Consider the following 57,671-nt stretch of genomic DNA (forward strand, 5'->3'; position numbering starts at 1 on the left):
AGCGCTGGTTGCATAATTCTTTCTGTAGAGCGATTTGCAAATTCAATTGAGCATCCGAGAATACTTCTATCAACCCTTGGTATTACAAACACTTCTATGGCAAAGCCAATTGAATTTAATTTATTTGCACCTTATAACAAAGGAGTAGCATTAATTGGTTCTTTTTCTGATTGGCAAGAAATTCCAATGGAAAAAGGTGATGATGGTTATTTTCGTACAAGTGTTGAACTAGAAGACGGCGTTTATAAATATAAATTTCGCGTTCAATCAAATTCATGGTTTTTTGAACCAGAGCAATGGGTTGATGTTACAGATCCTTATGCAACTGATATAGATGAACAAAGTGGAAAAGATGATGGTATTATCCGGGTCAAAGATGGGCAAAGGATTACCGATACTTATGTTTGGCAACATGATGACAAACCTTTACCTGCTGACCACGAATTAGTAATTTATGAATTGCATGTCGGTGACTTTTCTGGTGGCGAGGACGATCCTTATGCACGAGGCAAGTACAAACACGTCATTGAAAAGTTAGACTATTTGTGTGAACTGGGAATCAACGCTATTGAGTTGATGCCACTTAAAGAATATCCTGGTGATTATAGTTGGGGTTATAACCCTCGTCACTTCTTTGCAACAGAATCGAGTTATGGTTCTACTGCTGAGTTAAAAAATTTGATTGATGAGTGTCATGGCAAAGGCATTCGTGTAATTATTGACGGAATTTACAACCACTCAGAAGCATCAGCTCCTTTAACACAAATTGACCACGATTACTGGTATCATCACGAACCTCGTGACCCTGATAATAATTGGGGGCCTGAGTTTAATTACGAACATTATGATGAAAAATTAGATATTAAACCAGCCTGGAAATTTATTGGTGATACAATTCGTTTTTGGATTGGAGAATTTCATCTTGATGGTATTCGCTATGATGCGGCGCGGCAAATTGCTAACTACGACTTCATGCACTGGATTGTTCAGGAAGCCAAAAACACTGCTAGCATGAAGCCTTTTTATAATGTTGCCGAACACATTCCTGAAACTACCAGCATTACCAATGTAGATGGGCCGATGGATGGTTGCTGGCATGATAGTTTTTATCATTGCATTCTAGAACACATTTGCGGTGATACGTTTGATTTAGAGCGTCTCAAAGATGTGATTGACTGCAAGCGCCAAGGCTTTTTGGGTGCTACCAATGTAGTAAATTATCTCACTAACCACGACCATAATCATGTGATGGTTGAACTGGGGAACCGTGAGATTTTTGACGAAGAAGCATTTCGCCGGGTCAAATTAGGAGTAGCCATCCTAATGACTGCTGTTGGTGTGCCTTTGATTTGGATGGGAGAAGAATTTGGCGAGTATAAACCTAAACAACCTGAATCATCCAAAATTGATTGGACACTGTTAGGTAACGATTTAAATCGTGGTTTATTTGAATCATACAAAGGCTTAACTAATCTGCGTAAAAGCAATCACGCTCTCTACACAGAAAATATCGATTTTATCCACGAAAATCCGGAAGCAAAAGTATTAGCTTATACTCGTTGGAATGATGAAGGTTCTCGTGTAGTCGTAATTGCAAATTTCTCAGAAAATTTTCTAGGAGGCTATCAAGTTCCTGACTTTCCTAGCGCTGGGACATGGCACGAGTGGACAGGCAATTATGATGTCGAATCTGGTGAAGATGGCATGATAATTGACTTGGGACCATACGAAGCTAAAGTGTTTGTATGGCAGTAACGATATACACTACCACTAAGTCGGTAGTCCAATAAAAAAGAAAAGGGGAAATGTTTTCCCCTTTTTTAGTTATAATTTAACTCATTTACAGTCTAATTAGAAATTTGTCAAGCAGAAAATAAGCTATTTTAAAATTTCATTGGTTTGTGTTACACTTTTGAGTTGAAGTGCGTCTATAGAATTGCCAAAGCATCCCCCATGCACAACAAATTATTTAATAGTAATATCGATAACGCTAACATTGAGAACGATCGCATTTTATTAACTCCCAATGAAGTAAAGTCAAAATTACCTTTAACACAATTAGCCGAACAAAGAGTTTTAGCATATAGGCAGGAAATAGAAGATATCCTGGATTTTAAGGATCGTCGGAAATTTATAGTAGTTGGCCCATGCTCAATCCATGACCCAAAAGCAGCGCTCGAATATTCTGAGAGATTAAAAATCTTGTCCGAGCGAGTCAAGGATAACTTGCTACTAATTATGCGAGTGTATTTTGAAAAACCCAGAACAACCGTAGGCTGGAAAGGGTTAATTAACGATCCAGATATGGATGATTCTTTTCATGTAGAGAAAGGTTTATTAATTGCACGGGAGCTACTATTAAAAATTACAGAGTTGGGATTACCTGCTGGCACAGAAGCACTAGATCCAATCATCCCTCAATATATCAGCGAACTGATTACATGGTCTGCCATTGGCGCACGCACAACTGAATCACAAACTCACCGCGAAATGGCCAGTGGACTTTCGATGCCTGTAGGTTTTAAAAACGGTACTGATGGCAATATTCAAGTAGCTTTGAATGCTCTACAATCAGCTGGAAACCCGCATAGTTTTCTGGGAATTAATCAAAACGGTCAGGTCAGCGTCTTTCAAACTAAAGGTAATGGCTACGGTCACGTAATTTTAAGAGGTGGTAGTCAACCTAACTTCGATCCAGCAAATGTCAAACTGGTAGAAGAGAAATTAAAACAGGCAAATTTACCACCGAGAATTGTTATCGACTGTAGCCACGGAAATACCAATAAAGATTACAAATTACAAGGTGCTGTTTTAGAAAATATTATTCAGCAAATAGTGGATGGTAATACATCAATTGTTGGCATGATGCTGGAATCGCATTTGTATGAAGGTAGTCAACCGATTGCTGGGAAACAAGAAGAATTAAAATATGGTGTTTCTGTAACTGATAAATGTATTAGCTGGGAAGAAACTGAAAAAATTATTTTGGCTGCTCACGAAAAACTTAAATGAGAAGTCAGAAGTCAGAATTCAGAATGCGATCGATGGGGATTTAGAGGATATTTGTTAAGTATTAATGTATACTAATAAACTCCGCTCCATTTCTCTTACTGTTTCAGCAACGGTGTACGCGCAAATTTCAAAACCTGCTCTACATTAGCTTTAATTTGCTAGGGTGCGTTAAATCTAAAGTCCATAACGCACGAAAATTTATGACGGTGCGTTAGGCTGAGGCGATAATACACCCAACAAAACTGGAAAATACCCAAGTGGTGGCGACGTAATTTATTTATCGAGAGAAGAGTTTCAGATTTGCACTGTCGTGTCAGCTTCCCGCAGGGTACGAGAGTTCAGTGGTATCAAATCAGTAAGAGTCGAATCCCCAACGAAGAACTACCTCCCACATCTTTTAAGATATACCCAAGATAGATGTAATAGGATTTAATATGTGCTAATTACTCAATACTACCAACTGAAGGATTGAAAATGAGTATTTTTCTACATAAAATTAAAAATCTAAAATTAAAAATTGGTAACACTGATGGTTAGGAGTGTTAGAGTTTCAAGAAATTCACCGAAACTTTTCAGCGGGTATTCATGCTGAAGAAACTACAGAAAAAGCAAATTTCGATAATTGCGGGTGCAGCACTGCTTGCCTTTTTAACTGGGGCAATGGTATCAGCACCTGAGATTGGCAAGTCTCTGGGAAAATGGCTCAAACTAAGTCAGAATCAAGCAGAGCAAAGATCGGACGGTAGTGTTGCCAAATCAGCTGTCTTTGGGCTGATATCGCAATCGCTGCCAGAACGGGCGGCAAAACTAGCAACGATCGCTGCCGAATCGCGATCGCCCGATCGCAACCGCGCTCGTTATCTTTTGGCGAGTGATTATATTGAAAGAACCCAAGGGCAAAAAGCTCTAGTTTTACTCGAAGGACTAGAGAAAGACTATCCGATCCTCGCACCATACATTTTGCTCAAACAAGCCCAGGCAGAGGATTTGCTGGGCGAGGACGGTAAAGCCTCCGATCTCAGGCAAAGGGTGCTAAAACTGTATCCCAAAGAACCGGCCGCAGTCAAAGCGCTATATCTGATTGCTCAACCAAAGCAACAAGAAACTGCGATCGCTCAATTTCCTTCCAATCCTCTAACTTGGGAAATTATCCGCAAACGCTTGCAAGAAAATCCCAATCAGCCACAATTACAATTAATTTTGGCTAAGTATGCCTACGATCAACCAGGCATAGTGGGCGTTTTGGATCAGCTAGCAAAACAGACTACCCTCAAACCCGAAGATTGGGAACTCATTGGCACTAGCTATTGGGAAAATAGTCAATTTCCGAAAGCGGCCAATGCTTACGCCAAAGCACCCAAAACATCGCGCAACCTCTACCGTACTGCACGGGGCTTACAGGTGGGAGGCAAAGATAAAGAAAAAGCGATCGCCACCTATAAACAATTAGTGCAGCAATTTCCCAATAGTGAGGAAACTGGGACGGCACTACTGCGGTTAGCAGAAACCGCAAAAACACCTAAAGATGGCTTACCCTATCTTGACCAAGTAATTAGTAAATTTCCCAAACAAGCTGGTACTGCACTGGCACAAAAAGCCAAAATCCAAACTCTCAAGGATCAAAAGTCAGCTAGCGCGGCGTGGCAATTACTCATAAGTAAATACGCTAACTCTGACGAAGCAGCAGAATACCGTTGGAAAATCGCCCAAGATAAAGCCAATGCCAAAGATTACGTCGGTGCTTGGCAATGGGCAGAACCAATCGTCACCAATAACCCCAATAGCATTTTGGCTCCAAGAGCAGGCTTTTGGGTAGGTAAATGGGCGGCTGCACTGGGGAAACAGCAAGAATCTAAAACTGCTTATGAATATGTGGTTAGCCAGTTTCCCTACTCTTACTATGCATGGCGAGCCGCGACAATGTTGGGGCTAAATGTCGGCAACTTTGACAACGTGCGCGTCATGAACCCGGAAGTAATCGCACCCCAGCGTCCATTACCGCCTGCTGGTTCTGAAACTTTCAAAGAATTGTATCTGCTAGGTCAAGACCGCGATGCCTGGTTACAATGGCAAACAGAATTTCAGAACAAAATTCAGCCAACGGTAGCAGAGCAATTTACTGAAGGGTTGATGCGGCAGGCTAAAGGAGAAAATCTCATCGGAATTGATGAAATTTCTAAATTGGAAGACCGAGAAATACCAGCCGAAGTTGCCCAATATCAGACTCTGAGTAAACAAATCACCTACTGGCAAGCGCGTTATCCATTTCCCTATCAGCGAGAGATTGAAAAGTGGTCTATTGACCGTAAACTAAATCCTTTGCTAGTAACTGCTTTGATGCGTCAAGAGTCACGGTTTGAACCAAAAATCAAATCTGTCGCTGATGCTACTGGTTTAATGCAACTGTTGCCGAGTACAGCTAAATGGATCGCGCCACAAATCAAGGTGGATTTCAAAACAATAAGTTTAGAAAATCCCAACGATAACATCATGCTGGGTACATGGTATTTGGGTCATACTCACGATCAATATAACAATAACTCTTTGCTGGCGATCGCTAGTTACAATGCTGGCCCCGGCAATGTCTCCAAATGGTTGCAAACACTAACTACAAAAGATCCAGATGAGTTTGTTGAACAAATTCCCTTTGATGAAACTAAAAACTATGTGCGGCAAGTATTTGGCAACTACTGGAATTATCTAAGGCTTTACAACCCGGAAATTTCTGACATAGTGACAAAGTACTCGACCACACACCCACAACTACCAGCGCGATAATCTGAGAAAGTTATGAGTTGTGAGTGTTGAATTCAAGCAATTTTTTAATTCAAAGTTCACAACTCATAGTGATATCTGTTTAGCTAATTACTAATTCGTAATGTCGCTAGCTCAGACACTCTATTACTCAAAGAGGCTGCGCTATTGCAACGTATCACATAACGACCTAAATCTTGATAGCACTATTCTCAAAAGGAAAATTACAAGCTTAATTATTAGTTTTTTTGTGTTCTATTTGTCTAAAACATTTTTAGAAAGAATAGTTTTAGTAGAATCTTACTTTACTAAAATTATTCTTTTTTATGTAAATATAATTTTTGAATCTTTTAAAAATTTCTGTTAGCAGATTGCATTAAGAATATTTAAGATTTAAGGATAATCGTAGATTCTATAGCGCAAGCCTTGGTGGTTAGGACATCAACAGACGATAAAACTTAGACACAAAAAGGCTTTTTACCCAGTCCCCAGTCCCCAGTCCCCAGTCCCCAGTCCCTTGCTATAAAACACAATTTTTAGAGAGGCGATCGCTAATAGCTTGAGTTGATTACACCTATGGCGTTAATATATCTTAATGTATTCAGTATTGCTTTTTTAGCGCCCCAATGGAGTTAACCTCAAAAGAATTTAAGTCAGAACTGATATTAGAAGTTCAAGCCTGCCTGCAATTAGCAGTTCCTTTGGTAATTACTCAAATATTAGAAGCGGGCATTCCTCTATTGGATGGGGTGATGATGGGCTTACTTAACAGCCAAGTTTTAGCTGCGGGTGCTTTAGGTGCTGTTACCTTTTCTACCTTAGCTTCCGTTTGTCGTTCTGTTCTTTCAGCCGCGGGTGTAAGTGTCGCCAATGCTTTTGGTGCAGGAAAGATAGACCAAGTGAATCGTGCTACTGGTCAAGGAATTTGGTTAGCCGTGACGATGTGCTTACCTGTAATGTTTATCATTTGGCACTTTGACTATATCCTGCTGCTGACTGGTCAAGAAGAAAGCAATGTATTATTAGCTCAAACATATTTGCGGTCTATTGTTTGGGGTTTTCCGGCCGCACTCGGTTTTTGTATCTTAAAAGAAGTTAGCTCTGCCCTCAATCGGCCCCAATTTTTAACAGTAATTACGGTAGCTGGACTATTATTAAATGCGGTTGCTAATTACGTGCTAATGTTCGGTAAATTTGGTTTACCAGCCCTTGGTTTAGCCGGTATCGGTTGGGGAAGCACACTCATTTTTTGGCTAAATTTTATCGCTGTCGCCAGTTGGATTTGCTTTGATAACTACTTTAAAGACTATCAGCTTGATTGTGCTTTGCATCAGTTTGATAAAGATATGTTTATAGATATCTTCCAAACTGGGTGGTTTTTGGGGTTGCAGTATGGAGCAGAAATTGGAGTATTTACTGCCATTGCTTTAATGATGGGATGGTTTGGAACAGAGACGTTAGCAGCACATGAAATTACCGTCGAGACAGAAAGTTTTGTCGAAACAGTGTCTATAGGTATTTCCTATGCCGTCACGATGAGAGTAGGACAGTTGAGGGGACAAAACGATCTCAAGGGTGCAAGCACAGCCGGATTAGTCTGCATTGCGCTTGTTACTCCTTTTGTAAGTATTGTGGCACTGATTTTTTGGCTATTTCCCAACTATATTGTGGCAATGTATTTGGACACCAGTAATTTAGATAATATCGAGATAGTTAAAACGTCAACTTCTTTCCTCGCTGCCGGGGCAATAGTCCAAATATTTTATTCTATTCAGACTATTGCTGCTGGTGCTTTAATCGGCTTGAAAGATACCAAAGTACCAGTGTTAATTACTATGTTCGCTTACTGGATAGTAGGTCTAGGCGGGGGCTATCTGATGGCATTCACTTTCGGCTGGGGTGCTATAGGTTTATGGTTGGGTTTAATACTAGGGCTACTTATGGGTGCAGTGCTTTTAACTGGGCGTTTTTATCTTTTGACTTCTGAGATTGAGTCTGGTTGACTAAAAGTGCATAGTATTAACAATGCCCACTTCTCATTACTGGTTAGAAGGTCTAAGTCTATCCCGCCAAGATGGTTGTTCTGACGATGAAGAACCTGAAGAACCAGAACTATTTGCAGGAGACGACTCTCGCCGACTTCTTCGACGCGGGGGTGAATCAGATTCTACTCTTCTAGAGCGTCGCCGTGGAGTAAATGATTCTGAAGAGGAGTTACTAGAACTTGATTCGCTGCGATCGCGCCTTCTCCGTCTTGGAGTATAATCGCTCGATTGCTGTTCTTCTTGAGAATAGCTTCTCCTTCTTCTACGTCTCCTAGATGAACCACTCTCCTCAGAATTAGAATTTCTCGCTCTTTCCCCTTCTGAGTCATCATCATCTTTAGAGGCAATAGAACGATTCAGCACTTGTTTGGGCTTGACGGACTGGGCTTTGATAGTGCCTTTGCGACCGTCTAACTTGGGTCGTTTGGGAAACTTTTCTACAGGCATCCCCTCTACCGCTTTTTCCATAAATTCGCGCCAAGTGTAAGCGGCACTACTACTACTGCCATAAGTAGGGCGGTTGTCATCGTTACCTAGCCATACCCCTGTCACCATCTGAGGAATGTAGCCAATAAACCATAAATCGCGGGCTTCGTCGGAGGTGCCGGTTTTGCCTGCAACTTGTCTATTAGCTAATTGGGCAGCACCACCAGTTCCCGCTTGGACGACGTTGCGTAGCATCCAAGTCATGATGGCGGCACTGTCAGCGTCAAGGGCGCGTTTTGACTTGAAATTAGCTGACCAGATGACTTTGCCTTGGCGGTTGAGGATGCGGGTAATACCATGAGGTTCTGCGTGCAATCCCTGAGTCGCAAAACTACCATAAGCGCTGGTTAACTCTAGCAGATTGACTTCATTTGAACCAAGAGCCAAGGAATAGGTGGGCTTGAGTTCAGATTTTATTCCCATATCATGGGCTAGTTTAATCGTTGGTGTAAATCCCACATCAATCAACACCTTGACCGCAATAATATTAACAGAGCGGGTAAGAGCATCTCGGATGTTCATTGAACCCCGGAAGTTTTCACTATAGTTTTTCGGTTCATAGCCGTCTACGACAAAGGGCGCATCCTCGTAGCTATCGTAAGGGCTTTTACCGGTTGCGATCGCAGTGGCATATACAAACCCTTTAAATGTCGATCCTGGCTGCCGTTGTGCCTGGGTAACTCGATTAAACTGATTTTTACCAAAGTCTTTTCCCCCAACCATTGCTTTAATTTCACCATTTCGGGGGTCTATAGCCACCATTGCCGCTTGCTTAAAGTTTTCCCAGCGTCCTTGATTTCGCAATGTTTTTGCAACTGCCTCTTCTGCCACCTTCTGCCAACTTGGGTTCAACGTGGTTTCTACTACTAAACCCCCACTTTTTAGCACATTAGGAGAAACATACTTGGGCAATTCTTTTTGAATGTAGCTGGTAAAGTAGGGTGATTCTACTTGGACTCGTTTGGGTAAACTGCTTTTGAGAGTTAATGGCTCCTGAATGGCTGCTTGCCTTTCCTCTGGTGTAATTACTTTATCTTCTTGCATCCGTAGCAATACCAAGTCCCGCCGCCGTTTTGCCGCTTCGGGATTTTTGTCGGGGGCGTACAAGCTAGGAGCAGGAGCTAATCCAGCAATCGTAGCCATTTCTGCAAGAGAAAGTTGATCTGGCGTTTTACTAAAATATACCCAGGATGCATCTGCCACACCATAAGCTCCAGATCCCAAATAAACCAGATTTAGGTAACGCTCTAAAATCTGATCTTTGGTTAATTCTTGCTCCATTTTTTGGGAAAGGCGGACTTCCTTGAGCTTGCGCCAGATTGTCTGCTCTTGTTTCAAAAACAAAATCCGCGTTAGCTGTTGGGTGATGGTGCTACCACCTTCTACCACACCTTGCGATCGCAAATTATTCAAACCCGCTCTGACAATCCCTTGCGGATCGACTCCGTTGTGTTGCCTAAATCTTCTATCTTCTGAGGCGATGAAAGCTTTTTTTAAATTATCTGGTATTTGTTCTAGCTTTAGCTGTTCTCTGGTCGCTTCACCTTGTTGTTGTAATATGCTGCCATCAGCAGCTTTAATGGTCAGTGTTTGCTCTCGAAACACAGCATTCAACTCGGACTGATCTGGCAAAGTCCGATCTATTAAACTAATGCCGTAGATCGAGGCAGCTATCCCACCACCAATACTCAAACCTGCCCAAAACCAAAAGCGGCGATAGAGTGGTTTAGCGCCAGTTGCCCGATTGACCCTTATCTTAGATGGTAAAATTTTCATTTTGCTCAGTAACTGCCTCGTCTGCGCCAGATGTGCTGGTGGTAAGCTCTCATTCGTTCCTCCTCGTCCAGAGTCACTCAAATTAGTCGGTCTTCGCTTGAACCAGGAGGTAAGCTTCCCCACGTCAGTTCCTCGCTCACTCAAAGTAGTAAGCAATTATAACCACCATCAATCAACTTTGGGGTTATAGCACTACCATTGTGTTAGTATAATATCCTATAAATAATTAACTGAATTCACTAGAAAATAATGTTTTTTAAATTTGGTTAATTTAGTTTTGTAAAAAATGTTGCAGTTTTGAGAAATACTGCGAATTTAAAAACTATTGACAAGTATCCGCACAGACAGCCCGAAAACGGCTTATTTCAGGAAAATATAATGTCCACATCGGGCTACGACGAAGCAGAGCTAAGACGAAGCGCCGTTGCTCTTGGTAGTAATCTTGGCGATTCTCAGACAATTTTATCAGCAGCTATCGAGACTTTAGCCCAAACGCCAGGTATTGTTTTAGAAGCCAGATCCCATTGGTATCAAACCAAAGCTGTCGGACCACCACAGCCAGATTACCTCAATGGCTGTGTCATATTGCAGGTAGAAATACTTCCCCAGCAGTTATTAGAAATTTTGTTGAAAATTGAACAACAATTTGGGCGCGTGCGTCAGGAACGTTGGGGGCCACGAACCCTAGATTTGGATTTGTTATTATATGATGACATTATTTTGGACACACAAAATCTCCAGATTCCCCATCCACGAATGCGGGATCGCGCCTTTGTGTTAGTCCCACTGGCAGAAATTGCCCCAGATTGGATAGAACCAGTTTCCGGGTGTGTGATTAAAGAGCTGCTGAAAGAGGTAGACTGTTCTGATGTACATTTATGGATGGACAATTAAAATTACCATCCTTAAAAGCAGAAGAACACTGATTTTGCCTCTGTATTCACAGATAATCAGATTTTACTATGCCATTAGGTAGAGAATTACCACAACTGCTCAGACAACGCCTGTTTCATAAAGGACGCAAGTTTGATTTTGAAGTTAATCGCTTGCGTTTGCCGAATAAATCGGAAGGAGAATGGGAATGTATTCGTCACCCTGGCGGTGCCCTAGCTGTACCAGTGACAGCAGAAGGTAAACTTATACTGGTGCGCCAGTATCGTTTTGCAATTCAGGGACGGATATTAGAATTTCCGGCGGGGACATTGGAAGGAAAAGAAGAGCCTTTAGAAACAATACAACGTGAAATTGCCGAAGAAACTGGCTATAGTGCCCAAAAATGGGACAAATTAGGCGAATTTTTCCTAGCTCCTGGCTATTCTGATGAAATTATCTATGCTTTTCTGGCACGAGATTTAGAAAAGCTGGAGACACCACCACCACAAGATGGAGACGAGGATATCGAAACTGTGTTTATGACTCCTGAAGAATTAGAAAAAGCTATTCTGGGGGGAGAGCCGGTAGATGCTAAATCAGTTTCTAGCTTTTTTCTGGCGCGTCCGTTTTTAATTTAATACTCTTTCCTTATGCTGCTAGAGTTAGCGATCGCAGATGCCTACGGTGCAGGTTTTGAATATGCAGACGAAACGATCGCTAACAACGATTTGAGTCGATACGTTGAACATCCGCGTTTTCGACTCAATCCTGGCAGCTACACCGACGATACCCAGATGAGTATTGCCATTGCGGAAGTGATTGTTGCTCAAGCATCGTGGACGCCAGAAGTTTTAGCCGATAGTTTTGTTAGAGCTTTTAAACGCGATCGAAGAGAAGGTTATGCTCGAAGATTCTACCATTTTCTATTAGAAATTCAGGATGGGGAAGAGTTTTTAACGAAAATTAACCCTGATAGTGACAAAAGCGGGGGAGCAATGCGTGCAGCACCCATTGGCATTTATCCCACACCAGAAAAAGTCATTGAGGCGGCAACAATTCAAGCGGCAATTACCCACAATACAACCGATGGTATCAATGCTGCCGTTGCGGGTGCCTTAATGTCGCATTATTTTATCTATCGACTGGGAGCAAAACGCAAATTAGGACGGTTTCTGGAAGGTTATGTATCTGGAGAGTGGAATAAACCGTGGGAAGGTAAAGTCAAGTCCAAAGGCTGGATGAGTGTCAGAGCAGCGATTACTGCGGTGATGCGAAATGACAGTATGAGCGAACTTTTACAAGATTGTATCGCTTTTACTGGGGATGTGGATACAGTAGCCGCGATCGCTTTGGCTGCTGGTTCTTGTAGCGAGGAAATTACTCAAGACATTCCCAATCATCTTGTCGCAGGGTTAGAGAATGGAGCTTACGGTAGAGATTACCTGATAGAACTGGATAAGCAGTTAATGAGTTTGGTGGGTAAAAAGATCGGCTAAATCTAATACATCAAAGTAGTTAAGTTCAGATGCTCAAAAGGCTATATTTTAGTGTTTAATTTTAAGTTAGATAATCGAAAGCATATTTCAAGCCAACCAAGCCAAATTGATGAATCATACTCTAGCTTCTACTTTAGGAGAACTACAAACAAAAATATATTGGCTACATGATGCTGAAAAATTTGCTGAATTAGCAGAAGCAGCAACTGAAATATATATTCAACTTGGATACGATCAACAAAAAGCAGAAAATCTTGGTCATTTAATTAGTGAAGCCTATCAGTTATCTGACGATGCTGATTTATCATACAAGGCTGGAGAAATTGAAAAAGAAATAAAATTTTATAATCAAGTAAAAGATAAATTTATAGAGATTGAGACTATATTAGGTCTACAAAAAAATATAGCCGAACATCAAACAAAATGGTGGATACATTTTCGCCATAGACAGAAACTTCAATTTATATATCACCTGTTTTTGCAACATTTAAAACCTTTGGGTTTAAGTTATTTGTTTATATCTCTACAACTAACATATTATATGTTAAATGTAGGCAAAGGTCATAATTTGCGCGATATAGAAATAACTCAAAAAAACGCTACAAAATATTGGATGCAATTATTAAAATGTAATATTACCAAATATCCATATTTAGGATAATTTGGTGTTTTGGAAAATATTTAAAGAAGCAAAGCGTAGCATCTCGTAGAGAAAGTGGTTTGATAAATTAAGCTTCTTGACGAATTGCGCGTAAATCATGGTTTTGTTTGTATTGTTGCAGTTGATAACCACTTTTTTAAGATTATTACTCATTTCCTACGTAGTCAGTCAAGAAAGCTGAAAATTTCTGTAATCCTCAAAAACTCAGCTAGTTTTAGTGTCAAATAGCTATTTGTTTAGTATTTAGCCATCCTTCTATATTTGCAGATATATATCGAGATAAACACTCTTATACATAGAAACATATATTTCTTATATAACCTAGTTTAAATATCAATTTATACCTTGTCTTCTTCAACAAAAAGCTCCATGATTGATTGAGAAAGCCCAGAACTATAGGTTGGTTAAGTTAATAAGTATGCCAATATACTTCATAAATATTTCCGATGCATAACAAGAAAATATCTGATATTTATCTCAAATTTACTTAGGTTGGAGTTTGATTAACTCATGCTAGAAGGATGGATTCAAATTGCATTAACGCTACTAATTGTGGTAGCAATTACTCCTGTTTTTGGGCGCTATATGGCGCGGGTCTACCTAGAGCAAAGTACTTTTCTCGATCCGATTTTGAATCCGGTTGAGCGAGTACTTTATGCTTTGGTTGGCGTTAAAACCAAAGAAAATATGACTGGCTGGCAGTATGGACGGGCAATCCTATACAGTAACGTCGCAATGGGGTTGCTGATTTTCTTGATTATTATGAATCAAGGATGGCTGCCATTAAATCCAACCAAGATAAATGCCCCAACTTGGGATACAGTACTGCATACAACTATTTCTTTTATTACTAACACTAACCAGCAGCACTATTCTGGTGAAACCTACATGAGCTATGGCAGCCAAATGTGGGGACTTGGTTATCACATGTTTACTTCTGCTGCTACTGGTTTGTCGGTAGGGATTGCCTTTATTCGGGGATTGACTGGTAGATCGTTAGGCAATTTTTATGTAGACTTAATTCGCTCGATTACCCGAATTTTACTGCCTATTTGTATTGTGGGCGCGATCGCTCTTATGGCAGCTGGTGTTCCTGAAACACTGGGGGGTGCGGTTGTATTCCCCACCTTGGAAGATGCGAATATTAGTCAAGCGATCGCTCGTGGCCCTGTTGCTCATTTTGAAATTATCAAGCAATTAGGGGAAAACGGCGGCGGCTTTTTCGCCATCAACTCCGCACACCCCTTTGAAAATCCCAACGGATTTTCAAACTTGATTCAAATTGTGGCGATGATTTCAATTCCCACGTCCCTGATTTATACCTACGGTTTATTTGCTAATAACACCAAGCAAGCCTGGTTAGTATATGGCATGGTTAGTGTGCTTTTCATCGTATTTGTCGTTATCAATGCCATTGGGGAATATAACGGCAATCCGGCTGTGAATGCACTGCTGGGTAGTCAGCAACCGAATCTAGAGGGTAAAGAAGTGCGGTTTGGTTGGGCACAATCTGCCTTGTTCGCAACAGTTACAACAGGCACGATGACCGGCGCTGTTAATAGTTTACATGACTCCTTCATGCCCAACGGTGGTTTTATTACCCTTTCCAATATGTTCCTGCAAATTATTTGGGGTGGACAGGGTACAGGAACCGCTTATCTATTTGCTTACCTGATTCTGGCTGTGTTCGCTACAGGGTTGATGGTGGGACGCACACCAGAATTTTTGGGACGCAAGATTGAGAAGCGCGAGGTTGTACTTGCTAGTTTTTTAATTCTGCTAGTTCACCCGATCGCAATTATGATTCCCGCAGGTATCGCCTTGGCATTTCCCGATCAGCTATCAGGAATTAGCAATCCCGGCTTCCACGGCTTTGCTCAAGTTATCTATGAATACACTTCCGCTGCTGCTAACAACGGTTCTGGCTTTGAAGGTTTGGGAGATTCACAACCTTCACCTTTTGCGATCGCTACAGGTACAGCACCAACTTTAACCGCTTTGTGGTGGAACTTGAGTACCTGCTTCAGTTTAATTGCAGGACGCTATATTCCCATCATCGGTTTGCTGTTTTTAGCAGATAGCATGTCTCGTAAGCAAGCTGTTCCTTATACCACTGGTACATTGCGAACCGATACCGGACTATTTACAGGCGTTACCGCAGGCGTGATTTTAATCCTGGGCGCACTTACATTTTTCCCAGTACTTGCATTAGGCCCCATTGGTGAAGCCTTTTTCATCGCTAAAGGCATTGGCTAAGAAGTGTAGAGGGGTAGAGGGGTAAAGGAGAGTTAGAACTTGAAGCATCTCTCTCAAAGACTCGTCCACGAGTATCAAAGACTCATCCACGAGTATCAAAGACTCATCCACGAGTATCAAAGACTCGTCCACGAGTATCAAAGACTCGTCCACGAGTATCAAAGACTTGTCCACGAGTATCAAAGACTCATCCACGAGTATTAAAGACTCATCCACGAGTATCAAAGACTCGTCCACGAGTATCAAAGACTCGTCCACGAGTATCAAAGACTCATCCACGAGTATCAAAGACTCATCGCCAATGCCCCATGCCCCAATCCCCAATTCCCAATCCCCAATTCCCAATCCCCAATGCCCCATTCCCAAAATTTAATCTATGCCAATTACTACTGATTCTCCCTCGCCCCGTATTCCGTCTGGAACTCGTGACTCGCGCAAACATACCCCCAAAACAGATATGCGGGGACTTTATCAAAGAGCAATTAGTGAGTCATTTGTCAAGCTCGATCCGCGAATTACTGTTAGAAACCCAGTGATGTTTGTTGTTTGGGTAGGGACAATTATCACCTTGCTCGTTACCCTTAACCCAAATCTGTTTGGCACAATCCAGGCAGATGTTAACCAACAACGCGTTTTAAACGGGTTGATTACTTTTATTCTCTTTTTCACCCTCGTTTTTGCCAACTTTGCCGAAGCTGTAGCTGAAGGACGCGGTAAAGCACAAGCTGATTCATTAAGATCGACGCGATCGGATACGATCGCTAATAAAATCCTCCCCGATGGTTCGATAGTAAAAGTCAATTCTACAGAACTGCGACGGGGCGATTTGGTAAAAGTGGTTGCCAATAATATGATTCCCGCCGATGGTGATGTCATTAAAGGTATTGGATCGGTGGATGAGTCGGCAATCACTGGGGAATCTGCCCCGGTGCTGAAGCAACCAGGTACAGATATTGCCAGTTCGGTGACAGGCGGTACACGCCTACTCTCCGATGAGTTGACAATTCGCATTACTGCCGATCCCGGACAAGGCTTTATCGATCGCATGATTGCCTTGGTAGAAGGAGCAGAACGCAGCAAGACTCCCAATGAGATTGCTTTGACGGTATTGTTGGCAGTGTTAACGCAAGTGTTCTTAATTGTGGTGGCGACAATGCCCCCATTTGTCGGTTACATCGCTAGCTTTATCAGCACAGCCTTTGGAGTTGAGGCGGGAAACAGTTTGCGGGCGGGTGCTAGCGTTGCTATTTTAATATCGCTACTGGTAGCATTAATTCCCACAACTATCGGTGGTTTACTCAGTGCGATCGGTATTGCCGGGATGGATCGGGTTGCTCAATTTAACGTTATTGCAACCTCTGGCCGAGCAGTAGAAGCTTGCGGTGACATCAACACCTTGGTACTAGATAAGACAGGCACGATCACCTTGGGGAACCGGATGGCTGACGAGTTTATTCCCTTGGATAATCACTCAATAATAGATGTGGCGCGAGTCTCCCTAGCTGCTAGCTTGTTTGACGAAACGCCAGAGGGCAAATCGATTGTGATTTTAGCAGAAAAATCTCAGGCTGGGGTAGACTTTAATATTGATAAAGCCGAAGGTGTAGAATTTTCCGCAAAAACCCGGATGAGTGGTACGAATCTACCCGATGGCAAACAAATTCGCAAAGGTGCAGTGGATGCCATTAAAGGATTTGTCCGTTCCCGTGGCGGTAACGTTCCTGATGATATAGATGCAGCTTATGAGCGAGTTTCCCGATTAGGCGGTACACCCTTAGCTGTTTGCCAAGATGACAAAATTTATGGTGTCATCTACCTGAAAGATATTGTCAAACCTGGTTTACGGGAACGATTTGACCAACTCCGCCGCATGGGTGTTCGCACGATCATGCTCACAGGTGACAATCGAATTACCGCTTCGGTGATTGCCGAGGAAGCTGGGGTGGATGATTTCATTGCCGAAGCAACTCCAGAAGACAAAATTGAGGTGATTCGCTCGGAACAATCTGAGGGTAAACTGGTGGCAATGACTGGGGATGGTACGAACGATGCACCTGCTTTGGCTCAAGCAAATGTGGGTGTGGCGATGAATTCGGGGACGCAAGCTGCCAAAGAAGCTGCTAACATGGTGGACTTAGACTCAGACCCCACGAAGTTAATTGACTTAGTAACCATAGGTAAACAGTTACTAATTACTCGTGGGGCGTTGACAACATTCTCCATCGCTAACGATATTGCCAAGTATTTTGCGATCATTCCCACAATCTTTGCGGCGGCTGGAATTGGCGCACTGAATATTATGGGATTAAAGAGTGCCCAATCTGCGATCGTCTCGGCGCTGATTTACAATGCTTTGATTATTCCGGCATTAATTCCGCTAGCACTCAAAGGGGTGAAGTTCTTACCTTTAACAGCAGATCAACTGCTGCGTCGCAACATCTTCATCTTTGGTCTTGGCGGTATCATTGCTCCTTTCATTGCCATCAAACTGATAGATATTATCCTACCTTTGTCTTAATTTACTATGAAACTTATTCAGATCCGCCGCACTATTCTTGCATCCCAAGTATTAGAAGAAATAACTGAAATCTGGTGTCAATGGCGTAGGCAAAAGCTGCCACTGTATTTGTTCTTGGCGATGTGTTTCAACCTAGTGGTTGCACCTGTAGTCTATGCCGCTACTAATGAACAACTTTCTCGCAGTCAATCTTGGGGATTGGGATTGTTAGGACTGGTGACACTAGGGCTTTCCATCTATTTATTTTTTGTAATGTTTGTACCGGAGAAATTCTAATGAGTTTTGCACGCGAAGCCGGTAGAGCCGTTCGTTCTACCTTAGTACTCTGGGTTATTGGAGCGATTATTTATCCTTTTGCGATGATTGCCATTGGGCAGATTGCGTTTCCCTTTCAAGCAAACGGTAGTCTACTGAAAAATAGCGCCGGTCAAGTTGTCGGTTCTGCTTTGATTGGTCAACCTTTTAGTAGCGATCGCTATTTTAACAGCCGTCCCAGTACCACCAGCTACAGCACAGCCGATCCCAAAAAGGACGATGCGGGAGTTTTGAGAACTGGGGTTTCTGGCGCTAGTAACTTGGCTCCCAGTAATCCCGCATTAATGGAACGCATTAAAGGTAAAGATGACCCAGACCCCAGCAAAAAAGTTGAAGGTGACTTCAATCGTTTGAAAAAAGCAGGTGTGCAGCCGACTGGGGATTTAGTTTACACCTCTGGTTCCAGCCTTGACCCGCATATTACCCCGGAAGCTGCGATCGCGCAAGTTGCACGAGTAGCCAAGGCGCGAGGAGTTCAACCGAACCAACTCGAAACTTTAATTTTCCAAAACACCGACGGCCGCTTTCTCGGCATCTTTGGCGAACCTGGAGTTAATGTGTTGAAGCTTAATTTAGCCCTAGATAAGATTAAGGCATAAAGGCTTGAGAGAGTGCTGCTGATTCTTGCTATGCCTTCTATTCAAAATAGTTATCTATAGTAATCCTTAATGATTACTTCAAATCTAAATGTTAGATTCTCGGCTTAATTTAATAAGTCGAGAATCTAATTTTTTTAGGTATATATGAAACCTATATCTCTAAACATATACCTGGTTAGCTAATTAATAAACACATACTCTATTTATTTAATACATTTTATATATCTTCAAAATATATCTCTGCAACAGCAGATTTTCCTCGTAAAGTATTGGACAATACTATTAGAGTTAAAAAACATTTTGTGCTAAAAACTAAAAAAACTTTAGAACCAAGCCTGTTTGGTGTTTTTATCGAAGATAATAGCGTTTACTGTGGCATTCATTTAAGTGATATTAAATTACCGAGTAAATGCATTTTTTTAGGAGTTTTAAGAGAAACTCAAGTTATTTCAGTAACAGATAATCCTAGTATTTTCGCCGGAGATTACATTTTAGCAATAGCAACCCATCCGATGATGGTTCCCGCTCTCAAAGTGACTCTTAAAAAAATTCATTCTGTTTACTATTCCCTCAACAGTTGCTTATTGGAAGCTCGACTAACAGACAGTCAATCTGTTAATTCAGATTACCTAGACCTATCAAGTACTTTCAATTCCACATATTATTAGACAGATGGACATTTACTGAAGAAAAGTAGAAAACAGTTTGATCTGACGACATGAAGAAGAAAATATATTTTTGCCTCCTTAACTTTACTGAATCTGAGTTCGACTAACTAAAGGTTATTAATATGCATACTTCGGAGCTTTTCCGACTTTATGTATCCGCCCACAAAAATGTTCATCAGTCCACCCTGATTGAAGCTAACCTGTCTAAAGCAACACATAGTGACACAAAACCACATGACGGAGACATTCCCTTTGTAGCAGTGTTTTTGGCTCACATTTCCTTTATGATTGTTTGGGCAATTGTTGTTTTTCTAGTTTCATCTGTCTGCAAAGCACTAGAAGATCCCCCAGAAAATGCGGCGCCAGATAAAGATGAAATAGTAAGCATTAAAGATTTAGAGCAACATAACTGTAAAAAATGCCAATTTTTTAACAATAACTATTTTCTAAAGTGTGCAGTACATCCTACCACTGCTCTAACGAAACAAGCACTCAATTGTTCTGACTACAGCCCTAAATAGGTGAATTTATACCTATGCTGCTAATCTCCAGTATGCAAATTTGCAGTGGCAGATATTCTGGAAGCAGTTAGCCTGAAAATTTTAAAACTTTGTTTAAAGGTTAGAAAGTTCATTTGAAAAACCCAAACAAATTTTATGAAACAAAAAGAAACAGTATTTGTTATTCCGACTCATAGACTGAGAGATGTAGCACAGACCATCGAAAAGTATGATGAGAATTTCTGGGCAAATGGTCATGCTTTAAAAATTATCGTTTTTGACGATTCTAGCATTGCCAATCACGAGAAATATTATCCACTTTTAGAGCAGACTAAGACAGTCAATGATGTGTTTTATGTTGGGCCACAACAGAAAGAGCAATTTATTACATTTTTAAACGAAAGACTGCGCGATCGCAAGCTAGAATCACTAGTCAAAAACTTATTCCGACCTAGTTATGGCGGAAATCGCAACTTCACACTCATGTATACCCTTGGACATTTAATGGTTAGTGCAGATGACGATATGCGTCCAGATGCATTAATTGAAACTAGCCCAGAATCTTTATCTGGTGATGAAATATGCCGAGGAAAATTAATTAAATCTAATCAACAAGGTGGCTTCGTTCATAAATCTTTTGACTTACTCACGGCTTTTGGTGATGTTTTAGGTCAAAAAGCCAGTCATGTACCAGAAAACTTCGAGGCTGGAGAATTGGTACTTGATACAGCAATGGATTTAGAAACCAATACAACTAAAGGTTACTTTCGAGAAAACAGCCTTTTATTACAACAGGGGAGAGTCTTGAATAATGCGATCGTTAAGATTGCCCAAACTTTTCGCACAGGAACTAATGATATTGATACCCTTGATTTTATTCACATGTATCTCAATGATGAAAACCAAATTAGTCCCAATGACCTAAATGATTTTTATATTCTTACCAATTTTCGACCCGTGATTACTAACAAAAACTGGCGAATGGATTGTGGAGTCGCTGGATATGATAATCAGCTAGGTTTACCACCCTTTTTTCCAACTCGGCTCAGATTTGAGGATTATATCTACAGGATTTGGATACAGCAAGAAGGGATTGCAGCTGCACACGTTGATGCTGTCCAAAACCATATTAGAAATAACTATATGCGTAATCCTCTAGCTAGCGAACTATTTAATGAAGAAATATGTAGCTTGCTGAAAAAGAAGATTAAAAACAGTGTTTATCATCTTGACGATTTGGGAATCAAGTTTGATTACTCAGGCGAAGTCACTTTACAAGATTCTGAGGAAATCTTGGAAAAAATCTCTGCTATCCACAAGCAGGTAGTCAAAGCCTCAATCTCTACCCAGAATGAAGAACGTAAACTGTCACTTCAATTATTTGCTGAGAATTTATCGAGAGTATTTTATGGATTTGAACCAGACTTTTTTCAGCAAAATGTTTCCAGAATTATCGATGATGTTATTAGCCAATTTCACGGCTCTCTAGAAATATGGCCAACTCTAGTAGAAATCTGTTACTTTTATAAAGACAAAAAAGACCTACCACAAATCAGGGTTAAAAACAAGAAGGTAAAGTCTAGAAATGGCACAAAATCGAGCGAAATTCTTGTATAAATGTGACCTTTGGCAAACAAGCCATCATTCATCCAGTAAAGTTTTCTGAAACCCTTTCTTTTTGAAGATGTGCCTATAGAACTTAAGCCAGATCCCCGGCTTCTTCAAGAAGTCGGGGATCTAATTTTTCACGAATGATTTAGGATTGCTATATGTGCTAGTTAAGTAACTATGTATGCAAACGCTAATTATTGATAACTATGACTCTTATACATTTAATCTTTACCAGATGATTGCCGAGGTAAATGGGGAACTACCTCTAGTAATTTATAACGATCGCCTTAACTGGGATGAATTGAAAGAAATTGCATTTGACAACATTGTGATTTCACCTGGCCCCGGTCGTCCAGAAAGGTCAGAAGATTTTGGAGTCTGCCGACAGATAATTGAGAATGTGGATGTGCCCTTGCTGGGAGTTTGTTTGGGGCATCAAGGACTTGGCTACCTATATGGTGGCAGAGTAATTCATGCACCGGAAGTTCGACACGGCAGACTCAGTAAAATTTATCATAATAATTCAGAATTATTTCAAGGTATTCCTAATCAGTTTTCTGTGGTGCGTTATCATTCATTATTAGTTGCTGATGAACTACCTGAATGTTTAGAAAAAATTGCTTGGACTGAAGAAGGATTGGTGATGGGATTGCGTCATCGGCATTTACCTTTTTGGGGTGTGCAGTTTCACCCAGAGTCTATCTGTACAGAATATGGGCAAAGATTATTAGAAAACTTTCGAGATATTACGCAGCAATTTACAGAGAAATCGTCAATAAGTCCAGAAAAACAGTATCGGATTCGATATGGATCTGTTACTCCTACTGTAGATAAACCCTGCCTTCGCGCAGCGTCTCGTAGAGAAGAACAGAAAGAAAAATTTGAATTGTATACGCGCAAGTTAGATATCTGCCCAAATACAGAACAAATATTTGTGCAGTTGTTTGAGAATGCCTCCAATGCTTTTTGGTTAGATAGCAGCCGTGTGGAATTTGGTCTATCTCGCTTTTCATTTATGGGTGATGGAAGCGGGGTTAACAGTCTATTGGTACGATATAATACCGAAACGCAAGAAATCATCGTCACCCAGTCAGATACCGTAACTCGTCACACCGAAAGTATTTTTGAGTATTTGAAGCGAGAAATAGACTGTCGATCTTGTCAATCTGATGAGTTACCTTTTGATTTTAACTGTGGATTTGTGGGCTATTTTGGCTATGAACTTAAGGCGGAGTGTGGATCGTCATTGGTGCATTCTTCATCATTACCTGATGCAATTTTCTTACTTGCCGATCGCATGATTGCGATCGATCATCAAGAACAGTGTATTTATTTGCTGCAATTAATCAAAAAAGGACAAACAGAGCAGGTAGAAACTTGGTTTGATACTATTCAACAACAACTCGAAACTCTAGATCCTCTTTTTTCTCTTGTACCCCAAGACACTTATCAGCCAGTTAAGTTCCGTTTGAGTCGCACTTACCAAAATTACATTCAAGATATTCAGCAATGCTTAGACGAAATTCACGAAGGGGAAACTTATCAAGTTTGCCTGACTAATCAGCTGCATACCGATGCAACCCCCGATCCATTGACGTTCTATCGCACATTACGTAAAATCAATCCGGCTCCTTATTCTGCATTTTTACGCTTTGGTGAAATTGCGATCGCCTGCTCATCTCCAGAAAGGTTTTTACGGATCGATCGCCAAGGTTGGGTAGAAACTAAACCCATCAAGGGAACCCTACCACGAGGAGAAACCCCCGAAGCCGATTTCGTCCTCCGTGAGAAGCTACGCAACAGCGAAAAAGACCGAGCTGAAAATCTGATGATTGTCGATCTGTTACGCAATGATTTAGGACGAGTTTGTGAAGTTGGTAGCATCCACGTCCCAAAATTAATGGATGTGGAAACATACTCAACAGTACATCAGTTGGTAACAACGATACGCGGGCGATTACGTTCGGATTTACAAGCGGTGGATTGCGTGCAAGCTGCATTTCCCGGAGGATCGATGACTGGTGCGCCGAAAATCCGCACCATGCAAATTATCGATCGCTTAGAACAAGAGGCGCGGGGAATCTATTCAGGTGCGATCGGCTTTTTGGGGTTGAATGGTTCAGCCGATTTAAATATTGTGATTCGGACTGCTGTTTTGACTCCCAGTCAAACCTCCATTGGTATTGGTGGCGGAATTATAGCCCTTTCTGAGCCAGAGATGGAGTTTCAGGAAACGCTGCTTAAAGCCAAAGCCTTAATCGACGCTCTGCTTCTGACGATGCACGGAACATCTGAACCAGAAATGTATCCCATTTTGGGATTAGAAGCAACAACTGCCGATAGTTATGAAAAATTATCTGCCTAAATTAGGGGCTTAATCAAGCATTGAGATGTCTTTGGGGTCGCTATCCCAACACAAAACTGGCTACTATTAAAGATTATTTGCCGTTGGTAAAGATTTTTGATACTGATTTTCAAACTGTAAAGACGCGTTAGTGCAGCTGTAAGAAGTAAAATTTTGTGTCTTTACTAAAGATTTGAGGCTTAACTGAACAGTATTGATTTATCTGACTTCAGCAGGTTGGAGGTTCAAAATAATTAATAATCAATAATTACTAATTTGTCATCAAAACCTCATATATAAATACACTTTCTTGATTGAGGAATGAATTTAAAGACAAAAAGTAACTACCGCAGATCGGGATTAAAAACAAGAAGCTAAAGCCCATAAATAGCACAAAATCGAGCGAACTTACCCGATCAACTCAACCTTTGGCAAATGGCTTATTTGCCAAACGTGACGATTCCTTATCTGTAAAAAATTTCTTAGATATATAGCTTAATTAACAACAATCTGATAAGATTCCGAACAAGTAGAATAATCACTTATTCTCTTTTTCTTGAACCAACTGATTTTGGCTATTTTTTGGGAAAGGAAAATAAAAATGTCTCATCTATTGTGGAAAACTCTGGTACTAAGTCCAGTAGTTTTGGGAGTGACGGTGTTGGTTTCCGCTAAGGCTATAGCTGCTGCCGAAGTAGCAAGTTCTTCTGAAGATACAAAGCCAATAGCTGCTAGTGCTTCATCAATATTCATTCAAACAGAGCAACCAAAAGTTAATCAGCAATTGCTTGCCCAAAAGGCTGATGAAAATAAGGTTTTAGAAGAGGTTAATCGCTACAACAACGAAGGCAAGAACCAGAATTCATTGTCTCAAGTCACATCAGTTTCTCAATTTTCTGATGTACAACCGACTGATTGGGCATTCCAAGCTTTGCAATCCTTGGTTGAGCGCTACGGTTGTATTGCTGGATACCCAAATTCTACTTACCGAGGCAATCGGGCACTGACTCGTTATGAGTTTGCCGCAGGTTTGAATGCTTGTTTAGATCGAGTTAATGAACTAATTGCCACAGCAACAGCTGACTTGGTGACAAAACAGGATTTGGCGACTCTCCAGCGTTTGCAGGAGGAATTCTCAGCAGAACTGGCAACTCTACGCGGTCGAGTAGATTCTCTAGAAGCACGGACTGCGGAACTTGAAGCTAATCAGTTTTCCACTACCACAAAATTGGTGGGTGAAGCTATTTTTGCTGTTAGTGATATTTTTGGCAATAACACTGGCGATGCGAATAATACTGTCTTCCAAGATCGGGTACGTTTAGACTTGCAAACCAGCTTCACGGGTAAAGACGTTTTACACACCCGTCTTGCAGCCGGTAATGCACTATCCTTTACACAAGTAGGAAATGATGGTGTTGGAATCAATACTTCTGAAGGTATACAAACTTTTCAAATCGGCGCCACTGGTAACAACAGTGTGATTATCGACTGGCTGGCGTATTACGTACCCATAGGTCCAGCCCAAGTCTACTTTGCGGGCACCGGAGGTATTCATAGCGATTATGTTGCCACTAATAACCCTTACTTTGAAGACTATGATGGCGGTAATGGTGCTTTGTCTACCTTTGCTTCTGAAAGTCCGATTTATCGCATTGGTGGCGGTGCAGGTGCGGCACTGACTTTACCCTTTGGTAAGGGTGGCAGTTTTTTCAAACCAAGTTCGCTGACTATCGGCTACTTGGCATCAAATGCTGCTAATTCCGTGGCAAATCAAGGTTTATTAGAGGGTAACTATGCAGCCTTGGGACAATTGAACTTTAGTGTTGGCGATCGCTTATCTATAGCTGCTACCTACGTTCACGGTTATCATGGTGCTGGAAGTGGTAATTTATTCGATCTAGGTGGTGGTTTGGGTAGTACTATCCGCGTTGTAGGTACTAATCAAGCTAACACCCTAACTACCTTAAACGGATCTTCCAGTAATTCTTACGGTATAGAAGCAGCTTTTAGACCCAGCGACAAACTGTCAGTCAGTGGCTTCGTTTCTTACCACGATATCACAGGCTTTGGCGCTGGTGATGATTATCAAGCTTGGAGTTACGGTCTTGGAGTGGCCTTACCTGACCTCGGTAAAAAGGGTAACGTTTTAGGGATTTTTGCTGGTGCAGAACCTTATGCCCGTAACCGAGGCGGAGTTTTTGCTGGTACTGGTAATGATATACCTTATCACTTTGAAGGCTTTTACAAGTATCGCGTGTCAGATAATATCTCAATCACCCCTGGCGTAATCTGGTTGACCTCTCCTGGTCAAAACAGCAACAACGATGATGCAATTATCGGTACGCTGAGAACAACTTTCACCTTCTAAAGGTTTACGCAATTTGCTTTAGGGACGCATAACTATGCGTCCCTTTGAACTTCCGCCTTACGGTATTAGATTGAGGGCGTTCATAATTCATATCAGGCGTGAATTATAAATTTCAGGATTGACACAATTAGCCAAGCGATCGCCCCTTAATCCTGCGATTAAATTAGCGATCGCCATTGAAGCCATTTTTGAGCGCGTTTGACGGCTGGCGCTGCCAATATGCGGTGCAATAATTAAATTTTCTAAGGTTAACAACAGGCTATCGCTGGGAATCGGTTCGGGTTCAGTGACATCGACAGCCGCAGCCGCGATTTGACCGCTTGCAAGGGCGCGATACAGAGAATCTGGATCTACAATCGTTCCCCGCGCCGTGTTAATCAAAATAGCCGATCGCTTCATCAATTCAAATTGGCGATCGCTAATTAAATGATAAGTATCATCAGCCGATGGTGTATGCAGTGTTACGAAATCCGACTCTTGCAGTAAGTGTTCTAACGTAGCAAACTCCACACCTAAAGATTGTTCTAACTCTGGGCTGCATCGTTGCCTACTCGTATACAATATCTGCATTTCAAACCCTTTGGCACGACGAGCAACTGCTTGTCCAATCCGCCCAAAACCAACAATCCCCAAGGTAGCGCCCGTAACATTTGGCCCCAATAACAAATCTGGTTCCCAAGTCTGCCACAAACCTGCACGAGTAAATCGATCTGCCTCCACTATTCGCCGTGCAGCTGCCATTAGTAATGCCCAGGCGAAATCTGCGGTAGCATCAGTTAACACCCCAGGAGTATTACCGACGGGAATTTTTCGTGCCGTAGCGGCGGCAATATCAATGTTATCGTAACCCACCGCCATTTGACTGATGACTTTGAGTTTCCCAGACTCGATGAGTTGGCGATCGATTTGGTCAGTCAGCAGACATAATAAACCATCTATTTCCTTAACTTTTTCTAGTAAAATTTCGTAGGGAGGGGGTTGACGTTCTGGCCAAACTTCCACCATCGCGAGCGATCGCAGTTGCTCTAATTCGATGGGTAGGCGACGAGTGACGAAGACTTTAGCTTGAAGCATAATTCTTGAACCTTTTATCTCCTCAAAGAGATATATTACTGGTTCATTTTGTCTTTGCTTAGTCTACCCTGAATATAGATGTTTATCCGTGGTGCTGTAGTACCAATTTATGACTAACTCAACTCCAATGGATGACGAGAAAAAGCTCCCCAAGAAGAAAGGTAAGTCGCTTCCTCCCAAGCTGATTATCTGGGTAGGAAAGTTTGTTTGGACGACTATGTGGCAGATAATGATGTCAAATCTTGCTCCTCGCAATCAGTCGGGAGCATATATTCGTCCTAATAGCCAGTTTCGCAAGTTCATCGGTACAGAATCAGGGAATCCACACCCACCAGCAACGGGGCGCTACAAACTCTATGTTGGGCTGGGCTGTCCTTGGGCGCATCGAACTTTGGTTGTGCGATCGCTCAAAAAACTCGAAGCGGTAATATCAGTATGTATCGTCTCTCCTTCGCCCATTGAAGGCGGTTGGATATTCAACGATGAAGTTGAAGGTTGTCGCACACTGGCTGAATTTTATCAAAAGGCAGAACCGGGCTACAGTGGACGCTCTACAGTACCAGTATTATGGGATAACCAAACAAAAGCGATCGTCAATAATGAGAGTTCAGAGATTATCGTCATGCTGAACTCTGAGTTTAACGAATTTGCCGACAATCCGACGCTAAATCTTTACCCAGAAGAACTTAAAGAGAAAATTGACTGGTGGAATGAAAAGATTTATCACACAGTAAATAACGGTGTATATCGCTGTGGCTTTGCCCAAAGTCAAGAAGCATACAATCAAGCCTGTAATGAACTGTTCGCAACTCTTGATGAGATTGAGATTGCATTGCAGACTAATCGCTATCTCTGCGGTGAACATCTGACACTTGCAGATGTGCGGTTATTTACGACATTATTTCGGTTTGATAGTGCCTACTATGGGCTGTTTAAATGCAATCGGCAGCGAATTCGAGACTATCAGAATCTCGGAGCTTATCTACGTGACTTGTATCAGCTTCCGGGTGTGGCTGATACTTGTGACGTAGAAAGCGTGAAGCGGGACTACTACGGAAACCTATTCCCACTCAACCCCGGCGGAATTATTCCCAATGGCCCTGATATGTCTTATCTTAATCAACCACACGATCGCGATCGCATTGGCAAGGTAAATGCTTCATGAACCAGATTAATCGAGTTGCAATTGTCGGTGGAACTCATGGCAATGAGTTTACAGGAGCCTACCTAATCCAGAAATTTGCTCAGTTTCCCGATTTAATTACTAGACCGAGTTTTGAGACAGTCACCCTGTTAGCAAATCCCAATGCTTTTGCCACCGGGAGACGATATGTTGAGAAAGATTTAAATCGCTGTTTTCTCAAGCAAGATTTAGAAGATCCAACTCTAAATAGTTACGAAGATTTGCAAGCTAAATTAATTCAGGATACCTTAGTATCAAATAAGGATAAACAAGCAGATTTCATTTTAGACTTGCACAGCAGTACAGCTAATATGGGTCTGACAATTATTCTTGATAACAGTCATCCTTTAAATTTAAAATTGGCTGCTTATCTAAGCAAAATTAATCCTTTAGTTAAGGTTTATCGCTGTTCTTTTAAATCAATTGCAGAAAACCCATTTGTAAATTCTCTGTGCGAATTAGGCTTTGCATTCGAGGTTGGCCCAATTGCCCAAGGAGTTTTAAAAGCAACACTGTTCCAACAAACAGAGGAACTTGTTTGCGCCCTTCTGGACTACCTAGAACAGTTTAACCAGGATAAAATTCCATCAAATAATGAAACCTTGATTCTCTATGACCATTTATCAGTTGTAGACTACCCAAAAAAACCGGATGGTACAATCTTTGGAATGATTCATCCAGAGCTTCAAGATAAGGATTATCAAGCTTTGAACCCAGGAGATCCAATTTTTATAACTTTTGACGATAAAACAATTGTTTATGAGGGAGGATCTACTGTTTGGCCAATTTTTATTAATGAGGCAGCTTACTACGAAAAGGGAATTGCCATGTGTTTAACCCAGAGGCAGCAAATCAACATCTAAGATGTGGATAAAGTTTTTGGATAATTGCTTTTGATCGAAGCGATGATAAAAATTGAAGATCAAAATTATTAATAACTTCATATATCTAGCGCAATTACTAAAAATTATTTATGTAAGTATATATATCTTAGTTATAATATATTAACGATCGGTAATTAAGGATCGGGGTAAAAAGTTGTCAAAAGGTTTGATAAAATCGATATCAAAGGAGCGTTGAGAAACTATTATCTAATTCATCGGTAATATTTTTTAGAAAAGCAAATATAAATCTAACCCACTAATCTAGGCAATGTCTATGAAATACTGCTTTGAAAGTAACTCTTTGTTTTAAAAAGGAGGAAATGCAAACATTCAGGCTTGAGGTTTATTCTAAACTCAGCCCTGAGTTGAACTATGGAACTTTACTGAGAAAATTTAAATTTAACAATATAATTTACGCTTTAAAGTCTAAATACTTGAACTCATAATGAAAATTAAGCAAAAAAGAAACAAACCAATAGCCAGTCTTTCTTTAGATTTAGATAATATTTGGTCTTATTTAAAAAATCAGGGCGCTCCGGGTTGGCAGACTTATCCTTCTTACTTGGATATCGCAGTACCTCGTTTCTTAGATATTCTCAAGCAATGGGATTTGACAATCACAGTATTCATTGTCGGTCAGGATGCAGCCCTAGAAAAGAATACTAAAGCAATACAAGCGATCGCTAGCGCCGGTCACGAAGTTGGTAACCATTCATTCTATCACGATCCTTGGCTACATCTGTATTCAGAGAATGAAATTGAAGAAGAGGTGGCACTTGCCGAAGAACATATCAAGCGCGTCACTCATCAGCATCCTATTGGCTTCCGGGGGCCAGGATACAGTTTTTCTCCAGCAGTATTGAAAGTTTTAGCACGACGGGGATACGAATATGATGCTTCGACTTTTCCTACATTTTTGGGGCCCATAGCACGAGCATATTATTTAATAACTTGTAAATTGAGCAAGGAAGAACGTAAAAAACGGGAAGCGCTGTTTGGCGGTTTTAAAGAGGGTTTGCAGCCTCTAAAACCTTACCAGTGGAAACTAGATAAGGATAAACTGACTGAGATTCCTGTTACTACCATGCCAATTTTTAAAGTGCCAATTCACTTCAGTTACATAATGTTTCTGAGTACATTTTCTTCGGAAGTGGCGTTACTCTACCTGCGAATTGCTCTGTGGCTGTGTAAAGTTACACGCGTCCAGCCTTCTTTGCTACTTCATCCTACAGACTTTGTAAGTCAAGAAGATGTACCAGAACTCTCATTCTTTCCTGGTATGAGTGTTCCTACTTACAAAAAGCTGGCAATAGTGAACAAAAGTTTAGAAATGATATCCAGTCAATTTAATGTTTTGACTGTTGGACAACACGCTAAATTTGCAGCCAATGCGCCGAAACTAACTATATTAGTGCCTCAAAAGAGGTAAAAATATCATCTATGCGATTATATTAAAAGAATTCAGAACTCAGAAGTCAGAATTCAGTTGTCGTAGGGATGCAGCATTGCTCATTGGTGTCAACTTTAGCTAAAAGCTAGTTTTAGGCTTTGGCCCTAAGTTGCAATGAGTATTGCTGTGCCCCTACCACATGGTATATTTACCTGAAAATAGCATCTATTGCATAACAAAATCTAATGCACTCAGAGTTAGCGCACCAGTAACAGTTGCAAATAGACCGCCACTACCAAAACCAGCCGCACTGCCATTTTGGTTATAAAATAACTCTCCACGAAAAGCATCGTAAATAATTTTCGCCGTGCTAGTTTCCCCATTAGAAATGATTTGAAAATCACTCTTGTTACTAAAACCTGTTCCAGCAGTTGAAGCGATTGCACTAAAGGTAGTTTTATCTAGGACAATCCGATCGCCTTGGGAATTGTTAAAGTCACTAATGGCATCTACATCAACAGCAGTCAGGCCAAAAACTGGATCAGTGTTGTAAACAAAAGAGTCGGCGCCAGCACCACCGACAAGAGTATCATTGCCAGCACCACCGACGAAAGTATCATTGCCATCACCGCTTCGCAATAGATCGTTACCACTCAAGCCATAGATAATGTCATTACCTCCTTGAGCATTAATCACATCGTTGGAGTTTTCAAAACCTGTGATGTTGTTATTCAGGTCATTGAGGAATGTGACTGTGTTTTTGTTAAACAAGCTAGTTTGAGTAGAGTTGGCATTGAAGACATCAAAGCTGTCGGTGATGTTGGTTTGCCCATCAAATAGGATATTGCCAATCGCAGGTGTTGCTCCAGAAGCAGGCAGATTATCGAGGCTTTCTAATTTGAAGTTTTGCAGAGTGACTTTGGTAGATGCCACATTTTCAAAGGTAACTTCTAAGTTGTTAGCATTTTGAGTTAATTGCAGATTTTGGGCAGTTAAACCCGAACCTGTAAATTGCAAGGTGTCTAAGGAGGCGATCGCTGCTGCTGTTGGATTTGTACCTTTACCAACGCCACCAAAATCGGTGATGGTGTCATTACCATCGCCAGGGCGAAATACAAATGTATCTTGACGGCTGTTGCCCGTCAAGGTATTATCACCAGGAGTTAACGTCTTATTAAGGAAATCATCACTGTTTATATTCGTTCCCCCAAACACCACATAGCTTTGCCCAGCACCAGAGTTGCCGTTGGCGTCGGCACCATCTGCCCCAATAATCAGGTCGTCAATGCCATCGTTGTTGATGTCCCCCGCATTGCTAACTGAGCCGCCTGAAGAGTCATATGCTGCAATGCCGTTAATTATAAAGCCATTAGTGCCATTCAGGTCAGGGTTAAGGGTGCCGCTACTACCCAGATTCGTCCCCCCAAACACTACATAGCTTTGCCCAGCACCAGAGTTGCCGTTGGCGATGGCATTAGATTCTCCAATAATCAGGTCGTCAACGCCATCGTTGTTGATGTCCCCCGCTTTGCTGAGTGAGTAGTATGGAAACTGAATATTAGCTTGAATTAAAAAGCCATTAGTGCCATCCAAAGAAGAGAGGTTGAGGATGCCGCCTCTACCCAGATTCGTTCCTCCAAACACCACATAACTTTTCGCAGCATCCTCAGCCACACCACCTTCTGCCCCAATAATCAAGTCGTCAATGCCATCATTGTTGATGTCTCCTGCATTGCTGACTGAGTTACCTAATCCGGCAATATCAGAAAAGCCGTTAATTAAAAAGCCATTAGTGCCATCCAAAGAAGAGAGGTTGAAGGTGCCGCCACTGCCCAGATTCGTCCCCCCAAACACTACATAACTTTTCCCAGCACCAGAATTAGCCTCGGAGTAGCCATTTTCTGCTGCCCCAATAATCAGGTCGTCAACGCCATCACCATTGATGTCCCCCGCATTGCTGACTGAGTTGCCTAAAACGTCACCTGCTGCAATGCCGTTAATCAAAAAGCCATTAGTGCCATCCAAAGAAGAGAGGTTGAAGGTACCGCCACTGCCGAGATTCGTTCCCCCAAACACTACATAGCTTTGCCCAACAATATATTCGCCGTTGCGGTTGGCACGACTTGCGCCAATAATCAGGTCCTCAACGCCATCGTTGTTGATGTCTCCCGCATTGCTGACTGAGTTGCCTAAAACGTCACCTGCTGCAATGCCGTTAATCAAAAAGCCATTAGTGCCATCCAAAGAAGAGAGGTTGAAGGTGCCGCCACTGCCCAGATTCGTCCCCCCAAAAACTACATAGCTTTGCCCAGCATTATCAATGCTGTTGGGGTCGGCACGATATGCTCCAATAATCAGGTCGTCAATGCCATCGTTGTTGATGTCGCCCGCATTGCTGACTGAGAAACCTGAGAAGTCATCTGCTGCAATGCCGTTAATTATAAAGCCATTAGTGCCATCTAAAGAAGAGAGGTTGAGGGTGCCGCCACTACCCAGATTCGTCCCCCCAAAAACTACATAGCTTTGCCCAGCACTTTGTTTGCCGTTGGGGTCGGCACCACCTGCCCCAATAATCAGGTCGTCAATACCATCACCGTTGATGTCCCCCGCATTGCTGACTGAGAAACCTGATGCGTCTTCTCCTGCAATGCCGTTAATGAAAAAGCCATTACTGCCATTCAAATCAGAGAGGTTGAGGCTACCGCCACTTCCCACATTGGTTCGCCCAAACACTACATAGCTTTGCCCAGCAGCAACGATACCGTTGGGTTCGGCAGAAGGTGCCCCAATAATCAGGTCGTCAATACCATCACCGTTGATGTCCCCCGCATTGCTGACTGAGAAACCTGATGCGTCTTCTCCTGCAATGCCGTTAATGAAAAAGCCATTACTGCCATTCAAATCAGAGAGGTTGAGGCTACCGCCACTTCCCACATTGGTTCGCCCAAACACTACATAGCTTTGCCCAGCAGCAACGATACCGTTGGGTTCGGCAGAAGGTGCCCCAATAATCAGGTCGTCAATACCATCACCGTTGATGTCCCCCGCATTGCTGACTGAGGAGCCTAGCTGGTCATCTGCTGTAATGCCGTTAATTATAAAGCCATTAGTGCCATTCAGGTCAGAGAGGTTAAGCAGGTTGAATGATGAATTAGCCATGATTTTCTCCTGTGTTTATTTGTTGTTAGTCAAGGAGTGGGCTTTAAAATTCTACGCTTGAAGTTCCATGTTCTAAGTAGAGGGGTATAGATGTATGCCCCGACACTTGCACAACAAAATCTGATGTGGTGAGACTGGGCGCACTATTAAAAACTGCAAATTGACCGCTACTTCCACAACCAGGTAGGCTTTGGGTTTGTAGAATAATCGCTCATTAATTTGTACAGTGCGTCAGTCCTAGTAATATCCAGCAGCTCAAGCACAGTGAGATTCTCAGGAATTTTACTGAACCAGTAGAACATTAAATTTTACTAATATATACATAAATATTGTCAGGATACTAAATATGTCAGATATGCCGCTTCAGTGCAAAAATTTAAAAGAGCAGGTTGAATCTATATTACAACTATTACAACAAGAACCAACGCTACGTTCCCAAGATATTACACCTGTACGAACTTCTTTAAGTAAAGCGATTTCTCCTAAGTTTGAAATTGTATTTGCGGGTGCGTTTAGTGCTGGAAAATCAATGCTAATCAATGCACTCTTAGAAAGGGAATTACTCTACAGTGCAGAGGGACACGCTACAGGTACAGAATGCAAAATCGAGTATGCAGAAGTAGATAAAGAACGTGTTGTTTTGACGTTTTTAAGTGAAGCAGAAATTCGAGAACAAGCAGTTTCTTTGTGTCAGCAACTAGGATTTAAAACAGTAGCTAATATCAACCAAGCTGAGGTAATTAACTTGCTACGTCAAGGTTCTGAAGCGATTATTCAACACGAAGGTGGTGAGAGTCAATCAGAACGTGCAAAACAGGCGAAGGCGTTAATGTTGTTGCTAGAGGGATATATCGCAAATAGCGATCGCATCAGCACGGTAACTAATGCTACATATTCAATGGAGCAATTTAACTTTTCCAATCTCAAGGAAGCTGCTGGATATGCGCGTCGTGGTAGTAATAGTGCCGTATTGAAGCGGATAGAATATTACTGTAATCATCCTTTACTACAAGATGGCAATGTCATTATTGACACACCTGGCATCGATGCGCCAGTAGAGAAAGACGCTCAACTAACTTATGCCAAAATTCAACATCCTGATACTTCGGCGGTGGTGTGTGTGCTAAAACCTGCTTCGGCGGGTGAGATGACAAAAGAAGAAACAGAACTTTTAGAATTAATGCGAGAGAATGGGGGAGTACGCGATCGCGTTTTCTATGTCTTCAACCGGATCGATGAAACTTGGTATAATACTCAGCTACGGCAACGATTAGACGATTTAATTAGTGGGCAATTTGCCAATTTTAGGAAGGTTTATAAAACCAGTGGATTATTAGGATTTTATGGCAGTCAGATTAAACAAACAAGTCCACAAGATAGATTTGGTTTAGATTCTGTTTTTGCAGAAAGTATTAAAGGTTTAGATGGTAAAGAAGAAACTCCACAATTTGTCTATGCGTTTAACAACTACTGTGTCAATTCAGGAAAGTTATCTTCCAGTAAATTCCGTGTTTCTGTGAACGGCTTTGAAACTCCAAATCAAAATTATGTGCGGATTCTGGGAGATTGGGGAAATGAATTGATTGAAAAGCTAATTCAAGATAGTGGAACTGAAGAATTTCGCACAGCTATTACTCGTTATCTTACCGAAGAAAAGCGTCCCCAATTATTTAAAAATCTTGCTGATGATTTGGAAGATGTTTGTATTAAGCTCAAAAAACATTATCAGAGTGTCCAACGCGATTTAGATAGTCAGCCCCAAGAAATTGAGACGATGAAGGCGCAAGAGTTGCAACACCTAAATCAACAACTACAACAAATTGGGAGAGAATTTAGCGAGCATATCAAAGAAGAAGTTAACCATGTAATTAATAATTCTTGTGATGCTTTTGAAGCAGATTTTAAGCAATTGCAATCACGAATGATTCGCCGCTTAGATGAATTGCTAGATACTTTTTCGGTAGCTTCTGCTTATCAACGTGCAACCATCAGCCATCCTCGCAATGCTACTGCACCTTTAATTGCTATTTTAGTAGAGGCATTTTATTACTTAGCAAATCAATTAGAAGATATTTTGGTTGAATCTTCTCAGCAAATAGTTGCAAATTATTTTCAGCGGTTGATTGAAAAGATTCGCAAGTCAGAATATTATCGCCAACTATATCGTTTATTAGATAATGATGGTGGTATTGAACAAGAGATCAGAATTTTAGAAAAAGGAGTTGCTCAAGCATTATTTAGTGCAGCTAGTGTGGAGTGCGATCGCTTTGTACGAGAAAGTCCTAGATTTTACGATGAAGGCACTTTTTCTATATATCAATTTCGCCAAACTTTATCACAAACTTCTCAAGGTTATGACGCTGAAAGTATCGTGGAAGCAGAACCAGCCATTAGGCAATTGTTGAAGTTAGATTTTGAACCAAAAGTTTCCCAAACTATTCGCAAATCTTTCCGTCAAACCATTAATCAAACCCTGAAAAGTCAGTTATTGCCAATGGCAGAACAGCAAGCAGATGAAATTTTGCAACAATACCCACAGGCACGTGCTTATTTAGAGAAAATATTAGAACAAGAAGCCGAAGAAAAAATTGCAAATAATCGCCGCTTGTTGAATATTGTTGAAGAAAATATTGCAGGATATAATTCGGCAGTTTCTAATATTAATAGTTGTTTACAGGCGATGCAATTATACGATCGTCTTTTGCCTGTCATTGGTGATTCATTTGCTACTGATGCTAAGTTCGCTAATAATGGATTTGTGATTTCAGATATGGTACAAAAGGTTTAATTTTATAGCAAGGGACTGGGGACGACTGGGTGAAAAGCCTTTTTGTGTCTAAGTTTTATCGTCTGTTGATGTCCTAACCACCAAGGCTTGTGCTATACATATCGCAATCCTATTTAATTTTTGAAAATTCGCGGTATCCAGATCCCCGGCTTCGTAAAAGTTGTCGGGGATCTAACTTTTTAGAATCCTAATCCCCAACAAAATAGTTATGAATATCAAGCGTCGGGAATTTCTTACAACCTGTGGGCTGGCTACGTTAGCCACTCAAATACCAACACTTACCGCCCAAGGTAAGCCATCTCTAAACACCATCCGCAAGCCGTCCCGCCTACAACCTGGCGATACCGTAGGATTGATTTCGCCTGCGGGTATCGTTGACGCTAAAGACATTGAAGCCGCACAGAAATCAATTTCACAGTTAGGGTTAAAAGTCAAGCTGGGGAAGCATATTTTAGATCGTTACGGCTATTTAGCGGGTAAAGACAGCGATCGCGCCCAGGATGTAAACTTGATGTTTAGCGATCGCACCATCAAAGCAATTATTCCTATGCGTGGTGGTTGGGGCTGCAATCGCATTTTACCTTTACTCAATTACTCGCTAATCCGCTCCCATCCAAAAATTATCATCGGGTATAGCGATATTACAACGTTGTTGTTGGCAATTAATGCCCGTAGTCAAATGGTTACTTTTCATGGGCCAGTTGCTACGTCTACCTGGAATCAATTTACAGTCGATTACTTCAAGCGCATCCTATTTAATGGTGAAGCGGTGACTATGCAAAATCTCAACCCTAGCGAAGTGCGGCTGGAGATAATCGCACCGGGAAAGGCGAGGGGTAAACTGGTGGGTGGAAACTTGTCAGTTCTATCAGCGATGGTAGGTTCACCTTACCTACCTACTTGGAACAAAAGCATTCTCTTTGTCGAAGAAGTTGACGAGGATGTTTATCGTATAGATAGGATGCTGACGCAATTAAAAACTGCTGGGATACTTAATCAAATTGCTGGCTTTATCTTTGGGCAATGCACTAAATGTAGTCTTGGAGATGAACCGTCATTTACATTAATGCAAGTATTGCAACAACACATACTTCCTTTAGGTATTCCTGCTTGGTACGGTTCAATGATTGGTCATATTAAGGATAAATTTACCTTGCCAATCGGTGTGGAAGTAGAAATAAATGCCGAACTTGGGACAATACGAATGTTAGAGGCAGCTGTTAGCCTTGTGTGAATGAGGCAGGAGGTTGGAATAAAAAATAGTGGCTCACATTTTATCTAAATTGCAAGCCACTAAATTGGAGATTTTGGTGTTCTTGACTATCTGTGCAAAAACCTGAAAACTCTTTCGCTCCCTTGCAGTCTTAATGATAAGTCTTTAACCGGACATGATATTACTTATGACGACCAAACCATTTAGAAGCGATCGCTCCTAAAGCTGCTCCAACCATTGGATTACTGAGAAACTTAAGAATTGCTGGTTGTTCAGCCATCACTTCGTGGAAGATGTCAGGATGGCTATGATATGTGAAAGATGCCACCTTGCTGAGATCATCTGCACTTATGTGGTTAGGGTTGTGGGTAGAAAGCCCCAAATCTCGCTCCAGATGGCGCTCGTCTAGACCTCTTTGCTTTAAGTGTTTGAAAAATGCCCGTGCAACATCATCACGCTCATTAGGCTTAATCTGAGCGATCGCCTTTTGGAGTTCTGGCTCCAGTTGGCTTGGTGGAATGCTGTTATGGTTGAAAGATTGACTAAACAATTGCCGACGTTGATCGTGAGATGAGCGCTGGGCAAAATCATCAAAATTTTGGTATTCCTGAGTTGGGTCAGATGAAACATCATCTAAAGACTCTGTATTACCATGAGCCAACTCGTTGAGAATTTCGCGTTTATACTTGTCACTGCTGCTCATTTTAAATGTCTCCTTTTTTTACTTGCAATCAACTAAATTAACTCAGATTTTCTCCAAAAAATGAGTCCCTATTTATACTCAACTTGCTGAGATTGCATATCATACTGAGCCGTCAAAATCAGTTTTTTGTCTGGTGCATACATCAAAACTTTTAAGTCTTGATTGGGGAAATTTTTGTGAAAACCTTGGAGTAAGGATTTTGCTAATGGTCGGACTTCGGTCGGACGAACTTGAGGCGCAATCACAACACCTAACTTATTGTTGTCACGTACATAAGCATCTTGGACAATTCCTTTGGCTGTGCTGACAACCCAGTTCCCAAAATCTTGACCCTGTACACTGTTACCGCGTGACAACAAGGCATAGTCGGCACTATAACTAGTTCCAGACGGTAATTGAGTTGGTTGTTTAGCTTGAACAGTACCACTACAGGCGGCAGTCGTTGTTAGTACTAATACCAAGGCTAAAGCTGTTAAAACCCGACGAAACTGTTGAATTATTTTCAATTTAACCACCTCATCTAAACTAATGACTCTTTTGGAATATCAATCTTGTGAAAGTAATTTTGAGTAGAAGTAGATAGAAAATCCACTCCTACTAACTCAAAAACAATGACCTTTGTAGTTTAAGTAGGTTAACAAGTGGTGGGGGTTTAAATTGCATAGCTTCTATCAAGCAGGGCGAATAGAACGCCTAAATCTAAATCCCCGTCACAAAAGGTAATTGCGTTAGCGACGTAGGAGCGTCATTGCGTTAGCGTAGCGGGGCGAAGCCCATTGCGAATTGTTTTAACCTCGGTCAATTTTATTCTCTATTCGAGTTCCATCAGTATCAACATCTAATTCTTCGCGTCGAATGGTTTCTTGAGCTTCAACGGTTTCTTTGTCTACAACTTTCTGCACTTTGACTTCTTCGCGCAAAAAAGCTTCCTTTCGGATGTCTGGAACTTCTTCATAGAGGTCTATATGCGCTACCTCGCCCTCGGAAAAGTCAGTCGCTTCAGCAGACACAACTTTGCCTGTGTCTTGAGAAGTCACTCGCTCAATCACGACTCGCTCTTTTTCCACCGGAACAGCAACTCTTGCAGTTTCGGTTTCAACATGCTTATTAATCGATACTTCTCCACTTTTTCGGCGCTGTTTATTAGCAACTAACCTTTCTTGGTAAAGTTTGAAGGTTTGGTCTTCGTGAGCGCTAACATCATACAGATCCGCGTCGTCTGCGTAGGTGTAGCTGTCAGGACTGGGAGTAGTGCGGCCAACTGTCGATCCAAGCGTAGCTGAACTTTCTACAGACGGTGTGCGATATCTTCCACGCACCTGTTCTTCATAGTCGTAGTCAAGGGTTGTATGCTCTTGATATTCAGGTAAATTTTCCGCTTGCTCTCTTGTTATACCAACGACATATACACGGTTTGCTGTAGAGTCAATACGCGATTTACCTACTGGTAGTAAGATTTTCTTGCCAAAAATCCAAAAGCCTATGTCAACAATTAAATAGCGGAACGCTCCTTGGTCATCTAGTACAGCATCATTTACTGTGCCAATCTTCTCATCAGTTCCTTGAACATACACACCCATTCCTTTGATGTCGTTACCTTCAAGAGTATTACGGTAGTCTTGATCAAATTCACTTATTTTTTGAAGTGGCATTATTTTATTCCCGAAACTATTGCTGTGTCTTTTTATAAATTACACAATTTAGTTTAAATACATCTTCTCTCCGAAGATTGACTTAAATTATCTGGATATTTAATCAATCGAAGTAATTAAATATATTTTCATAGCCCATAAGTATGATATAAAACAACATTTTAGTATTAAGTATTAGTAATTATAAAAATAATTTAAACTAACTTTTGTAAATAATGTGACTAGTTTCTAGCATTTATGTGACTAGTTTCTAGCAGTAAATTTCAAAACTAAAATTAGCTAAATCAATACATACTATCAAACCTGGCTAGTTTGATATATTTATTAACACCTTACACTTAAATCAAATATCCTCACATTATTAAAGATTTATTTGCTTAAGTTGTAATACTTGCTCCATCCCTCTTCTATAAGACAAAATCTATGCCAAAAGATTGATGAGAAGGAAATTTAAAAATGCCTAAATATTATTAAAGTCCTAACAAATTTGCAAATCAATATTTAGCTGTGCCGCTAAGGATTAAGAAATCTAGTTGCAAAGCAAGTGTTGCAAAAATTGATAATAATAAAGTGTAAACTTTAAAACTGCTCTCATTGCAGAAAATCAGGAGATAATTATGGACACAGAGTTACAGCAAGATCAGTACGTCGATACTGCCTCCCAAAACCAGATAAAAGCACTTAAAGGTTCAGAGTCTGGAAACCTGGCAATGTTGCCGCCCGCCTCGGAAAATGAAGAACAATGGCAAAAAATTGGTAGGCAGATTTCTATATTTTTGGCAAAAATACCTGAGTACATAGGTAGCTTCTACCAAGAATACAAATTGCTGATTATCAGCTTTGCGTTGCTTGTGATAACAGTTACGGCGCTAAGAATTTTTCTAGCGGTACTCAACGCCATAAATGATATTCCCCTAGTTTCTCCATTTCTCCAATTAATTGGACTTGGTTACACAATTTGGTTTACTTCCCGCTATTTGCTCAAAAATTCGACTCGGCAAGAACTAGCAGAAGAAATTCGCTTGCTTAAAAAACAAATTCTAGGCAGAGAAGAATCAGAGACTTTAAGCTAACTAAAGTATCGTGGCGGATACAGTGTATCTGAACTTTTGGTCAAGTAAAAAGCTAAATTTTGCTTGACCATTGTATAAAACTGTAGGCTCTTATACCATATCAGCTAAATTAGCCGGAAAAGAAAATGTATGATCGAGACAAATAGATTAGCTTCGCTGACAACAACAGTATTTCTTTCAACATTGCTAACAATCCCTCTGCTTTCTAGCTGCGGCGGAGGTTCCCAAAATGCTACGCAACCTCCAATTGACGATACTGTTGGGAGAAATTTAAATAATCGCGCCCCCGTAAATCAACCCCAAGCTAAAAGGGGATTAAGTACAGGGCAGAAAGTGGCAATCTTGGCAGGAGCTGCTGGACTTTACTACCTTTACAATCAGCGAAAGAATGCCCAAGGAGCGGGAGCGCAGGGGAAACACTACCTTTCTAAGAATGGGCGTGTTTATTATCGAGATGCTCAAAATCGCCCTGTCTGGGTAACACCGCCACAAGAGGGCATTCGTGTTCCAGAGGAGGAGGCACAACAATACCGGGACTTTCAAGGATATAACAACAGTCCCACAGGGCGAGACTTAAGGGGTTTGGGTGCAGGTACTGTTCCGACAAATTAATTTTTCTACAGATTATAAATAGATGGCGTTTAACCGTCATCCTATTTTTTAATAGAAACTTTTTTTGGATTTAAAGTTAATAATACTCATAAGTATAATATTAAGTATTATTATACTTTTTCACAAAAGTTTCTTTTAAAATTTTATACGAGTATATAGAGCTCTTATTTAATTGTTGAAAAGATTTTGACCTCTAATTTTTGTACAACAGGGTTTTGAGTCTCAGGATGCTTTCACAATTCAAACCGGAGTTTTATATACTAATAGTTATACTTTTATCAAAGGAAGAGTAACCTTTGATAGATGATTTTGAAAAAAAATAACAATTACTATATTGAAAGTAATTACTTTACCGTTGATAGTTTAGTGAAATCGCAGTTTAGGAGTCAAAAATGAATATATTAGAAAAAATTTTCGGTGGCGGTGAGGTTCCAGAAAATGACTACCGCAATTTTGTCAACCGCTATGAGCAAGGTTTACCTCATGAAGGATACTCAGATGAAGAAGTTTTAAACCGTTATCAGCAAGTATCTAGACAGTTACCTCCAGACCTTTATCAGGAATCTGCACAAGAAGCCTTTAGTCGGATGTCACCACAAGAGCGGATGCAGTTTGGTCGCTCTCTTCAACAGCAGACGCGCTCTTCAAACTTGAATTTTCCCGATCTAAACCAAGATGGTATAGACGATCGCTTTCAAGACCCAAATTATCTTGCTCAAACGACAGGCCGGGTTCACCAGCAACAACCAGATATACTCAGTCAAATTATGAGTGGTGCTGTGGGGAGCTTTACAGGTGGTCAAGGTGGTAACATTATGAGCAATCCATTAGCGAAGGGAGCGATGGCTGGTATCGCTGCCCTAGCTATGAAAAAGTTGATGCAAGGAGGCAACCAAGGAAATTACGGGCAGTATGGTAACGTCCGTCCAGCTAGCCAAGACCCCTACGGCGATCCGGCGGATTACGGACAGTATGGTAACGTCCGTCCAGCTAGCCAAGACCCCTACGGCGATCCGGCGGATTACAGGCAGTATGGTAACGTCCGCCCAGCTAGCGAAGACCCGTATGGAGATCCGGCTGACCAACAGTACCGTTAGTAACCTTAAGCAGCAAAGCTGCAATTCGTAATTACAATCAGTGAAAGCTTGAACTCATCACTGATAATTATGGTCAAGTAAAAATCAAATTTTTTTACTTGACCACTTTTTATTAGATTGGTATCACCTAGTAGAAAATCTTTTGCATTGTTAGCGATCGTTTAAAGCGACTCAAAGCGGCTGAGAGTTATATTCTAGCAAGGTCAATTAGAAGAAACTCAGGCTTTATTTATTTCATCATTGTAAATTACCTACGTGAGCAGCAAATTGGTAGTAGGAAAATGAAACACTTAGCAAAAACATTATATAGTAAACTTCTGCATCTATTTCACCAGGTTATAGGAATTACTATTTCCCGTAATCCAAATCAAAAAGAAACTAACGTTGCTCTTGATGAAGAATTTTTAGAAGACCCAACGACTCAATCATCAAAGCAAATTACTCTTCAAGACAGAGTTAATAAATCTGAGCAAAACTTAGAATTAAATTACCAGGATTCAGCAAAACCTCGGCAATTAAAAAAAGCTTCTTTATTTCCTGATAGTAAGACTAATGTTGCTGCATTGTCGCTAGTTTTGTATGGAGTTGCCGAAGTATTATCTCAAAAAATGAATCTGTCATGGAAAGGTCAAGTAAATAATACTTTTAGTTATGAAAGAGAAGCTGAAACTGGAAAAGGAAAAATCTTTTACTATGTGACAGATAATCCCGAAACTCCACAACCAGAAACACTCGCAGAAGAGGCAGCTTTAGTTGTTATAAACGAATTCGATCCAAGGGCGTGTGCTATTCACCTGATTTACTGTGCCTTAGTAGCTAGCCTAGATAAACCTTGGTCAGGCAATTTTGTAATTGATGACAAGCAACTACTTGAATATACAGGGCTTGTGAAACGCAGGGATTTATGCAAGCATGAAAAATTGAGTATTTTGTACTCCTTGCTACGGCAACCTGCCCAAGTACTAGCTTGTATTGCATCGCCTAAACAGGGTAAAGCTGGAGCTTTTACTGTTGCTGATTTAAAGATTTGGGACATCAGCATAATACGAGATTTTGAAACAGATAAAACTGGCAATAACAAACTAGTGGGTTTAAAGGTGATAGGTCAAGCTGGAGTATGGACAAAATACTTCCTCAATAAATCTAAATATCACTACCACACTGGAATTATTACCAAGAAAACCGTACAGAAACTATTTAGTATTGGTAAACAAAATGCTGGCGCGGCTAGAATGCTAGTTTGGCTAACCTTCCAAATCAAATCGGAATTCCAAGATTGTGTAATGGGCAAGACTCTGATGGAGATTGCTTACGGTGCAGACAAAGTGTCAACGGCAGAGCAAGACAGACAGCTTAGACGGCAAATGGCTGATGATTTGGAAACTGACTTGAAAGTTGTCAAAGAAGCTGGATGGCAAGCAGAACTCGAAACAGGCCCAGCTTGGTTAACAAGCAGCAAAACTGCTAAAAGACCTATAGGTTACTGGAATCAAATACTCAATTCTAGATGGCGTTTTCATTTACCAGCAGAAGTACAGGAACGCTTGACTGTGGACTCGAATCAGCTGAGTGCAAACAATATCCAGCCTCTATCAGGTAATGTCATTAGAGGAGCGAGAAAAGCAAAAGGCTGGTCTAGAGCATTTTTCGCTACAACGATGGAGAAAAGCGTTTCCTGGGTTGATGCAGTCGAGACGGGTACACGTCAGGTTTCTCAAAAGGACTTGCCTAAGTTGCTCAATACATTGGAACTACACCTTAACAGGTATTGATTTCAACTAAACTTTTCTTGTTTCTCTGAGGTAATTATTGCTACGTATTATTACTCGTTGCAACTGTGTCGGGAGAAACGTTAAGTTTTTCCATGACGTGAAAAGTTAGTGTTTATCTAAGGTTTCGGCAAAAGGCAGTATTCGTCATGCTTCCTGCCTCTGTTGTTAATATTTTGATAGACAGTATGCATTTCTCCTCGCTATGTTACGCCTAACAGAAGTAAAGCTCCCGCTCGATCATCCTGAAGATGAGATCAAGACTGCCATCCTGAAAAAGCTGCAAATCACGGACGAAGATTTGATTAGCTATTCCATCTTCAAGCGTAGCTACGATGCCCGTAAGAAAGGAGAGATTACCCTTGTTTATATTTTGGATGTAGAAACGACTCAGGAAACTCATCTACTCAAGCGCCTGAAAAAAGATCCTCATGTGACGATCGCGCCAGACATGAGTTATCGCCCAGTGGCACAAGCACCAAGCAATTTGACGATTCGCCCCATCGTGATTGGTACTGGGCCTTGTGGCTTATTTGCGGGTTTGATGCTGGCGCAAATGGGCTTTCGTCCGATCGTTTTAGAACGTGGCAAACAAGTTCGCGATCGCACTGCTGATACTTTTGGCTTTTGGAAGAAAAAATCAGACTTCAACCCCGAATCTAATGCCCAGTTTGGCGAAGGTGGCGCGGGTACATTCTCCGATGGCAAACTCTACAGTCAAGTCAAAGATCCTCAGCATTATGGACGCAAGGTACTAACCGAACTCGTCAATGCGGGAGCCTCACCAGAAATTCTTTATATCAACAAACCGCACATCGGCACTTTCAAACTGGTGGGAATCGTCCAAAGTATGCGTGCCAAAATCGAATCCCTCGGTGGTGAAATTCGCTTTCAAAGCCTAGTGGAAGATATCAACATCGAAAATGGACAGGTGCGTGGAGTCACCCTCGCCAGTGGGGAATATATCGCCAGCGATTATGTGGTTCTGGCGGTAGGTCATAGCGCCCGTGATACCTTCCAAATGCTATTTAATCGTGGAGTTTACATAGAGCCGAAACCATTTTCTATCGGCTTTCGAGTCGAACATCCCCAGTATCTCATTGACCAATGTCGTTTCGGCGCTCAAGCTGGTCATAAGCTTTTAGGTGCTGCTGATTACAAACTGGTTCACCACTGCCAAAATGGTCGTTCCGTCTATAGTTTTTGTATGTGTCCGGGGGGCTTGGTGGTTGCAGCTACATCAGAACCGGGGCGAGTCGTCACCAATGGGATGAGCCAATACTCTCGCAATGAACGCAATGCCAATAGTGCGATCGTTGTCGGCATCACCCCCGAAGATTATCCGGGGAACGCTTTGGCAGGAATTGACTTTCAACGGCGCTTGGAAGAACGAGCATTTGAATTGGGCGGTGGAACTTATGAAGCTCCAGGGCAGTTGGTGGGAGACTTTCTCAACCATCGCCCCTCTACAGCATTTGGCACAGTTAAACCGTCTTATACACCTGGGGTACATTTGGGTGATTTGAGTGAGAGTTTACCAGATTATGCGATCGCAGCCATTCGTGAAGCACTTCCCGCTTTTGACAAACAAATTAAAGGATTTGCAATGGACGATGCCGTGTTGACTGGGGTGGAAACCCGCACGTCATCACCGATTCGGATTAAACGCAAAGAGGATTATCAAAGTTTAAATACCGTCGGTCTTTATCCAGCTGGTGAAGGCGCGGGATATGCAGGGGGAATTCTCTCGGCTGGTATCGATGGTATTAAAGTGGCGGAGGCGGTAGCTTTAAGTATTTTGAAAAATTGCAATTAGTAAAATCTAAAATAGTGAATGCGATGCCTACGGTGGTAAACTACTCAGTCTCAGCATCCGATTTTGAGTTGAAAGGAAGTTTCTAAATGAAGTTGTATTGCAGGTACTATTACAACAATTAACAACTTAATTTCAGTCGAACTTTATCCAGCAAATAGACATATACCTGCTTCTACAACTAATTGGCTTACTGAGTAGACCTCTTGGCATTTGTGCTTTTTGCACTCTTGGGGAAAAGGGACTCATCTTTATTGGGGAAAGGGACAATACAGAACCTTTTCCCGACAAATGCAATAAGTCTAGTATAGATATTCCTGATTTGTACAGAAATCACTTCTATATTGGACTAGACCTAATGTCATTTTTAGTCAATGCATTAAGTGCATTTATAATAGCTTGATTTAACTATTGATAAGTTCTGGCAGCTTGCGAACGTAATACGAATTATTTAGCCTTGGGTGTTTTTATTATTATTTGTACCCCCTGAACGTTTACAATTAATTTCATCGCAACCTAACTAATGCCTCACACATTTACAGGTGTGAATTTGCATGTAAACTCCCCATTCACAGGGAACATTAATTTCATGGCAACAGAATTATAGTAATAATGAACAAATTCAAATATTTTTCCATCTTATTTTTATCTATCGTTTTGATGGACGGAGCGACTATAAAGATTTCTGCCCAAGCTGCTGGAACTAAAGTTTTAGTAACGGCTCAAAACGAATCTCTCAACAAATCTGATATTGACAAAGTTATCGCTTTTTACGAATGGGTCTTTTCAGGAAAATTCACTAGCGAGCAGCGTAATGAATATCACTCAATAAAATTAAATGAGTTTCGCAAAGACCCAGATGGAACTAGAAAAAGCATTGACAATCTAATTTCCAATTATACACAAGCTCTTGCTAAGACCGAAGAGGAACAAAGCCGGATTCGGCAGGCTTTTAACGGAGAATTTGTAGGGCAATTACGAAGTTTACCGAATGATGCGGAAGCTAAACTTTTGCTGTCTGTTTACGATAGCGCCCACGCGGGCGAAACTGCTTCAAATGATACTGATGATTCATCTGGTAGCGTTGGAGAGATTTCGTCGTTAGTTGGAAAATGGGTTTGGACGCGTACTGGAAACAGTGCTATAAGTACGAATGGTACATATATCGGATCGAACGGTTCGCGTTTCACTTATCAATTTTTGCCGAACGGAACGGTCGAATTTACAGGAATAATGAACGTAATGAACGGCAGCTGCAACCAGCAAATTTTCCAATCTCGAAAAGGAAAAGCCAGTCTGAGCGGCAGTACGATGACAATTAACTGGTCTCCAGCAACTTTCACTCGTGACTTTTCGTGCGACAGAGCGAATAACTACACGAAAACTTTGCCTGCGGAAAACGAAACTTATCAGGTGAAATTCAAAACCGATCTAGGTCAGAAACAGCTTTGTCTGATCGGCAAGGATGAAACCTGTTTCAGCCCGACAAATTAGGCCAAATGACAAAGCCAGCTTTATTTGTTTACTCAAGCAGCTAGATTTGAACGCACCACCAACTAAGCTTGTGGCTCATGTCAATTTTAATATCAAGCCCCACCTAGATACTTTCGAGGTAGGGCTTTTATTTTTATGTCTGGAGTCGATATGCAATCATGCCTCAAGCGCGATGGCGTACACGCCCTTTCCGGTGGCGATCGCAGTGTAGAATTTATCCGATTGTTAAAGCTGGTTCTTCACAGAAGTTAAATAGGGCTGACTCTGTTTCTGATTCATCTTCAAATACAGCAGAGATGTACCATTCACAGGGCGAATCATTCGTATATTCAGCCCAAGCAATTGTTACTGTTTCACCCGATGGAATCCCTGAGTCACTCAAGGTAAATGAAGCCCACTCTTCATCATCGACAGATACCCACAACTCTGTAATTGCTTGTTCGGTATCATTGGTAACGGTAAAGGTGAATTGGTCTGACATAAATAGCCTTGCCTTTTAGCTATAAATAAATTGCAGGTTGTCAGTCACCGATTATACTGCCACTTTTTTAAAGCGTTGTCATGCAAACTCCCACAATATAGATTCAGGAATAGTTTCAATCTTTTTTTGACTAAATTTAATTTTGTTAAAGAGTATTAAAAATATCACAGGTAAGACGCGATGAATCGCCGTCTCTACAATAATTTATCGCGTCTTTACGATCTAACAGAAATAGTTGAGAGCGATCGCTTCCCCAAATAGGCGCAGTCAGGGCGTTTCACAGGCTGTCCCTAACTTCTTCGAGCAACTTCTCTAAAAGGGACATGTTAATTCTAATATCAAGCTGCACTTAGATACTTTTTAGGTAGGGCTTTTGTTTTTATGTCTGGAGTCAATATGCAATCATGTATCAAGCGCGATGGCGTACACGCCCTTTCCGGTGGCGATCGCAGTGCAGAATTTATTTGATTGTTAAATCTGGTTCTTTACAGAAGTTAAATAAGGCTGACTCAGTTTCTGATTCATCTTCAAATACAGCAGAGATGTACCATTCACAAGGCGAACCATTCGTATATTCAGCCCAAGCAATTGTTGCTGTTTCACCTGCTGGAATCCCTAACTCACCCAAGTTAAACGAAGCCCACTCTTTATCATCTACAGATACCCACAACTCTGTAATTGCCAATTCAGTTTTATTGGTAACGGTAAAGGTGAATTGGTCTGACATAAATAGCCTTGCCTTCTAACGATAAATAAATTGCAGATTGTCAGTCATTGATTATACTGCCACTTGTTTCAAAAGTTGTTACACTAACTGCTAAAATATAGACTTAGACATAGTTTCAAGTTTGTTTGACTTAATTTAAATTTCTTAAAGAGTATTAAAAATATCACCGATTCAGATTGAGTTTATCGAGATAGCCAATGCCATGCAACAGCAGATTTAGGTCGCGGTTCTTACAAACTCCAATAATACAGCACATCCCCAGTGTCACAAAATTTTCAGGCAATGTATTTTTTACTCAGCAGAAGTAGTTGAGAGCGATCGCCTTTAACATACTACAAACCGACAATTTTCTTAATACAACTCATATTTCATTAACTGACAAGGCAGCGTTCCGTTGTACACCGCAATTCGCTGGGATGATTTTAGTCCAATCGATTGAGACAGTTCCTTGTTGCCACTGAGGACAAAGGCAGTCCAGCCTTTGAAACGTTGTTTCAGCACATCGCCTAAAAGTTTGTAAAATGCTCCTAGATCGCTATCTCGCCCCAGCCGTTCGCCATAAGGTGGATTGCAGAATAAAATCCCACTATCTGCGGGGGCGACAACATCGGCAAGTTCCATTTGAGAAAACCATACATGGTTATCAACGCCGCAATTTTGAGCATTGTTAATCGCTTGCTCGATTATATTTTCATCGCGATCGCTTCCCCAAATAGGTGCGCTCAGGCTATCAAGTTGGCTGTCTTTAGCTTCTTGGAGCAGCTTTTCTAAAAGGGGCAGGTCAAAATCGAGCCAATTTTCAAATCCAAAGGATTCGCGAAACAGTCCTGGTGCGATATTTAGTGCCTTTAAGCAAGCTTCTAGGGGTAAAGTGCCAGATCCACACAGAGGATCGTAGAACATCTGGTTTGGTTGCCAACTTGAAAGTTGAATCAGGGCAGCAGCGAGAGATTCCTTCAGAGGGGCTACTCCCACCGCCGGACGGTAGCCTCGGCGATGCAGACTATTTCCCGAACTGTCGAGTTTAACGGTACAAAAGTCGCGTTCAATATGAACATTAACCCGCACATCTGGTTCATGAAGCTCTACATTTGAACGCTCGCCCAGATTTTCTTTTTGTTGGTCAACGATCGCATTTTTCACCTGAAGAGATGTGAAGTGGCTGTGGTTGAGGCGATCGTTTTTGCCCGTGACATTCACCGCCAGCGTCATATCTGGCGTCAGATAGTTTTGCCAATCGATAGTTTGGATACCGCGATAGAGATCCTTGGCATCAAGGCATGGAAACTCATCGATATTCACCAAGATTCGGAACGGCAGCCTAGCCCAGAGATTGACGCGATAAAGTAAAGTGCGATCGCCCTCAAAGGCTACACCGCAAAACCCCGGCTCTACGGAATGGGCACCCAGTTGCTCTAACTCCTGAGCCGCAAGGGTTTCTAATCCGCGAGCAACCGTTGCAAAATACTGATTCATCCTCTAATCCAAAGCATTATCTTCACTGCTCACCCATTGACGCACTTTAGCTTAACTTATATCTGGTGACATTCTCTCTGGTTAAGTCTGCAACTATAACTTTAAGTAGGGTAGAGGCAGGAGTCAGAACACAGCAAATATTTTTTCAAAGAGATTATATTTTCTTCAGTTTAAGTACTATCTTAAATCAATTAACCCTGCTAATATCAAGCTGAAATAGCATTCAGGCACTTTGCAATACAACCCATGAATAAAAATAGTCAGAGGGAAAAACTGTGAGTTTAGTATCTGATATTATTCTGCTGCAAGACTTAACATCGTCATCTGACGAGAATTTAGTCCAGCTGAAAACCGTACTTCCGGCGACAGTAAATCGCTTAACCAACCCGGCATTAGCAAATATATTTGGTGATGACCTGAAATTTGGTATTGCCTCTTTCAAGGATAAGCCACTTGCGCCTTTTGGAGGTTACGCTGACTATGTATATCAACCAGAAGTCACTTTGACAAATAATGTCACAACAATTAAAGACAAAATCTTTAACTTTCAAGCTTTTGGTGGCAATGATGGGCCAGAATCACAATTATTTGCACTCTTGTTCGCAGCTTTAAATAGCGGCAGTCTTGGTTACAGAGTAGGTTCATTTCGTGTTATTCTAATAGCCACCGATGGTACTTATCACGTTGCCGGCGATCGCGCAGCAGTTCTTCCCAGTGATACTATTGCCAATAATGGAGATGGAATAGCTGATGCTTTTGAAGATTATCCACAGGTCGGACAAGTAAAAACTGCGCTAGAAGCAAATAACATTATTCCAATTTTTCTAACTACGAGTAATGTTGCAGCCAATTACGAGACACTAGTTACCCAGCTTGGTCGAGGTAGCGTACTAACTCTTGGTTCTACAAGTGAAAATCTTGCTGATGTCATAAAAGAGGCAGTTGCTCGAGCTAGAAATGCGATCGGTACTGATGTCACTACAACCAAGGGAGACGATACCTTTAGTAGAGCGGATTTTTCGGCTGGCGATAAAGTTATTTTTGCTGGGGATGGTGATGACAGTATTTCGCTTTCTGGGGTTATTGGTAATCATTACATTGATGGGGGGGCAGGTTCTGACATCCTTTTTGGTGGAGCTGGTGCAGACAAAATAGATGGGGGTAGTGGTGACGACAACCTTCTGGGGGGCAGAGGTGATGATATTCTTTTTGGCAGTAGTGGAAAAGATATTCTGAGCGGGAATCAAGGGAACGATTACCTACAGGGAGATAGTGGGGATGACTTACTAGAAGGAGGCGCTGGTTCAGATAAGTTTGCATTTGCAACAGGATCGAAGTTTAATATTAGGGAACTCGGAGTTGATGTTATTAGTGACTTCAATCCTGAGCAAGACAAGATCCAACTATCTAAATCTACCTTTACAGCTCTAAGTAACTCGGTCTTTCCGACTCAATTAGATTCCGCAGACTTTGCCACAGTGACAAACGATACTTTAGCTGCAAGTAGTAGTGCAGCGATCGTTTATAATAGCGCAAATGGTAGTCTCTTTTATAACCCTAATGGTTCGGCGGATGATTTTGCTGAGATTAATTCCGGGGGTAAATTTGCACAATTGGATGCTACCTCTTTTCCTGCTCTAACTACCGCTAGTTTTGAGGTAGTTTTTTAAGGTTTGTGTTTGATTTAGAGTCCTGCATTTTGTAACCCATCTACCTGAAAACTGCTTTCACAAAAAAAGAGGCGATCGCCAGAAGCAAATTAAACGATATATTTTCAAGATGCCTCTGCTTACCTCAATAGACTACTATCTATTTGAACTATTTTAAAAAGTGAGAGCCTCCCAGATAAATAAATTGAACTAAGATTAATCTATATTTTTCTAAAATCAATCATTGTCTGCCGATAAGTATCTGGCAAACCTGTATCAAAACACTTGCCTTTAACAACATATCCTGTCATTCCCTCTTCCTGACGCAATTGTTCAAGACAAGATGTTAACTGAAATTCACCTCGTTCTCGGAAATTTTGGTTGATATGTTCTGCGAGAAAGTCAAAAATTTTCGGCGTTAGTAAATATAAGCCAAATATACATAAAAAATTATTTTCTGACATTCCTTCTACACGTAAATGCTGTTGTGCATACTCAATAGTCGGTTTCTCATACAGTTGTCTAACTGACAAAATCGAGTTTAACTCTTGCCAAACCCCTGTTACACACCCAGCTTGATGAATAATTTCTGCTGGCATTGTAGTTAAGCCAACAACGTTTTGATTAACTTGTTCATAAACATCTAAAACTTGACTAGCACAAGACTTTTCAATGTCAGATGCATAAATATGGTCACCCAACATGAGCAAAAACGGCTCATTTTGTACCCAATCCTTGGCACAAAATACTGCATGACCATAGCCTAATTGTTCCTCTTGTAACAAAATGGTAATTCTGCTACCTAAATCTTCGAGATATCGGCTATATTCTTGATTTTGTGGTGAAAGTTTCTCTAAAAGCTCTTTTTTGGGTGGGTTTTTCAAGAAATCTGCAAATATTTCTTTGTCATCTGGCTGCACCACAATCCCTACTTCTGTAATTCCAGCACTAATTGCCTCTTCAATAATTGCAAGAATCACAGGTTTTGCCCTACCATCTCGATCGATAATCGGGAAAAGTTCTTTTTTGACAACTTTAGTAGCTGGAAACAAACGAGTACCGAAACCAGCTACCGGAATTACAGCTTTTCTAACTTTATTTTTTTGCATAAACAGTTCGTCACCCCAACTTCTCAAACAATTCTGCCAATACCACATTAGAAAACAAAAACCCTTGGGGATCGATCAAACGCAATCTTCCCTGTGCAACTTCCACCCAACCTTTTTCAAAATACAATTGCAAACACCGACAAATCTCCTCCACCTTCTCTTCGCCAAATGCCTCTACCAACGCCGCCAAACTCAAACCTTCTGCCAAACGCAACCCCAACATTAACGTTTCTAACAATACTTCCTTTGGGGGGGTTACATCACAATCAATTACACCCCCAGCTTGTACCCACTGGTAATATTCCTTAGTTTTACGCGGACGAGTGAAGCGTTTCCCCTGAACATAACTCGCCGCACCCATGCCAAAGCCATAATAAGGACGGTTTTCCCAATACACTCGATTATGCCGACACTGATAACCAGGTTGAGCGTAATTGGAAATTTCATAATGCTCATAACCTGCACTAGTTAAAACCTGCTGCCCCATCTGGTACATTTTGACTGTGGCTTCATCCGTAGGCAAAGGAGTATCGCCAGGTTTGTAATAACGACCAAAGGCTGTACCTGGTTCGATGGTAAGATCGTAAATGGAAATGTGAGTGGGTACTATCGCCACGGCTTTTTCTAAGGAATCTTGCCATTGATCTAAAGACTGATGCGGCAACCCAGAAATTAAGTCTAAGCTAAATACGGGAATCTCGACTTGGTGGATTAGTTCCACAGCTGCAAAAATATCTTCAACTGAGTGCGATCGCCCCGCCCTTTGCAATAATTCTGATTGAAAGGCTTGTACGCCCAAACTTACCCGGTTCACGCCTGCATTGCGATAGCCTGCTATGTGGGCTAAATCAAAGGTACCTGGGTCAATTTCCATAGAAATCTCTGCCCCAGACGCAATCCCAAAATGCTTCTGTAGCTCTGTCAGTATTCGTTGTAGCTGCTCTACTGAGAGCAGCGAAGGAGTACCACCACCGAAGAAAATTGTCTTCAAAGGTTGACCAAATGCTGGTGTAATGGCAATTTCTTGACATAGCACCTCAACATATTGGGAGATAGTACCAGATGTTTCGCCCCGCAAGCGATCGCCCACAACAGATACCGGGAAATCACAATAAAAACAGCGCCGTCTGCAAAAGGGAATATGCACATAAGCAGAACTCGCAATTCCAGAAATACTAAATGTTTTACTCATTTTGAGAAAAGTTTTAAGTGAATCCAACTGCGAATTAGAGACAATGAAAATGAGATAAGAATTCAGGAGTCAGGAGTCAAAAGCCAGAATAATTGTCAAATCAAGCGTGTAATGACTTCTTGATTTTATTAAACTTATTAAGTTTAGGTATCAAAGTCTTCTTAATTCTGACTTTTAGATTCTGGATTCTGAATTCTTACAAAATAAGTAGTTTATTTACAAGTTTTTGTCTTTTTACAACAAAACAATGAAAAATATTAAGATAAAAACCTTTAGTTATAATAATTGCAGATATTGTCAGCCTAAAACCTTAGTGTAAGTCAATGTTGATAGGTTTATCTTACCGATAAAATAAAAAATACTTAACTTTATCGGTTAACACAGTTACAGGAAAACAAGACAACCATGCTTGACGCCATTATTATTTTCTCATTTATCCTAGCAGCGTCGGGAATAGGGTTCTACAGCATTGAACTACTACCCAATGGGGCGCTAGATCAGGTAACGAATCTAGAAGCTTTACGCTTAGTTGTTGCCGTCTTTGCCGCTATTATTGGTGGTGCGATCGGGCTGAGTTTCCAGACGACATATCGTCGCCTAGAATCACAAGTCAAAGAAATGCCTCTGGAAGCGATCTTAACTCGTGCCATTGGCTTAGTGATTGGGCTATTACTAGCCAACCTGATGCTAGCCCCACTATTTTTGCTCCCGATCCCGGCGGATTTTGGATTTATTAAGCCATTGGTGGCAGTTGTCGGTAGTATCATCCTCTCCGTCACTGGCATGAATTTGGCAGACACCCACGGGCGAGGCTTATTGCGGTTCATTAATCCCAACACCGTTGAATCGATGGTAGTGGAAGGAACATTAAAACCAGCCAATACCAAAGTTCTAGATACTAGCTGTATTATTGATGGTCGTATTGAAGCCTTACTAGAAACAGGGTTTTTAGAAGGGCAAATTCTCGTACCGCAGTTTGTCTTGCAAGAACTTCAACAAGTAGCGGATGCTAGCAAAGACCAAAAGCGGGTGCGGGGAAGGAGAGGACTAGAAATTCTCAATCGTATTAAGGAAGATTATCCCGATCGCATCCTAATTAATACAATTGACTACGAAGATATTCCCACAGTGGATGCCAAGTTAGTACGCTTCGCCCAAGAAATTAGCGGCACACTGCTAACCAACGACTACAACTTGTCTAAAGTCGCCAGTGTTCAGAAAGTACCTGTTTTGAATGTGAATGATTTAGTGAATGCCGTCCGTCCCAGTTATTTACCTGGCGACAACCTGGATTTAAAAATCCTCAAGGAAGGCAAAGAACCCAGTCAAGGCATTGGCTACCTAGATGACGGCACAATGGTAGTTGTTGAAGAAGGTAGCAGTTATGTGGGTGGTGAACTGCGAGTAGTAGTTACCAGTGCTTTACAAACTACAGCAGGAAGAATGATTTTTGCTAAACCCCAAGCTTCAGCATTGGCGTGAAACAATGGGATGTTTGTTCAATTCGAGTGACACTTGCTAATCGGTGCAGTTAACCTGCACCGATTATTTATTGATTGGACTCACGAGACTCATTTACCTGTAAATACTGTAACTGCTCAATTGATAACCCTGTCACCCTGCCGATCGCCTCTAATGGCATACCAGTACTAAATAGATTTCTTGCCACTTCGAGTAACGCTTCAGCCTTACCTTCGGCCTTACCTTCGGCCTTACCTTCGGCCTTACCTTCGGCCTTACCTTCGGCCTTACCTTCAGCCTTGCCTTCAGCTTTACCTTCTTGTAGAATGTCTTGATAAATCGCTGACTCGCGCATAATATCTGACCTCAAAACTCGTTTAATAACCTCTTTATCTAATATTAAACCAGCTAAAATCGCTGTAGAAGCAGCAATATTGCTTTGAGTTCTTAATTCTGTAATCCCGTTAATTTCCCGTGCAACTTCGGTAAGTATAACTTCTGGATCGATTGTATTGCTTAAGACCGCTAAAGGTAAGAGTCCAGGTGTTCTCAAAAATACTTCTGTAGGTTGTTCCCAAAGTCTGATAACTGCAAATTCATGTCGTGTCCCAGGAATTGTAAATGTATTTTGTTGCACCAAATTTGAATTTGTTTGCTTGAGGTAAATTACAACTTGATGCATTGCTTTGTCTGGAAAGCGGCGATATGCTCGTAATCGATAGTCAATCATCCGAAAAGGAATTTCTGCATCGACTTGGGTTTGAAATTCCAAATGCAATATGCTTTGCTCCGACTGCAACAGAATTAGAGCATCAGCCCGAATCGGTTCGAGAGATAATTCTTTTGGACTTAGTTCTGTTAAATTAATAGATTCGCCTAATAACCATGTAGCGAAGTCACTGGAGAAGTTCTCAACTAAAAACTTGCAGATATTGTCAAACATCTGAATTAGTGTAGTTGGTGCAGATGGGTTCGCATGATGCTAGAAACCTATCTAATACATTGTTTGTATATTGTGTTCGACTATATGCCCATAATTCTATCAAACTAAAGTCTGCGGCTACACAAACAGAGTTATAGATTAGCAGGCTAATTATCTTGTGGTCATTTACACAAACATCATATAACTAAAAGTGACTTTTATTTTAGGGTTGATTTGTTGATTGCGTACATACCAAGTTTCGCAGCGTCGTTTTTTATAATTTATACGGCTTAAAGGTGCTAAGAGCGCAAAAGCGTTAATCCCAAAATATACAGTTGCAGTATTGATTATTCCTATACTAAAACCTGCAACCGATCTCGATCTGGTAGACGACTACGAACTACTGCTATATATTTTGTAAATGGGACAGGATGCTTAACATACGATAATAGTGCTATGCCTTTGTAG

Annotated in this window: 44 protein-coding genes; 31 read left to right on the top strand and 13 right to left on the bottom strand. The window is 41.2% G+C overall.

All coding sequences use genetic code 11. The features are described from left to right. Positions 1–81: 81 nt before the first annotated feature. The 4 genes from RMX89_RS12460 (at position 82) to RMX89_RS12475 (ending at position 7,769) form a co-directional block, all read left to right on the top strand. Positions 82–1,755: an alpha-amylase family glycosyl hydrolase gene (locus RMX89_RS12460; protein WP_322689183.1), complete on the top strand. Its 1,674-nt coding sequence runs from the start codon at positions 82–84 to the stop codon at positions 1,753–1,755. A 198-nt stretch (positions 1,756–1,953) separates the two neighbouring features. Continuing rightward, on the top strand, positions 1,954–3,012 hold the full coding sequence (locus tag RMX89_RS12465) for a 3-deoxy-7-phosphoheptulonate synthase (protein WP_322674683.1): 1,059 nt from the start codon (positions 1,954–1,956) through the stop codon (positions 3,010–3,012). 585 nt (positions 3,013–3,597) lie between these two features. Next, positions 3,598–5,790 (top strand): transglycosylase SLT domain-containing protein, encoded by a 2,193-nt coding sequence (locus tag RMX89_RS12470; protein ID WP_322689149.1) that lies wholly within the window; start codon positions 3,598–3,600, stop codon positions 5,788–5,790. Positions 5,791–6,392: 602 nt separating this feature from the next. Then, a complete protein-coding gene (locus RMX89_RS12475) occupies positions 6,393–7,769 on the top strand; it encodes an MATE family efflux transporter (RefSeq protein WP_322689150.1) in 1,377 nt (458 codons plus the stop codon). Positions 7,770–7,805: 36 nt separating this feature from the next. Here RMX89_RS12475 and RMX89_RS12480 read toward each other — a convergent pair whose 3' ends face one another. Further along, positions 7,806–10,196 (bottom strand): penicillin-binding protein 1A, encoded by a 2,391-nt coding sequence (locus tag RMX89_RS12480; RefSeq protein WP_322689151.1) that lies wholly within the window; start codon positions 10,194–10,196, stop codon positions 7,806–7,808. A 255-nt stretch (positions 10,197–10,451) separates the two neighbouring features. On the opposite strand from RMX89_RS12480, the gene folK reads away from it, so the two are divergent. The 5 genes from folK (at position 10,452) to kdpA (ending at position 15,359) form a co-directional block, all read left to right on the top strand. Next, on the top strand, positions 10,452–10,967 hold the full coding sequence (gene folK, locus RMX89_RS12485; protein WP_322689152.1) for a 2-amino-4-hydroxy-6-hydroxymethyldihydropteridine diphosphokinase: 516 nt from the start codon (positions 10,452–10,454) through the stop codon (positions 10,965–10,967). 68 nt (positions 10,968–11,035) lie between these two features. Continuing rightward, complete coding sequence (locus RMX89_RS12490) at positions 11,036–11,584, top strand: NUDIX hydrolase (RefSeq protein ID WP_322689153.1); 549 nt, start codon at positions 11,036–11,038, stop codon at positions 11,582–11,584. 12 nt (positions 11,585–11,596) lie between these two features. Beyond that, on the top strand, positions 11,597–12,442 hold the full coding sequence (locus RMX89_RS12495; RefSeq protein ID WP_322689154.1) for an ADP-ribosylglycohydrolase family protein: 846 nt from the start codon (positions 11,597–11,599) through the stop codon (positions 12,440–12,442). Between the two features lie 109 nt (positions 12,443–12,551). Continuing rightward, positions 12,552–13,103: a hypothetical protein gene (locus RMX89_RS12500; protein ID WP_322689155.1), complete on the top strand. Its 552-nt coding sequence runs from the start codon at positions 12,552–12,554 to the stop codon at positions 13,101–13,103. Between the two features lie 510 nt (positions 13,104–13,613). Beyond that, entirely contained in the window at positions 13,614–15,359 is a 1,746-nt protein-coding gene (gene kdpA, locus RMX89_RS12505; RefSeq protein WP_322689156.1) for a potassium-transporting ATPase subunit KdpA, read from the top strand. Here the strand turns inward: kdpA and RMX89_RS12510 are convergent. Next, positions 15,312–15,704 carry a hypothetical protein gene (locus RMX89_RS12510; RefSeq protein WP_322689157.1) on the bottom strand — a complete coding sequence of 131 codons (393 nt, stop codon included), beginning with the start codon at positions 15,702–15,704 and terminating at the stop codon, positions 15,312–15,314. The two genes, kdpA and RMX89_RS12510, sit on opposite strands and share 48 nt — an antisense overlap. A gap of 31 nt (positions 15,705–15,735) precedes the next feature. Here RMX89_RS12510 and kdpB point away from each other — a divergent pair, with 31 nt between their 5' ends. The 8 genes from kdpB to RMX89_RS12550 all read left to right on the top strand — a co-directional run bounded on the left by kdpB (position 15,736) and on the right by RMX89_RS12550 (position 26,282). Then, on the top strand, positions 15,736–17,877 hold the full coding sequence (kdpB, locus tag RMX89_RS12515) for a potassium-transporting ATPase subunit KdpB (protein WP_322689158.1): 2,142 nt from the start codon (positions 15,736–15,738) through the stop codon (positions 17,875–17,877). A gap of 6 nt (positions 17,878–17,883) precedes the next feature. Further along, entirely contained in the window at positions 17,884–18,153 is a 270-nt protein-coding gene (locus RMX89_RS12520; protein WP_322689159.1) for a potassium-transporting ATPase subunit F, read from the top strand. Next, complete coding sequence (gene kdpC, locus RMX89_RS12525) at positions 18,153–18,791, top strand: K(+)-transporting ATPase subunit C (RefSeq protein WP_322689160.1); 639 nt, start codon at positions 18,153–18,155, stop codon at positions 18,789–18,791. The genes RMX89_RS12520 and kdpC overlap by 1 nt, the downstream gene beginning before the upstream one ends. Before the next feature lie 302 nt (positions 18,792–19,093). Continuing rightward, positions 19,094–19,459 (top strand): TrkA C-terminal domain-containing protein, encoded by a 366-nt coding sequence (locus RMX89_RS12530; RefSeq protein ID WP_322689161.1) that lies wholly within the window; start codon positions 19,094–19,096, stop codon positions 19,457–19,459. Between the two features lie 122 nt (positions 19,460–19,581). Continuing rightward, complete coding sequence (locus RMX89_RS12535; RefSeq protein WP_322674636.1) at positions 19,582–19,980, top strand: hypothetical protein; 399 nt, start codon at positions 19,582–19,584, stop codon at positions 19,978–19,980. Positions 19,981–20,115: 135 nt separating this feature from the next. Next, positions 20,116–21,576, top strand: a complete 1,461-nt coding sequence (locus RMX89_RS12540; protein WP_322689162.1) for a hypothetical protein — start codon at positions 20,116–20,118, stop codon at positions 21,574–21,576. Positions 21,577–21,751: 175 nt separating this feature from the next. Then, the gene (gene pabB, locus RMX89_RS12545) at positions 21,752–23,935 is read left to right on the top strand and encodes an aminodeoxychorismate synthase component I (RefSeq protein WP_322689163.1); all 2,184 of its coding nucleotides are present in this window, start codon (positions 21,752–21,754) and stop codon (positions 23,933–23,935) included. A gap of 580 nt (positions 23,936–24,515) precedes the next feature. After that, positions 24,516–26,282: an iron uptake porin gene (locus tag RMX89_RS12550; protein ID WP_322689164.1), complete on the top strand. Its 1,767-nt coding sequence runs from the start codon at positions 24,516–24,518 to the stop codon at positions 26,280–26,282. Between the two features lie 87 nt (positions 26,283–26,369). Here RMX89_RS12550 and RMX89_RS12555 read toward each other — a convergent pair whose 3' ends face one another. Continuing rightward, positions 26,370–27,356 carry a D-glycerate dehydrogenase gene (locus RMX89_RS12555; RefSeq protein WP_322689165.1) on the bottom strand — a complete coding sequence of 329 codons (987 nt, stop codon included), beginning with the start codon at positions 27,354–27,356 and terminating at the stop codon, positions 26,370–26,372. Between the two features lie 109 nt (positions 27,357–27,465). On the opposite strand from RMX89_RS12555, the gene RMX89_RS12560 reads away from it, so the two are divergent. The 3 genes from RMX89_RS12560 (at position 27,466) to RMX89_RS12570 (ending at position 30,852) form a co-directional block, all read left to right on the top strand. Further along, on the top strand, positions 27,466–28,521 hold the full coding sequence (locus RMX89_RS12560) for a glutathione S-transferase family protein (protein ID WP_322689166.1): 1,056 nt from the start codon (positions 27,466–27,468) through the stop codon (positions 28,519–28,521). Continuing rightward, the gene (locus tag RMX89_RS12565; RefSeq protein ID WP_322689167.1) at positions 28,518–29,402 is read left to right on the top strand and encodes an aspartoacylase; all 885 of its coding nucleotides are present in this window, start codon (positions 28,518–28,520) and stop codon (positions 29,400–29,402) included. The genes RMX89_RS12560 and RMX89_RS12565 overlap by 4 nt, the downstream gene beginning before the upstream one ends. Positions 29,403–29,868: 466 nt before the next feature. After that, a complete protein-coding gene (locus tag RMX89_RS12570; protein ID WP_322682357.1) occupies positions 29,869–30,852 on the top strand; it encodes a polysaccharide deacetylase family protein in 984 nt (327 codons plus the stop codon). A gap of 186 nt (positions 30,853–31,038) precedes the next feature. Here the strand turns inward: RMX89_RS12570 and RMX89_RS12575 are convergent, their stop codons facing one another. Then, positions 31,039–33,972, bottom strand: coding sequence for a hypothetical protein (locus RMX89_RS12575; protein WP_322689168.1), 2,934 nt, complete (start codon positions 33,970–33,972; stop codon positions 31,039–31,041). A 346-nt stretch (positions 33,973–34,318) separates the two neighbouring features. Here RMX89_RS12575 and RMX89_RS12580 point away from each other — a divergent pair, with 346 nt between their 5' ends. Beyond that, the gene (locus RMX89_RS12580; RefSeq protein WP_322689169.1) at positions 34,319–36,760 is read left to right on the top strand and encodes a dynamin-like GTPase family protein; all 2,442 of its coding nucleotides are present in this window, start codon (positions 34,319–34,321) and stop codon (positions 36,758–36,760) included. Positions 36,761–36,968: 208 nt separating this feature from the next. Next, on the top strand, positions 36,969–37,994 hold the full coding sequence (locus RMX89_RS12585; RefSeq protein WP_322689170.1) for an LD-carboxypeptidase: 1,026 nt from the start codon (positions 36,969–36,971) through the stop codon (positions 37,992–37,994). A gap of 160 nt (positions 37,995–38,154) precedes the next feature. Here RMX89_RS12585 and RMX89_RS12590 read toward each other — a convergent pair whose 3' ends face one another. The 3 genes from RMX89_RS12590 to RMX89_RS12600 form a co-directional block, all read right to left on the bottom strand. Continuing rightward, positions 38,155–38,676 carry a hypothetical protein gene (locus RMX89_RS12590; RefSeq protein WP_322675423.1) on the bottom strand — a complete coding sequence of 174 codons (522 nt, stop codon included), beginning with the start codon at positions 38,674–38,676 and terminating at the stop codon, positions 38,155–38,157. Between the two features lie 68 nt (positions 38,677–38,744). Beyond that, on the bottom strand, positions 38,745–39,182 hold the full coding sequence (locus RMX89_RS12595) for a hypothetical protein (protein ID WP_322675422.1): 438 nt from the start codon (positions 39,180–39,182) through the stop codon (positions 38,745–38,747). A 282-nt stretch (positions 39,183–39,464) separates the two neighbouring features. Beyond that, a complete protein-coding gene (locus RMX89_RS12600; protein WP_322675421.1) occupies positions 39,465–40,328 on the bottom strand; it encodes a DUF2382 domain-containing protein in 864 nt (287 codons plus the stop codon). Positions 40,329–40,945: 617 nt separating this feature from the next. Here RMX89_RS12600 and RMX89_RS12605 point away from each other — a divergent pair. From RMX89_RS12605 to RMX89_RS12635, 7 genes are all read left to right on the top strand, one after another. Continuing rightward, the gene (locus RMX89_RS12605) at positions 40,946–41,401 is read left to right on the top strand and encodes a CAAD domain-containing protein (protein WP_322675420.1); all 456 of its coding nucleotides are present in this window, start codon (positions 40,946–40,948) and stop codon (positions 41,399–41,401) included. A 129-nt stretch (positions 41,402–41,530) separates the two neighbouring features. Next, the gene (locus RMX89_RS12610) at positions 41,531–42,013 is read left to right on the top strand and encodes a hypothetical protein (RefSeq protein WP_322675419.1); all 483 of its coding nucleotides are present in this window, start codon (positions 41,531–41,533) and stop codon (positions 42,011–42,013) included. A 392-nt stretch (positions 42,014–42,405) separates the two neighbouring features. Next, positions 42,406–43,110 (top strand): hypothetical protein, encoded by a 705-nt coding sequence (locus RMX89_RS12615; RefSeq protein WP_322689171.1) that lies wholly within the window; start codon positions 42,406–42,408, stop codon positions 43,108–43,110. 281 nt (positions 43,111–43,391) lie between these two features. Further along, the gene (locus tag RMX89_RS12620; protein WP_322689172.1) at positions 43,392–44,882 is read left to right on the top strand and encodes a helix-turn-helix transcriptional regulator; all 1,491 of its coding nucleotides are present in this window, start codon (positions 43,392–43,394) and stop codon (positions 44,880–44,882) included. A gap of 202 nt (positions 44,883–45,084) precedes the next feature. Beyond that, positions 45,085–46,695, top strand: coding sequence for an NAD(P)/FAD-dependent oxidoreductase (locus tag RMX89_RS12625; protein ID WP_322689173.1), 1,611 nt, complete (start codon positions 45,085–45,087; stop codon positions 46,693–46,695). A 609-nt stretch (positions 46,696–47,304) separates the two neighbouring features. Beyond that, on the top strand, positions 47,305–48,186 hold the full coding sequence (locus RMX89_RS12630; protein WP_322689174.1) for a hypothetical protein: 882 nt from the start codon (positions 47,305–47,307) through the stop codon (positions 48,184–48,186). Continuing rightward, complete coding sequence (locus RMX89_RS12635; protein ID WP_322689175.1) at positions 48,158–48,397, top strand: hypothetical protein; 240 nt, start codon at positions 48,158–48,160, stop codon at positions 48,395–48,397. The genes RMX89_RS12630 and RMX89_RS12635 overlap by 29 nt, the downstream gene beginning before the upstream one ends. A gap of 3 nt (positions 48,398–48,400) precedes the next feature. Here the strand turns inward: RMX89_RS12635 and RMX89_RS12640 are convergent, their stop codons facing one another. From RMX89_RS12640 to RMX89_RS12650, 3 genes are all read right to left on the bottom strand, one after another. Continuing rightward, on the bottom strand, positions 48,401–48,667 hold the full coding sequence (locus RMX89_RS12640) for a hypothetical protein (protein WP_322675413.1): 267 nt from the start codon (positions 48,665–48,667) through the stop codon (positions 48,401–48,403). 460 nt (positions 48,668–49,127) lie between these two features. Then, positions 49,128–49,394: a hypothetical protein gene (locus RMX89_RS12645; protein WP_322683440.1), complete on the bottom strand. Its 267-nt coding sequence runs from the start codon at positions 49,392–49,394 to the stop codon at positions 49,128–49,130. Positions 49,395–49,745: 351 nt separating this feature from the next. Beyond that, positions 49,746–50,870: a THUMP domain-containing class I SAM-dependent RNA methyltransferase gene (locus RMX89_RS12650; protein WP_322683439.1), complete on the bottom strand. Its 1,125-nt coding sequence runs from the start codon at positions 50,868–50,870 to the stop codon at positions 49,746–49,748. A 275-nt stretch (positions 50,871–51,145) separates the two neighbouring features. On the opposite strand from RMX89_RS12650, the gene RMX89_RS12655 reads away from it, so the two are divergent. Then, a complete protein-coding gene (locus RMX89_RS12655) occupies positions 51,146–52,540 on the top strand; it encodes a hypothetical protein (protein ID WP_322689176.1) in 1,395 nt (464 codons plus the stop codon). 200 nt (positions 52,541–52,740) lie between these two features. On the opposite strand, the gene RMX89_RS12660 is transcribed toward RMX89_RS12655, so the two are convergent. Continuing rightward, complete coding sequence (locus RMX89_RS12660; RefSeq protein ID WP_322689177.1) at positions 52,741–53,628, bottom strand: UTP--glucose-1-phosphate uridylyltransferase; 888 nt, start codon at positions 53,626–53,628, stop codon at positions 52,741–52,743. Positions 53,629–53,638: 10 nt separating this feature from the next. After that, entirely contained in the window at positions 53,639–54,820 is a 1,182-nt protein-coding gene (hemW, locus tag RMX89_RS12665; RefSeq protein ID WP_322689178.1) for a radical SAM family heme chaperone HemW, read from the bottom strand. Positions 54,821–55,225: 405 nt separating this feature from the next. Between hemW and RMX89_RS12670 the strand changes: the two genes are divergently transcribed. Further along, positions 55,226–56,302, top strand: coding sequence for a PIN/TRAM domain-containing protein (locus tag RMX89_RS12670; protein WP_322675407.1), 1,077 nt, complete (start codon positions 55,226–55,228; stop codon positions 56,300–56,302). 67 nt (positions 56,303–56,369) lie between these two features. Here RMX89_RS12670 and RMX89_RS12675 read toward each other — a convergent pair whose 3' ends face one another. After that, positions 56,370–57,224: an Rpn family recombination-promoting nuclease/putative transposase gene (locus RMX89_RS12675; RefSeq protein ID WP_322689179.1), complete on the bottom strand. Its 855-nt coding sequence runs from the start codon at positions 57,222–57,224 to the stop codon at positions 56,370–56,372. Between the last annotated feature and the right edge of the window lie 447 nt (positions 57,225–57,671).

It is taken from the genome of Nostoc sp. DedSLP04 (assembly GCF_034530775.1).
GTDB lineage: Bacteria > Cyanobacteriota > Cyanobacteriia > Cyanobacteriales > Nostocaceae > Nostoc.

Bases quoted from the DNA above. Each gene is read 5' to 3' on its own strand.
- RMX89_RS12465 (WP_322674683.1), top strand. From the start codon at position 1,954: ATGCACAACAAATTATTTAATAGTAATATCGATAACGCTAACATTGAG.
- RMX89_RS12470 (WP_322689149.1), top strand. From the start codon at position 3,598: ATGCTGAAGAAACTACAGAAAAAGCAAATTTCGATAATTGCGGGTGCA.
- RMX89_RS12475 (WP_322689150.1), top strand. From the start codon at position 6,393: ATGGAGTTAACCTCAAAAGAATTTAAGTCAGAACTGATATTAGAAGTT.
- folK (WP_322689152.1), top strand. From the start codon at position 10,452: ATGTCCACATCGGGCTACGACGAAGCAGAGCTAAGACGAAGCGCCGTT.
- RMX89_RS12490 (WP_322689153.1), top strand. From the start codon at position 11,036: ATGCCATTAGGTAGAGAATTACCACAACTGCTCAGACAACGCCTGTTT.
- RMX89_RS12495 (WP_322689154.1), top strand. From the start codon at position 11,597: ATGCTGCTAGAGTTAGCGATCGCAGATGCCTACGGTGCAGGTTTTGAA.
- RMX89_RS12500 (WP_322689155.1), top strand. From the start codon at position 12,552: ATGAATCATACTCTAGCTTCTACTTTAGGAGAACTACAAACAAAAATA.
- kdpA (WP_322689156.1), top strand. From the start codon at position 13,614: ATGCTAGAAGGATGGATTCAAATTGCATTAACGCTACTAATTGTGGTA.
- kdpB (WP_322689158.1), top strand. From the start codon at position 15,736: ATGCCAATTACTACTGATTCTCCCTCGCCCCGTATTCCGTCTGGAACT.
- RMX89_RS12520 (WP_322689159.1), top strand. From the start codon at position 17,884: ATGAAACTTATTCAGATCCGCCGCACTATTCTTGCATCCCAAGTATTA.
- kdpC (WP_322689160.1), top strand. From the start codon at position 18,153: ATGAGTTTTGCACGCGAAGCCGGTAGAGCCGTTCGTTCTACCTTAGTA.
- RMX89_RS12535 (WP_322674636.1), top strand. From the start codon at position 19,582: ATGCATACTTCGGAGCTTTTCCGACTTTATGTATCCGCCCACAAAAAT.
- RMX89_RS12540 (WP_322689162.1), top strand. From the start codon at position 20,116: ATGAAACAAAAAGAAACAGTATTTGTTATTCCGACTCATAGACTGAGA.
- pabB (WP_322689163.1), top strand. From the start codon at position 21,752: ATGCAAACGCTAATTATTGATAACTATGACTCTTATACATTTAATCTT.
- RMX89_RS12550 (WP_322689164.1), top strand. From the start codon at position 24,516: ATGTCTCATCTATTGTGGAAAACTCTGGTACTAAGTCCAGTAGTTTTG.
- RMX89_RS12555 (WP_322689165.1), bottom strand. From the start codon at position 27,356: ATGCTTCAAGCTAAAGTCTTCGTCACTCGTCGCCTACCCATCGAATTA.
- RMX89_RS12560 (WP_322689166.1), top strand. From the start codon at position 27,466: ATGACTAACTCAACTCCAATGGATGACGAGAAAAAGCTCCCCAAGAAG.
- RMX89_RS12565 (WP_322689167.1), top strand. From the start codon at position 28,518: ATGAACCAGATTAATCGAGTTGCAATTGTCGGTGGAACTCATGGCAAT.
- RMX89_RS12570 (WP_322682357.1), top strand. From the start codon at position 29,869: ATGAAAATTAAGCAAAAAAGAAACAAACCAATAGCCAGTCTTTCTTTA.
- RMX89_RS12575 (WP_322689168.1), bottom strand. From the start codon at position 33,972: ATGGCTAATTCATCATTCAACCTGCTTAACCTCTCTGACCTGAATGGC.
- RMX89_RS12580 (WP_322689169.1), top strand. From the start codon at position 34,319: ATGTCAGATATGCCGCTTCAGTGCAAAAATTTAAAAGAGCAGGTTGAA.
- RMX89_RS12585 (WP_322689170.1), top strand. From the start codon at position 36,969: ATGAATATCAAGCGTCGGGAATTTCTTACAACCTGTGGGCTGGCTACG.
- RMX89_RS12590 (WP_322675423.1), bottom strand. From the start codon at position 38,676: ATGAGCAGCAGTGACAAGTATAAACGCGAAATTCTCAACGAGTTGGCT.
- RMX89_RS12600 (WP_322675421.1), bottom strand. From the start codon at position 40,328: ATGCCACTTCAAAAAATAAGTGAATTTGATCAAGACTACCGTAATACT.
- RMX89_RS12605 (WP_322675420.1), top strand. From the start codon at position 40,946: ATGGACACAGAGTTACAGCAAGATCAGTACGTCGATACTGCCTCCCAA.
- RMX89_RS12610 (WP_322675419.1), top strand. From the start codon at position 41,531: ATGATCGAGACAAATAGATTAGCTTCGCTGACAACAACAGTATTTCTT.
- RMX89_RS12615 (WP_322689171.1), top strand. From the start codon at position 42,406: ATGAATATATTAGAAAAAATTTTCGGTGGCGGTGAGGTTCCAGAAAAT.
- RMX89_RS12620 (WP_322689172.1), top strand. From the start codon at position 43,392: ATGAAACACTTAGCAAAAACATTATATAGTAAACTTCTGCATCTATTT.
- RMX89_RS12625 (WP_322689173.1), top strand. From the start codon at position 45,085: ATGTTACGCCTAACAGAAGTAAAGCTCCCGCTCGATCATCCTGAAGAT.
- RMX89_RS12630 (WP_322689174.1), top strand. From the start codon at position 47,305: ATGAACAAATTCAAATATTTTTCCATCTTATTTTTATCTATCGTTTTG.
- RMX89_RS12635 (WP_322689175.1), top strand. From the start codon at position 48,158: ATGAAACCTGTTTCAGCCCGACAAATTAGGCCAAATGACAAAGCCAGC.
- RMX89_RS12640 (WP_322675413.1), bottom strand. From the start codon at position 48,667: ATGTCAGACCAATTCACCTTTACCGTTACCAATGATACCGAACAAGCA.
- RMX89_RS12645 (WP_322683440.1), bottom strand. From the start codon at position 49,394: ATGTCAGACCAATTCACCTTTACCGTTACCAATAAAACTGAATTGGCA.
- RMX89_RS12650 (WP_322683439.1), bottom strand. From the start codon at position 50,870: ATGAATCAGTATTTTGCAACGGTTGCTCGCGGATTAGAAACCCTTGCG.
- RMX89_RS12660 (WP_322689177.1), bottom strand. From the start codon at position 53,628: ATGCAAAAAAATAAAGTTAGAAAAGCTGTAATTCCGGTAGCTGGTTTC.
- hemW (WP_322689178.1), bottom strand. From the start codon at position 54,820: ATGAGTAAAACATTTAGTATTTCTGGAATTGCGAGTTCTGCTTATGTG.
- RMX89_RS12670 (WP_322675407.1), top strand. From the start codon at position 55,226: ATGCTTGACGCCATTATTATTTTCTCATTTATCCTAGCAGCGTCGGGA.
- RMX89_RS12675 (WP_322689179.1), bottom strand. From the start codon at position 57,224: ATGTTTGACAATATCTGCAAGTTTTTAGTTGAGAACTTCTCCAGTGAC.